This window comes from Escherichia sp. E2586, from assembly GCF_005781105.1.
GTDB lineage: Bacteria > Pseudomonadota > Gammaproteobacteria > Enterobacterales > Enterobacteriaceae > Escherichia.
Genome location: NZ_VATN01000009.1, coordinates 227,482 through 284,568, shown reverse-complemented (window position 1 = coordinate 284,568; position 57,087 = coordinate 227,482). Strand labels below are relative to the sequence as shown.

Here is a 57,087-nt window from a genome sequence, read left to right as displayed (position 1 = left end):
TTTGATCCAATCAGCTATGCTGCCGGTTTGACTTCAATACGTTTTCGCTCGTTTTTTATCGCCACCGGGCTCGGTCAGTTACCAGCGACTATTGTTTATTCCTGGGCGGGCAGCATGTTAACAGGCGGTACTTTCTGGTTTGTCACCGGACTGTTTATTCTGTTTGCCCTGACCGTGGTGATTTTTATGGCGAAGAAAATATGGCTTGAGCGCCAGAAGAGGAATGCCTGATGGGGTTACCACCGCTTAGCAAAATTCCTTTCATTTTACGTCCACAGGCGTGGCTGCATCGTCGCCATTACGGCGAGGTGCTAAGCCCCATCCGCTGGTGGGGGCGGATCCCGTTTATCTTTTATCTGGTGTCGATGTTTGTTGGCTGGCTGGAGCGCAAACGCTCACCGCTCGATTCAGTAGTGCGATCGCTTGTCAGCGCGCGTATCGCGCAAATGTGTCTGTGTGAGTTTTGCGTGGATATCACCAGTATGAAAGTCGCCGAGCGTACCGGCAGCACCGATAAATTGCTGGCGGTAGCTGACTGGCGACAAAGCCCGCTCTTCAGCGACGAAGAACGGCTGGCGCTGGAATACGCCGAAGCGGCAAGCGTTACGCCGCCAACGGTCGATGATGCCCTGCGCACCCGACTGACTAGGCATTTTGACGCCCAGGCGCTCACCGAGCTGACGGCATTGATCGGCTTGCAAAATCTGTCAGCCCGTTTTAATTCTGCCATGGACATTCCCGCTCAGGGGCTGTGCCGTATTCCTGACAAACGTTCTTAAGGAGAGATGATGCGCCATTGTGTATGGTTGCTGGGATTGTTATCGCTGTTTTCTTTGGCAACACATGCCAGTGACTGGCAGGATATTAAAAATGAGGCCAAAGGGCAAACCGTCTGGTTTAACGCCTGGGGCGGCGACACCGCGATTAACCGCTATCTCGACTGGGTTAGCGGCGAGATGAAAACCCATTACGCTATAAACCTGAAGATTGTTCGTCTGGCGGATGCCGCAGACGCGGTGAAGCGCATTCAGACAGAAGCCACTGCTGGACGTAAAACGGGCGGCTCGGTGGATCTGCTCTGGGTGAATGGCGAAAACTTCCGCACCTTAAAAGAGGCTAATTTACTGCAAACTGACTGGGCGGAAACGCTACCCAACTGGCGCTATGTCGACACACAGCTGCCGGTGCGAGAAGATTTTTCTGTGCCGACACAAGGTGCGGAATCGCCCTGGGGAGCCGCACAGCTGACATTTATCGCCCGACGCGATCAGACACCACAGCCACCGAAAACGCCACAATCCTTGCTGGAATTTGCCAAAGCCACCCCTGGTACGGTTACCTATCCGCGCCCACCGGACTTTACCGGCACCGCGTTTCTTGAACAGCTGCTGATTATGCTGACGCCCGATCCCGCTGCATTAAAAAAAGCGCCGGACGATGCCACTTTCGCCCGCGTCACTGCGCCATTGTGGCAATATCTTGATGCACTGCATCCGTATTTGTGGCGCGAAGGAAAGGATTTCCCGCCTTCGCCCGCGCGGATGGATGCTCTGCTGAAAGCCGGCACATTGCGCCTGTCGCTGACCTTTAACCCCGCACATGCGCAGCAAAAAATATCCAGCGGCGATTTACCCACCAGCAGTTACAACTTTGGCTTTAGCGAGGGAATGATTGGCAACGTGCATTTCGTCACCATTCCAGCCAACGCAACTGCCAGTGCTGCGGCAAAAGTCGTCGCCAACTTCCTGTTGTCACCTGAAGCACAACTGCGTAAAGCGGATCCCGCTGTCTGGGGCGATCCTTCGGTTCTCGATCTGCAAAAACTACCTGCCGGGCAGCGTGAAACATTGCAATCAAGAATGCCGCAGAATCTGCCGCCGGTACTGGCAGAACCGCATGCTGGTTGGGTAAATGCGCTGGAACAAGAATGGCTACGCCGTTACGGTACGCATTAATTTTTTTGCTGTGGGTGGTGATGGCGGTGATTTACGCACCGCTGGTTCCGTCGGCTTTCACGCTGATAACACCTGCCATGTCGCTGACGCACTGGCAGATGTTATTTGCCGATCCGCAGCTACCACAGGCATTACTGGCAACGCTGGTGTCGACAACCATCGCGGCGGTCGGCGCTTTGTTTATTGCCCTGCTGGTGATAGTAGCGCTATGGCCTGGGCCGAAATGGCAGCGTATGTGCGCCCGTCTGCCGTGGCTACTCGCCATCCCCCACGTGGCTTTTGCCACCAGCGCCCTGCTGCTGTTTGCTGACGGCGGCCTGGTTTATCAGTTTTTCCCTTTTCTCATTCCGCCGATGGACAAATTGGGTATCGGTCTGGGCCTCACCCTTGCGGTGAAAGAAAGCGCATTTCTGCTGTGGATCTTATCGGCAGCACTGAGTGAAAAACGCCTGGTGCAGCAAGTTATTGTACTGGATTCGCTGGGCTACAGCCGCTGGCAATGTCTGAACTGGTTGTTGTTGCCCTCCGTCGCGCCTGCGCTGGCAATGGCGATGCTGGCGATTGTCGCCTGGTCGCTTTCGGTCGTGGATGTAGCGATTATTCTTGGGCCTGGTAATCCACCGTCGCTGGCGGTAATTAGCTGGCAGTGGTTAACCCAGGGCGACATTGACCAACAAACAAAAGGCGCGCTTGCCAGCCTGCTGTTGATGCTGTTACTCACCGCCTACGTTTTGCTTGGTTATCTGCTATGGCGCGCCTGGCGATGCACGCTCCCCCGGGAAGATGGCATTCGCATGCCATCCACGCCTTTATTGCCAGGGAAGATGCTGGCGAAGTTGTTACCCTTAACTGGGGTGCTGTGTGTGATTCTGCTGGCGATCCTCGCGGATCAATCAACGATCAATCACGAGGCGCTGCTCAATAGCCTGACAATGGGACTGGTGGCGACACTCATCGCTTTGGTTCTGTTGCTGCTGTGGCTGGAATGGGGGCCACAACGTCGCCAGTTGTGGCTATGGTTGCCCATATTATTACCCGCCTTGCCACTGGTGGCAGGCCAGTACACGCTGGTGCTATGGCTCAACCTGGATAGTAGCTGGACGGCGGTGGTGTGGGGGCATCTGCTGTGGGTAATTCCGTGGATGTTGTTTATCCTGCAACCCGCCTGGCAGCGCATTGATTCACGGTTAATTTTGATTGCGCAAACACTGGGCTGGTCGCGTGTCAAAATCTTCTTTTACGTGAAATGTCCGCTGATGTTACGCCCTGCGCTGATTGCCTTCGCTGTCGGATTTTCAGTCAGTATTGCGCAGTATATGCCAACGCTGTGGCTGGGAGCCGGACGTTTCTCGACGCTCACCACCGAAGCGGTGGCACTAAGCAGCGGCGGCAGCAACGGTATTCTCGCCGCCCAGGCTTTATGGCAACTGCTATTGCCGCTTATTATTTTTGCCCTGACCGCGTTAGTCGCAAAATGGGTAGGTTATGTCAGACAAGGACTCCGCTAATGCTCTGCGTGAAAAATGTTTCGCTACGTTTACCAGAAAGCCGCTTGCTGACAAACGTTAACTTTACAGTCAATAAAGGTGACATTGTCACGTTAATGGGTCCCTCAGGCTGCGGTAAATCTACGCTGTTTTCATGGATGATTGGTGCGCTGGCCGGGCAATTTTCTTGTACAGGTGAGCTATGGCTCAATGATCAACGTATCGATACCCTGCCCACCGCCCGGCGTCAGATTGGCATTCTTTTCCAGGATGCACTGTTATTTGACCAGTTCAGCGTCGGACAAAATTTACTGCTGGCGCTACCGTCGACGCTCAAGGGGACTGACAGGCGCAATGCCGTGAAAGACGCGCTTGAGCGAGCGGGACTGGCTGAAACTTATCACCAGGATCCTGCGACATTATCAGGCGGTCAGCGAGCGCGGGTGGCCCTGCTGCGCGCCCTTCTCGCACAGCCAAAGGCATTATTGCTTGATGAACCGTTCAGCCGTCTTGACGTAGCTCTGCGCGATAATTTTCGTCAGTGGGTATTCAATGAAGTTCGCGAGCTGGCGATCCCCGTCGTTCAGGTAACCCACGATCTTCAGGATGTTCCTGCCGATAGTCCCGTTCTGGATATGACGCAGTGGTCAGAAAATTACAACAAACTGCGGTAACGCAAAGTTTTCCCCGATGTGTCAGTTCAGAATGGCGCACTCAAAACTACAATGTCGGGATTTTCGATGAAACGTGTTTCTCAAATGACCGCGCTGGCAATGGCTTTAGGGCTGGCTTGCGCTTCTTCGTGGGCCGCTGAACTGGCGAAGCCTCTTACACTTGACCAGCTTCAACAACAAAATGGCAAAGCGATTGATACTCGCCCCAGCGCGTTTTATAACGGCTGGCCACAAACCTTAAATGGCCCTTCCGGTCATGAACCTGCCGCCTTAAACCTTTCTGCAAGCTGGCTCGACAAAATGAGCACTGAGCAGCTCAACGAGTGGATCAAGCTACATAACCTGAAAACGGATGCCCCGGTGGCGCTGTACGGTAATGACAAAGATGTCGATGCCGTCAAAACGCGACTACAAAAAGCAGGCTTTACGCATATCTCTATCTTGAGTGATGCACTAAGCGAACCTTCCCGACTGCAAAAACTGCCTCACTTTGAACAGCTGGTATATCCGCAGTGGCTGCATGACCTGCAACAAGGTAAAGAAGTTACGGCGAAACCTGCGGGTGACTGGAAAGTGATCGAAGCGGCCTGGGGCGCACCTAAGCTTTACCTTATCAGCCATATTCCCGGCGCTGACTACATCGATACCAACGAAGTGGAAAGCGAACCGCTGTGGAACAAAGTTTCTGATGAACAGCTTAAAGCAATGCTGGCGAAGCACGGCATTCGTCATGACACCACGGTCATTCTGTACGGGCGTGATGTTTACGCCGCAGCGCGCGTGGCGCAAATTATGCTCTACGCTGGCGTGAAAGATGTCCGCCTTCTGGACGGCGGTTGGCAAACCTGGTCCGACGCAGGTCTGCCCGTTGAGCGCGGTACGCCACCGAAAGTGAAAGCGGAACCAGACTTCGGCGTGAAGATCCCTGCGCAACCACAACTGATGCTTGATATGGAGCAGGCTCGCGGGCTGCTGCATCGCCAGGATGCATCGCTGGTGAGCATTCGTTCGTGGCCAGAATTTATCGGTACGACCAGCGGTTACAGCTACATTAAACCAAAAGGTGAAATAGCCGGGGCACGTTGGGGACACGCAGGCAGCGACTCGACCCATATGGAAGATTTCCATAACCCAGATGGCACCATGCGCAGCGCCGATGATATTGCCGCTATGTGGAAAGCGTGGAATATCAAACCAGATCAGCAAGTTTCATTCTACTGCGGCACCGGCTGGCGCGCGTCTGAAACCTTTATGTACGCACGCGCCATGGGCTGGAATAACGTCTCCGTTTATGACGGTGGCTGGTACGAATGGAGCAGCGATCCGAAAAACCCGGTAGCAACCGGTGAACGCGGCCCGGACAGCAGCAAATAACATTGCAATTACTGACGCTGGAGCGACTTCAGCGTCAGATATCCACTCCAAATCCGCGTAAATGTTGTCATCCAACAAAGCGCGCCAAATATCCACGCAAACCACGGGAAATATTCCGGAAAGAGACAACTTAAAACAAACAGCAAAATCGTCTCGCTGCCTTCTGTTAACCCGCCCAGATAGTAAAACGATTTGTGCGCATAACCGGGATTATCAATCTGATGTTTCGCCGCCAGTGCAGCAAATGCGAGAAAACTGCTGCCCGTGCCGATAAACGCAAACAGCAGCCAGCCGCCCGCCAGCGCATTTTGTTCCGGTGCGGCGAGAATAAACCCGAACGGTACCAGCGCGTAAAAAAGAAAATCCAACGAAATATCAAGAAAGCCCCCCGCGTCGGTTAACCCTCTGCGCCGCGCCAGCGCACCGTCCAGACCATCAAGCAACCTGTTCAGTAAAATGGCAATCAGCGCCGCCAGATACCAGTCCAGTGCCAGAAACGGCAGTGCCAGCACGCCGATGGCAAATCCCACTAACGTTAAACCATCAGGTGTAATGCCAGGTTTATCCAGAACCCGCACGCACTGATGCAACAAAGGCTTAATTCGGGGATGAAGATGGCGGTCTAACACGGGTACTCCTTAAGAAATAAAACCCTTCAGCTCGGGCAACACTGCGGATATTATGGCATTTTTCCTGTATTCGACCGTGTGTAATTTATGGAAATGATTGATGTTGTTGCCGCCATTATCGAACGGGATGGCAAAATTTTAATCGCGCAACGCCCTGCGCATAGCGATCAAGCGGGATTATGGGAATTTGCTGGTGGTAAAGTCGAACCAGGAGAAAGCCAGCCGCAGGCGCTGATACGCGAGCTGCGTGAAGAGCTCGGTATCGATGCTATCATCGGGAAATATGTAGCCAGCCACCAGCGGGAAGTTTCAGGGCGTATTATCAATCTTCATGCCTGGCACGTACCCGACTTCCACGGGACGTTACAGGCACATGAGCATCAGGCTTTGGTCTGGTGCTCACCTGAAGAGGCGATGCAATATCCGCTGGCCCCTGCTGACATTCCACTATTAAAGGCGTTTATGGCTTTACGCGCCGCCAGACCAGCGGATTAGTGCTAATGGTTTTATCATCCCGCTGGCATTGCAGCAGTATTCCCTCGGCTTTAATCACTGCCCCTTCGGAATAGTTTTGATCCTGATAAACGCAGCACTGGTTACAGGGCTGCGCTGACTGTCCGCCAGAATTAAACACTTCCGGCGGCACATTTACCTGCACATCCGGACGATAATTCTGATTAGCCAGCGCAAAAAACGGGAATACCAACGCTACGGCGAGCAATGCTCGATTCACAAGAAACTCCTTATATTTCGTTGTCTCTGCTACTGATAACGGTAACCTGGCGGGAAAACTTTAGCGTCTGGTTGCCGGATGCGACGTGAATGCCTTATCCACCAAATGTCCCCATTTTGGTAGGCCGAAGAAGATGTATCCGACATTAGGCGGCGTTTATAAATTCCTCACATTATTAATTTGCTTTCCGGTGCCATTTTTTACTTGCTTACCGTCACATTCTTGATGGTATAGTCGAAAACTGCAAAACAAACAACATACGCACAATCGTCTTAATATATAAGGGTTTTATATCTATGGATCAGACATATTCTCTGGAGTCATTCCTCAACCATGTACAAAAGCGCGACCCGAATCAAACCGAGTTCGCGCAGGCCGTTCGTGAAGTAATGACTACTCTCTGGCCTTTTCTTGAACAAAATCCCCAATATCGCCAGATGTCATTACTGGAGCGCCTGGTTGAACCGGAGCGCGTGATCCAGTTTCGCGTGGTATGGGTTGACGATCGCAACCAGGTGCAGGTCAACCGAGCATGGCGCGTCCAGTTCAGCTCCGCCATCGGTCCGTACAAAGGCGGTATGCGTTTCCACCCGTCAGTTAACCTCTCAATTCTCAAATTCCTCGGCTTCGAGCAAACCTTCAAAAATGCCCTGACTACCCTGCCGATGGGCGGTGGTAAAGGTGGCAGCGATTTCGACCCGAAAGGGAAAAGCGAAGGCGAAGTGATGCGTTTCTGCCAGGCACTGATGACTGAACTGTATCGCCACCTGGGCGCGGATACCGACGTTCCGGCAGGTGATATCGGCGTTGGAGGTCGTGAAGTTGGCTTTATGGCAGGGATGATGAAAAAGCTGTCTAACAATACCGCCTGCGTCTTCACCGGTAAGGGTCTTTCTTTTGGCGGCAGTCTGATTCGCCCGGAAGCCACCGGTTACGGTCTGGTTTATTTCACTGAAGCGATGCTGAAACGCCACGGTATGGGTTTTGAAGGAATGCGCGTTTCCGTTTCTGGCTCCGGCAACGTCGCCCAGTACGCTATCGAAAAAGCGATGGAATTTGGCGCTCGCGTGGTCACGGCATCAGACTCCAGCGGCACAGTGGTTGATGAAAGCGGATTCACAAAAGAGAAACTGGCGCGTCTTATCGAAATCAAAGCCAGCCGCGATGGTCGCGTTGCCGATTACGCCAAAGAGTTTGGTCTGGTCTATCTCGAAGGCCAACAGCCGTGGTCTGTGCCGGTTGATATCGCCCTGCCTTGCGCCACCCAGAACGAACTGGACGTAGATGCCGCGCATCAGCTTATCGCCAATGGCGTTAAAGCCGTCGCCGAAGGGGCAAATATGCCAACCACCATCGAAGCGACTGAACTGTTCCAGCAGGCAGGCGTACTGTTTGCTCCGGGTAAAGCGGCTAATGCTGGCGGTGTAGCAACATCGGGCCTGGAAATGGCGCAAAACGCTGCGCGTCTGGGCTGGAAAGCCGAGAAAGTTGACGCCCGTTTGCATCACATCATGCTGGATATCCACCATGCCTGTGTTGAGCATGGTGGTGAAGGTGAGCAAACCAACTACGTGCAGGGCGCGAACATTGCCGGTTTTGTGAAGGTTGCCGATGCAATGCTGGCGCAGGGTGTGATTTAAATCATTAGCGCCGCATCAGGCATCTGCCGGATGCGGCGTGAACGCCTTATCCGGCCTACGAAAGGTGCTGTATCAGTGAGTTGGGATTCAGGCATCCGACCTTTATGTTATCACTCCACTGCCCGCTTCATCTGCTGGCGGACTTTTTTTCGCACTACGTTTACGCGGAGCAGCCTTTTTCTTATCAGCACTGCCACCACTGCCCGGAGCCACTATGCCGCGAAACTGCCGCACCGGCGTACGTTTGGCTTGATCAATTAGCTGATATAGCGTCCCCACCAGCGGCTGCATAAAGTCCTGATAGCGACACTGCTTTTCGCTGATTTGCGTCAGCACCGATTCCCAGTGCGCGGTCATGTCCGGTCGCGTAGCCATTTCTGGCAGCGAATGGAATAACGCTTTTCCGGCGTCGGTGGAGTGGATATAGCGCCCTTTTTTGGTCAGGAAACCACGCTTGAACAACAGTTCAATAATCCCGGCACGCGTTGCTTCTGTCCCCAGACCATCGGTCGCACGAAGGATCTTTTTCAGATCTTTGTCCTGCACAAAGCGCGCGATCCCGGTCATCGCGGAGAGCAGTGTTGCATCGGTAAAATGGCGTGGCGGCTGGGTTTGCCGCTCTACCACTTCACCTTTTTCACACAGCAACTCATCGCCTTTCGCGACTACAGGCAGTGGCGTGCCGTCGTTTTCTTCATCGCGCTCTTTGCTGCCTAACAGCGTGCGCCAGCCTGCTTCGGCAAGAAAACGGGCTTTAGCGACAAATTTGCCTTTGGCTATTTCCAGTTCGATAACACACTTGCGGAACACCGCATCCGGGCAGAACTGCATCAGGTATTGACGAGCAATCAGGTTATAGACCTTCGATTCGTTCTCCGTCAGGTTGATGGCAGAACTACGCGCGGTCGGGATAATGGCGTGGTGAGCATCGACCTTTTTGTCATCCCAGCAGCGGTTGCGTAAATTCGGGTCAACCACCGGCTGCGGCAATAGCCCCGGTGCATGAACGCTGATGGCATTCATCACCGCGTGGCGTCCGGCAAAATGTTCTTCTGGCAAATAACGACAATCGGAACGCGGATAAGTGATTAGCTTGTGCGTTTCGTATAGCTTCTGGCAGATATCAAGCACGTTCTGCGCACTCAGACCAAAGCGTTTTGCCGCTTCAATCTGCAACGCCGAAAGCGAAAACGGCAGCGGCGCGGATTCTGATTCCCGTTTATCGTTATAGCTGGTGACAATAGCCGGTTGACCGCTGATGCGGTTAACCACATGCTCCGCCAGCGGGCGATGCAATAAACGCCCTTCTTCATCCTGGTACGGCTCGCACGCTTCGCTAGGCTGCCAGATGGCGGTAAATCGTTCATCGGCAGGCGTCACAATGTGCGCTTTGACTTCAAAGAAATCTTTTGCCACGAAGTTTTCTATTTCTTCATCGCGCCGCACCACCAGCCCAAGAACGGGAGTCTGTACGCGCCCAACAGAAAGCACACCCTGATAGCCAGCATTGCGACCGAGAATGGTATACGCGCGGGTCATATTGATACCGTATAGCCAATCGGCACGCGCTCGCGCCAGTGCAGAAACGCATAGCGGTACAAACTCGCTATTGGAGCGAAGACGATCGATCGCCCGCTCAACCGCCTGCGGGTTCAGGTCGTTGATCAAGCAACGCTGAACTTGCTGGCGCTTTTCCGGTGCCAGTTGCAGGTAGTCCAGCACTTCATCCACCAGCAATTGCCCTTCACGATCCGGGTCACCGGCATGAACAATTTCGCTGGCTTCATGCAGAAAGCGTTTAATGACGTTAAGTTGTTTGGTTACGGAGGGGCGCGGTTGCAGTTGCCACTTTTCCGGGACAATCGGCAAATCCGCCAGATTCCAGCGCGCATAGCGGCTGTCGTAGACGTCTGGCTGCGCCTGCTCAAGCAGGTGACCGATACACCAGGTCACCACCTGACCATTGCCGCACTCGATAAAGCCATCGCCTTTACGGTGCGGTTTGGGCAGGACATCAGCAATAGCGCGTGCCAGACTCGGTTTTTCGGCTATAAACAACCGCATTGAATTAACGGATCTCAACCATGGCACGACCGCCACGCGCAGGCACCAGCTCGCCAATCGCCGTCAGTTCAATGCCAAACTCGGCTGCGGTAGCTTTGACTTCATTTTCAGCTTCCGGCATAACCGCCAGCAGCAAGCCACCTGAAGTTTGCGGATCGCACAACAGATCGCGCACTTCACGCGGCATTTCGCCCATCAAATGTCCGTAGCTGGCAAAGTTGCGTTCGGTGCCACCCGGCACAGCGCCCAGTTTAATGTACTCTTCCACGCCCGGCAGTTTCGGGATCGCTTCATAATCGACGCGAGCCTGCACGCCTGCCCCCTGGCACATTTCGCTCAAATGGCCCAGCAGACCAAAACCGGTGACGTCGGTCATCGCTTTTACGCCTTCAATGTTGGCAAATGACGCACCTGCGATATTCATCCGGCACATCACTTCCGTCGCCAGCCCCTGATGCTCTGGTTTGAGCAGTGATTTTTTCTCAGCCGTGGTGAGAACGCCAATCCCCAGAGGTTTCGTCAGGAACAGTTTGCATCCGGCTTGTGCGGTACTGTTTTTCTTCACTCGCTCGGTCGGTACGATCCCCGTAACCGCCAGACCAAAAATCGGCTCCGGCGCATCGATGGAGTGACCGCCAGCCAGCGCAATACCCGCCTGACGACATGCATAGCGTCCACCTTCAGTCACTTCGCGGGCAATTTCCGGGGAAAGTTTATTAATCGGCCAGCCAAGGATCGCAATGGCCATAATCGGTTTGCCGCCCATCGCGAAGATATCGCTGATGGCGTTAGTCGCCGCAATGCGACCAAAATCGAAAGGATTATCAACGATCGGCATAAAGAAATCGGTGGTGCTGATGACACTGGTGCCATTACCAAGATCGTATACTGCCGCATCGTCGCGGGTTTCGTTTCCCACGAGCAAATTCGGATCAACAAACTTCGCCTGCTCGCTGTGCAGAATGGTTTCCAACACTTTTGGGGAAATTTTACAGCCGCAACCTGCTCCGTGGCTGTATTGGGTCAAACGAATCGAGTTCTCGCTCATGGACATCTCCTGTCAATGCAATCCGGGTATGGTAACCTTCATTCCGTGAAGTGATAAGTGAGAGTGTCTGAATTCCTGCGCCTTTGCTCATAATCCAGACAGTTTTGCGAAAATTATCAAAAATAAGTCACAAACGGCGTCGGATCCGGAACGTTAATCGACGTTGACGCTTTCAATTGCGGCGTGCCGAGATAGAGAAAGCCGACAATTTTATCCTGCTCCCGACAACCGAACGCCTCGCGCACCACCGGACTTTCGGTTAACCCGCCACTACGCCAGATGCCGCCAAAGCCCTGGGCAACCGCCGCCATTTGCATCGCCATAACCGTGCAACCTGCTGACATCTCCTGCTCCCAACGCGGGACTTTATGATTTTCTTCACATTTCGCCACCACGGTGATGATGAGCGGCGCACGGAACGGGGCATTACGGGCTTTGTCGATAGCTTTATCATCACTACCCGCAGCAATTGCACCCTGTTGCAGCACGGTACTGAAACGTTCGCGGCCTTCCCCTTCAATCACAAAAAAATGCCACGGTTGCATGGACTTATGGTCCGGTGCACGCATTCCGGCACGCAGGATATTTTGCAGTTGTTCGCCAGTCGGCGCAGGTTCAGCCAGACGTGAGGCGCTTCGGCGGTTGATCAATAGTTCGAGTGCATCCATTTGATTAACTCCTGTCATGATGTTTATTCACAAAATTAACACGAGAGTGGATTTTGTTACAGCACAGTCCGCGATTCCTGCTGACAAGTGCCGGTTGGGTCATTACGATAACCACATCTATTGCACCTGCAACAGGTGTGACCTTTAGTCTGGGAGAATACATGCGAACCCTTTGGCGATTTATTGCCGGATTTTTTAAATGGACGTGGCGTCTGCTCAATTTTGTCCGTGAAATGGTACTTAACCTGTTCTTTATTTTCCTCGTGCTGGTTGGCGTGGGGATCTGGATGCAGGTCAGTAGTAGCGATACCAAAGAAACCGCCGGTCGTGGCGCATTACTGCTCGATATTTCAGGCGTGATCGTCGATAAGCCCGACAGTTCGCAGCGGTTTAGTAAGTTAAGCCGCCAGCTGCTTGGCGCTAGTTCCGATCGTCTGCAGGAAAATTCGCTGTTTGATATCGTGAACACGATTCGCCAGGCTAAAGATGACCGGAATATCACCGGTATCGTGATGGATCTGAAAAACTTTGCGGGCGGCGATCAACCTTCCATGCAATATATTGGTAAGGCTCTGAAAGAGTTTCGTGACAGCGGTAAACCGGTTTATGCCATTGGTGAGAACTATAGCCAGGGGCAATATTACCTCGCCAGTTTCGCCAACAAAATTTGGCTGTCCCCGCAAGGCGTGGTTGATCTGCACGGTTTTGCCACCAACGGTCTGTACTACAAATCGTTGCTGGATAAGCTGAAAGTTTCCACCCATGTGTTCCGCGTGGGTACGTATAAATCTGCCGTTGAACCGTTTATTCGTGATGATATGTCCCCGGCGGCTCGCGAAGCCGATAGCCGTTGGATTGGCGAACTGTGGCAAAACTATCTCAACACCGTTGCCGCTAACCGCCAGATCTCTGCCCAGCAGGTATTCCCTGGGGCGCAAGGGTTACTTGCTGGCTTAACCGAAACGGGCGGCGATACTGCGAAGTACGCGCTGGACAACAAACTGGTCGACGCGCTGGCAACGAATGCCGAAATTGAAAAAGCCTTGACCAAAGAGTTTGGCTGGAGCAAGGCTGATAAAAATTATCGCGCCATCAGTTATTACGATTACGCCCTGAAAACTCCGGCAGATACCGGCGACAGCATCGGTGTCGTCTTCGCTAATGGCGCGATTATGGATGGCGAAGAAACTCAGGGGAATGTTGGCGGCGATACGACTGCGGCACAAATCCGTGACGCTCGCCTTGATCCGAAAGTGAAAGCGATCGTTCTGCGCGTAAACAGCCCTGGCGGAAGCGTAACGGCTTCTGAAGTGATTCGCTCTGAACTGGCAGCTGCCAGAGCCGCTGGCAAGCCTGTGGTTGTGTCAATGGGCGGTATGGCGGCATCCGGTGGTTACTGGATCTCCACGCCGGCCAATTACATTGTGGCTAACCCGAGCACCCTGACCGGTTCTATCGGGATCTTCGGCGTGATCACCACTGTAGAAAACAGCCTTGATTCGATTGGTGTACATACCGATGGCGTGTCTACATCACCACTGGCAGATGTTTCCATCACTAAATCACTGCCACCCGAAGTGCAGCAGATGATGCAATTGAGCATTGAGAACGGCTATAAACGCTTTATCACGCTGGTTGCTGATTCGCGTAATTCGACGCCAGAGCAGATTGATAAAATCGCCCAGGGTCATGTCTGGACCGGTCAGGATGCAAAAGCGAATGGGCTGGTCGATAGTCTCGGTGATTTCGATGATGCAGTTGCCAAAGCGGCTGAACTGGCAAAACTGAAACAATGGCATCTGGAATATTACGTCGATGAACCGACCTTCTTCGACAAGGTGATGGACAACATGTCAGGTTCAGTACGGGCAATGCTGCCAGATACGCTCCAGGCCATGCTGCCTGCGCCGCTGGCCTCAGTCGCTTCAACCGTTAAAAGCGAAGGCGACAAGCTGGCGGCCTTTAACGATCCGCAAAACCGTTACGCGTTTTGCCTGACCTGCGCCAACGTGCGTTAATTCCTGCAAATATGTGGCCGATATGTTGTCGGCCACACTCCTGAACCGGACTGTCTTTCACTCCCTCTCTCCACTACATTCCCTTGCTCATTTAGCATCTGTCATGGAGTCATCAGTGAATAAGGCACCCTCTTTAATTGCCGCTATTGTCCTCGGACTGGGGATCAGCGCCTGTGGTTATTTTGTTGGCGATGGTGTTAAACATCTAAAAACCAACAACCGTTATGTGAACGTGCGGGGGCTTTCAGAAAAAGAAGTTCGCGCAGATACGGCTGAATTAACAATTGCTATCAACTTTAAGGGTAATGTTCCTGGCGAACTGTTCCCGAAACTTGAAGATGCGCAGAAAAAGATTGTTGCCGAATTCCACGCTCAGGGGATTAACGACAAAGAGATCAACGTGGGTCAATGGACAAGTAAGCGAACGGATGCCTTTTACCTCAAAGATGATCCGACGATGCCACGCTATAACGCTGACGGGTCTGTTACGATAAAAACGCATAACGTTGCTGCCGTCGAAAAAATCGTCGCTAAATTAAACGACCTGCAAATCGCCACAGATGGCGCGATCGCTGATAGCAAAATCGCCTACCGCTTTAATGGTATTGGCGCAGTTCGCGCGGAGATGATTGCTGCCGCAACGAAAGACGCACGTAACGCAGCATTACAGTTTGCGACGGATTCAGGTAGTCAGGTGGGGTCCATTAGCGATGCGTCACAAGGCGTGTTCCAGATTTTCGCCAGTGGCAGTGACGAAGATGATCCCTCGGCGATTAACAAAACGGTGCGTGTAGTCACGACCGTAACCTATGCGTTGCAGGATTAACCATTTTTCTCCGGCGGAACGCTAATCCCTCTGTTCCGCCGGGCTTTTCTCATATCCACAGAGTATCCAGGTGCGCTTGCTGCCCCTCACGTATATACTTTTGCTCTTTCGGTATCATTCATATCAATATCATGCAAAAGAAATCAATTTACGTTGCCTACACGGGCGGGACCATCGGGATGCAGCGTTCCGAGCAGGGATATATTCCGGTGTCGGGCCATCTACAACGCCAGCTGGCGCTGATGCCAGAGTTCCATCGCCCGGAGATGCCGGATTTCACCATTCATGAATACACGCCGCTGATGGATTCTTCTGATATGACGCCAGAGGACTGGCAGCATATTGCTGAAGATATTAAAGCGCACTATGACGAGTACGATGGTTTTGTCATTCTGCACGGCACCGACACGATGGCGTATACCGCCTCTGCGCTGTCGTTCATGCTGGAGAACCTCGGAAAACCGGTTATTGTGACAGGGTCACAAATCCCATTAGCCGAGTTACGCTCTGACGGACAAATCAATTTGCTGAATGCGTTGTACGTTGCGGCGAACTATCCCATCAACGAAGTCACACTCTTTTTTAATAATCGCCTGTATCGCGGCAACCGCACCACCAAAGCCCATGCCGATGGTTTTGATGCCTTCGCGTCACCAAACCTTCCACCGTTACTGGAAGCGGGTATTCATATTCGCCGTTTAAATACACCGCCCGCCCCACACGGCACTGGTGAGCTGATCGTTCATCCGATTACACCACAGCCGATCGGCGTAGTGACGATTTATCCGGGGATTTCTGCCGACGTCGTACGTAACTTCCTGCGTCAACCGGTTAAGGCGTTGATTCTGCGCTCTTATGGCGTGGGTAATGCGCCGCAAAACAAAGCATTCCTGCAAGAATTACAAGAAGCCAGCGATCGCGGAATTGTGGTGGTTAACCTGACACAATGCATGTCCGGTAAAGTCAATATGGGCGGTTATGCCACCGGTAACGCCCTCGCCCATGCCGGTGTTATTGGCGGTGCGGATATGACCGTAGAAGCCACGCTAACCAAACTGCACTACCTGCTCAGCCAGGGACTGGATACCGAAACCATTCGCAAGGCCATGAGCCAAAACCTGCGCGGCGAACTGACGCCGGATGATTAAGGAGACTGTAATGCCCCAACGCGCTCTGTTACTGGTCGATTTACAAAATGATTTCTGCGCTGGCGGTGCGCTGGCTGTTGCCGAAGGCGATAGCACGGTTGATGTTGCTAATGCCCTGATAAGTTGGTGCAAAGCACGCGGTGAAGCGGTCGTCGCCAGTCAGGACTGGCATCCGGCCAATCACGGCAGCTTCGCCAGCCAGCAAGGTGTAGAGCCTTATACACAGGGTCAGCTTGATGGCCTACCGCAAACCTTCTGGCCCGATCACTGTGTGCAACACAGCGAAGGTGCAGCGTTGCACCCTCTGCTGGCGCAAAAGTCGATTGATGCCGTGTTTCACAAAGGCGAAAATCCTTTAGTCGACAGTTACAGTGCCTTTTTTGATAACGGGCGGCGGCAGAAAACCGAGCTCGATGGCTGGTTGCGCGACCATGAAATCAATGAACTGATCATTATGGGGCTGGCTACGGACTATTGCGTGAAGTTTACCGTCCTGGACGCGTTACAGTTAGGTTATAAGGTGAACGTGATTACCGATGGCTGTCGCGGTGTGAATATCCAGCCACAGGACAGTGCGCACGCGTTTATGGAGATGTCAGCCGCTGGGGCAACATTGTACACGCTGGCAGACTGGGAAGAGACGCAGGGATAAAATTAGTCAGATCCATCTCTGGCCTACAATTCCTTAATTACATCGTAGGCCAGATAAACACGCCAGCTGCGTCTGGCAATTGACACAATCAGCGAAAATTCAATTCACACCAGAAATTCGTTCCAGCGACACCTTTCGCGTTTCGATGCCAAAAATGGAGAGGACCAGCGCACATAACACCAACATGACACCAAGCACCATAAAGACCGTTATCGAACCATAATGCGTTAATAACGCCGCGACGCCATACGGAGTGAAGACCGCGACGATTCGTCCTACTGCATTAACAAATCCCGAGCCGCGCAGGCGTAAATGGGTTGGCCAAAGTTCCGGGATATACACCGCCGACGCGAAACAAACATACATATAAAGAAAGAAGATCATCACCAGGCCATAGCCTAAAATAGCCCATTCTGTAGTTTGTATTGAATATATATATCCCAACACAGCAATAATTATAAGCAAAGACGAACCAAATAATCGGCGAGGAAAGTGATCAATAACTAATGCAGCCATAAATATTCCAACCGGAGCACCAATCATAATAACAGCGGTCATTAATATCGATTTATCAACATCAATACCAGAATTAACAAATATGGTAGGTATCCATACGGTGATAGTATAAAGCGAAATATTCATTGCAATTAAAACCGTAATCGCGACTAACGTGCGCCGCAACATCTCGCCTTTAAATAGCAACCAAAAAGTACCACTGATTTCATGACTCCGACTTTCGCTTTGCCTCAAAGCAAGTGGTGGTAGATGAATACCCTTCTCTTTTTCGATTTGCTGCTCTACTTCACGAAGTTGCCTTTCTGCTCCCGGTAATTGTCCAATACCCGCCAGCCAACGAGGCGACTCAATAAAATATTTACCAGAGAGTAACCATGCTAATATTATCCCAATACCGCCCAGCAGAAACATTATGCGCCAACTGAAGAAAGCGATAACGACAACGCCAATCGCCGCTGACAACATGGGCGACCAGTTGCCGACAAATGAGAGTCGCGCGGACCATTTTCCACGAACCAGAGCGGGAATAAACTCAGTAAATGAAGCATAGCCAACCATAATCAGCGCCCCCATTCCTGTCCCCATAAGGAAGCGAAAGAAGATGAGCCAGTACATATCAGGGACGAAAGAAGCGCCTGTCGCCGCAATACCGACAATCAGAAGGTTCATGCGAAATGCCCGACGCCGTCCACAGTAATCACCAATGAATCCACCGGCAAGCGAACCGATGAAATAACCAAACATCAATGCCGACGTAAAAGCAGCATTGAGGAAATTATTTGACCATCCATTGCTTACCAGCTTTGCTAAAACAACATTACCTGAATAACTTAAAAAACCAGTTAATAACAGACTAAAGCTGATTATGCCAAATATACGATAATGAAACCGGGCCAAAGGCAGGCGGTCCAGTCTTGCGCCAATTTGATCATATTGTTCCATTTGGTGCCTCGAATTTTGCTAAAAAAGGTAGCAATTGCGGCAAACTCACTTGCCGCATTTTTATCATCATTTTATTTCACGGGCGCTGGAACAAATAACATTGACAACGTGTGTTTAAGCTACCACACAAGCTGGATATTATTGTCTTTGCAAAACTCTTCCCATTCTGCACCCGGTGATTTATCAGTTATTATGTAATTAATATGACTAAAGTCAGCTAACTGAACAAAAGCTTTGCGATCAAACTTGGAGTGATCGACTAATAACGCAACTTCTGTCGCCTGGCGGATCATTGTCTTTTTGATTTCAGCTTCAGCTTCGTTCGAGTCCAGTGCGCCGCTGTTAATATCAAGACCTTTACAACTCATTACCATAATATCGACGTGATAACGACTGATGATCTCTTTAGTAATTCGTCCTTGCAGAGAAAGCGTGTTTTTGTTCAGTTCCCCACCGGTTGAAACAACTTTAATTTCTGACTGAGCCAGAACATGAATAGCTTCTGCCGAGTTGGTTAGCAACGTCAGATCACTACGGTCCTGCAACAATTTGAGCAATTCCATAACGGTACTACTGGAATCGGCTGCCATCGTCGTTTTATTGTCGATAAACGGCAGCGCCTTGCGAGCAATAAGCTGCTTCTCTTCATAAAACGACGAAGCTCGCTTATAGAAATGGATATTTTCCGTCAGCATCGCTGTATTTAAAACAGCGCCACCATAAGTTCTGGTCAAAAAGCCTTCATCTTCCAGCTTCTCAAGATCGCGGCGAATAGTTTCTTCGGTTACCTGAAAAATCGAGCTCAAATTCGAAACCGTTACTTTTTTATCGTTGGCAACCATCTGTTTAATTGCCTGAATCCTGTCTTTTGCCGCCACGATTACACCCCTGTCTCTTTTTACATCACATTAGCGCGATTATCGCATAAGCGATGTTTACTTTCAAAGTAACCTGTTTGAATCACAGATTTTCATCACAGTTTTCACAGAAACAGAGGTGGATCGTGTGGGGTAGTTAACGCTCCAGGGCCTCTGCCATTTCCCTCATCAATGTTGCGTCTGCATCCGATAAGTTGATATTCAGCGCCGCCACATTTTCACGTACCTGTTCAGGCGCAGTTGCTCCGCTAAGAATGGAGATTAAATCGCTCTGTTTTAATATCCACGCCAGCGCCAGAGTAGGAATTGTGCACTGATAACGCGCACAAAGTGGCCGCCACTGTTCAAGCATATCAATCACTTTGAGCATGTTTTCACGCTGGAACCAAACTTTATTTGCCCGTGCGCCGCCTGGAATATAATCGCGAGTGATGGTACCTGTCAGCAGCCCCTGCTCTAACGGTGAATAGACCTGAACCACAATGCCGTTATCCCGACATAGCGGCAGCAATTCGTTTTCCATTGCCCGATCGAGGATGCTATATTTCGCCTGAATAATATCCAGCTCACCATATCGCAGATATTCGCGTATATGATCAGCTTCGACATTAGCAGCGCCTATCGAACGAATCTTCCCCTCAGCCTTCAGCTCATTAAGTACTGCTACGGTTTCTGCAATCGGCGTAAAACAAGGCGGCACCGACTGCCAGTGCGTCATGTAAATATCGATGTAGTCAATGCCGAGACGTTGCAAGCTGGCATCGACTTCTTCGCGGATAGATTCAGGAGAGAGGTTTTTGTACAACTGACGATCGCCGACTTTGTTGAATAAACTGCCTTCTCGTTCCCAGACAATACCGCATTTCGTTTCGACGACAATTTGTTCGCGTGGCAATTGTTTTAACGCCTGGCCGACAATAACTTCACTATTGCCAAAGTTATATCCTGGCGCAGTATCAATCAGGTTAATACCGCAACGATGAGCTTCAATAATCGTATCAATACAAATTTGCCGATCGAGATCGCCATTCCATGCAGGACCACCGCCAATGGCCCATGTCCCCAACCCCATCCGTGAAAGCGTTATATCCGTTGTGCCTAAAGGTATCATTTTCATTGGCCTTCATTACCCTTCATATTCTTCCAGCAATTGTTCGACCAGCTTTCTGTTTTTCACACCGGTGGTGGCACCAACACTCAGTACCGATATAGCTGCCGTTGCATTGGCAAAGCGCGCGCATTCACGCAGTTCTTTACCTTCCAGCAGTGCCGCAATAAAACCTGAAGCAAAGTTATCGCCCGCACCAATGGTGTCGATGGCCGTAATTCCCGCTACTGCTGGTACCGTCATCGTCATTTCACCACGCTTGATAAAGCAGCCGTTTTTACCCGTCTTAATTACTACCGTTTTTACACCGCACTCAAGAAAGCAGTCAGCAATTTCATCCAACGTCTCTTTTCCGGTGAGTAATTTTGCCTCGGCAAAATTTGGAAACAAATAATCGACATAACGCAATGCTTCGCGAATATCATCCAGTGTTTCATTCAGACGAGGCTTGATCATATCGGCACAAATGATCATCTGCCGGGCTTTCGCTTGCGTAAAAATTTCAGTTAGCGCTTTACCATCCAATAGTGGACTGTTGAATATACTGGCTAGCGATAATAACTTTGCCTGAGAAAACCGTACAAAGTCGACATCATTAATATTCAATTTCCACAAACTGCCGTTGCGATTAGTGATAAATGTCCGCTCGCCATCCTCCGTTACAAGTCCAACGTTAATAGAGGTATCTACGCTGACGTCCTGTTTCAGGCTTTGAATATCAATATTCTCTTTGCAACAATGGTCGAGAATAAATTGTCCTGCGGCATCTTTACCAATGCGGCTCATTAATGCCGTGCGATGCCCAAGGCGAGAAATAATCGTTGCTTCATTGATTGCGTCTCCTCCCGTGGTCATTGCTATTCTTTCAAGCGGATAAGAATCTACGTCAAAAATTTTTTTACTGACCGGCTGTAATGGAATATCAACGATAGCGCCACCTATACATATAACTTCAAGATTGTCCATTACATTATTCCGCCTTGCCGTCTGAACCAAATAATTTGATTTTTTCTAATGCCCTTTCTTTAACTGCTTTACGGACTTCTCGCTCCAGGTGCAAGAAAGGCTGATCCTGATTTTCTTTCACTGCCACCATTGCGGCCTGGCACAGTTCAGTATGAATATTGATTTTCGCTATACCCAATGAAATCGCGGTTTTAATATCAGCATCACTGATCCCCGATGCGCCATGTAAAACCAGCGGAACAGAAACGGCATCGCGCACGCGTTTGACGACCTCAAAGTTCAATTGTGGCTCTGACGTATAAACCCCATGCTGGTTGCCAATGGCGACAGCCAATGAGTCACAGCCCGTGCGTTCAACAAATTCTGCGGCCTGGTCAGGATCGGTATAGTGATAGCCCGCCAGCGCTTCCTCATAAACGGTTTCATTACCGACATGTCCTAATTCCGCCTCTACCGGAATACCCAGCGGATGGAAGAAATCAACAGCCTCTTTGGTTAAACGAATATTTTCTTCGAAATCAAACGCGGATGCATCGCGCATTAAGGAGTTCATTCCATGAGTCCAGGCGTTATGGATAATTTCCATACTCCGGCCATGATCCCAGTGGGTAATTACCGGTACCGTTGCTTTTTGTGCCATTGATACCATCATATGCGAGAAATCTTCGAATGAGGTATTTCCGACAAATCCCGTACCAAAAGAAATAATAACCGGTGATTTTGCTTCTTCTGCTGCGTCGATAACCCCCATTAACATTTCAGCATTCCATACATTAAAATGGGCAATAGCATAATGTTTATTGGTGGCATCATTTTCCCAAAATCTGATATCTGCTAGCATATTCCGTTCTCCCGTAGTAATTAATCGCTAAGTTTAATAACGCCTTTAATAATGTCGCATTTGTTGTTAACCGACTCTTCAAATGCCTGTTGTACATCCTGGTAATCGTAAATATGCGTTACCATCGATTTCACATCGAATCGCCCTGATGAAATAGCTTCAATCGTGACCGGATAACGGTTGGCATAGCGGAAAACCGTCTGGATGGTGACTTCCCGATTGATTTTGAGAAAGTTGATGGCCGAATCGCCGGGTACTGTGCCGACAATCATAATTTTTCCACCGCGCATCACCAGATAGGGAGCTTGTTTTACCGTTACCGCAGAACCCGCAGTTTCAAAAACAATATCTGCGCCCATGTCTTCGGTAAATTGCTGACAGCACGCAATAGTGTCTTGTTTAGCGCCATTGATGACCATTGCCGCGCCAAGCTGTTCCGCCATTGCCAGACGTTTTTCCAGCACATCAACGACGGCAATTTCTGTTGCTCCCAGGCATTTGCACGCTTGCAACGTCATCAAACCAATACAACCTGCTCCCAGAATAATTATCTTCTTACCCGGTTTAACATCTGCCAGCATGGCGGCGTGCATCCCGACCGCCGCAGGCTCCACCAGCGCCCCTTCCATCGTGTCCATATTGTCGGGCAGTTTGTAAGTAAAGCTCTCCGGATGACACAGATAGTGCGTTAATGCGCCGCGGTAGTTCGGTTGTGTCGCCATAAAATCAACGTCCGGACAGATGTTATATTTGCCTTCCAGACAGTAACGACAGTGACCGCAAGGAACGCCAGGTTCGATATTTACCCGATCCCCCGGTTTAAATTTGCGCACGCGGCTTCCCACAGCCACAACCGTCCCGGCGCATTCATGACCAAGGCCAATTTCTTGATTTGGGTCTTTAGGCGGAATAAACGGGCCTGATTCAAAACCATGTACATCTGAACCACAAATACCGACATATTCTACTTTAATCAAAACTTCATCTTCTTTAGGCACAGGTATTTCCGCTGAAATAATTTTCATTGTGCCCGGTACCTGCAATATTGCTTTTGAATTTTTCATTTTGAATCCACCAGTATTATTTATTGGCTACTGCATCAATACTTAAACTTTCAACGGAGACACCTTTGGTTTCAATTCCAATGGTGGCGATAGCAATTGCGACAATAATTGAAACCGCCCCCAGAAGAATAAAGACACCCGTTACGCCATAACTACTGAGCAGCACTGCAACGGCATAAGGTGCGGCAATACCACTGATTCGCCCTACCGCATTCGCCAGACCGGAGCCACGGAGTTTGGCCTCTGTCGGCCAGATCTCAGGGACATACACTGCTGAGGCATAGCAAACGTACATATAGACGAAAGTAATCAGGAAGAAACCAATCAACGTTATGAGCAACATACTGGTTTGCAGTGAATAGATATATCCGAGCACCGCAATCAGAATTAATAGCCCAACACCCATTGTTTTGCGCGGAATTTTATCCATCACCAACATAGCAATAAAAATGCCAAACGGCGCGCCAAACATACTCATAGTATTTAAGACAATGGAGTCTTTTAAATTAATTCCCTGGGTCATGAATATCGTTGGCAACCAGTTAATTAACGTGTACTGCACAACGTTCATGGCAATAAGTACACAAGAACCTAAAATAACGCGTCTTAGTAATACTCCCGTCAGTAAGGCAGAATACGGCACCGCTTGTGGCGCTTTACCGTCATCAGCAATAACCACTGGCGGTAAGGGTTTACCCGTCTGGCGTATGACGCCTTCTTCTATACTCCGCATGACTTTCTCGGCTTCCTGATACCGTCCGCGCGATTCCAGCCAACGCGGGGATTCAGGAAAGTAGCGCCAGGCCAGCGCCGTAGCGATAAGCGACAATATTGCAGGAATAAGCAGTTGTACCCGCCAGTTCCACTCTGCGCTAATCAACGGCGTGAGTCCCATCGCTATCAATGAACAGAGCGGATATGACCAGTTGCCAATAAAGGAAACCCGACTGGACCACGTTCCACGATTTCTACCGGGCATATATTCGGTGAAACCAGCAAACAGTGTAACCAATAAAGCTCCCAACCCAACGCCCATCACAAAACGGCAGGCAATAAGGAAATCCATATTCGGTGAGAAAGCACCGACAACCATCGAAGCAATATGAATGGCCTCATAGAGAATGAACGCGTTTCTGCGTCCGGTTTTGTCTCCGATAATGCCGCCCACCAGCGCACCGAGAAACATTCCGGCCGTCGTAATTGCCGAGAATGTGGCGGTGGTGGAATTATCTGTCCAGCCCAACTCTTTCAGCTGCGCGAGGATCAAGCCACCAACGGCATTACTCCAGCAGACAAGCAAGCCAAACGCGACGATGGCAAACATTGACGAATGCCAGCGGCAATCCGGTAAGCGATCCAGCCGTGCACCACAATGCGGTTTTGTTATCTGTTCCATGCGATAACGTTCCTTCAGGAGAGTAGTTATTCATCAAAGTCGTAAGTCATGATCACTTTGATTGCGGTTTTATCGACCATCGCATCAAACCCTTCGCGCCATTGCGAAAGGCCAATACGATGCGTGATCATCGGTTTGACGTTGATAGCACCGCTGGCTAATAGCCGGATAGCGTTACGCCAGGAGGTGGAGTCATAGGCCATATGTCCAATGATGCTTTTGTTCCAGGCGGTAATGTCATTAATCGAGAAATCAAGAGGTTTGAAGCCCATTCCAACGCGTACCACTTCCCCATTCGGGCGGAGCATTTCGATGGCTTGTTTCAATGCGATATTGGCACCGGAGCATTCAATCACCAGTCCCAAATTGTCTTTGCCACAAATTTGCTGGCAGCGCGCCACCACATCTTCGGTAGAACCATTTACTACTGCCGTTGCCCCCAGTTCTTTTGCAACCGGGAAGCGGACCGCCACATCTTCTTGCAGACCAACGACGACGATATTTACCGCCCCCATAATCCGCGCCATTTGTACGGAAAACAGCCCGAGTGGGCCAGTGCCGATGACGACCACATCCTGACCAGGAAGGAATTTCGATTGCTGCGCGATGGATTTGTAGGCATTACAAATAGGGTCAAGTACGGCTGCGTCCTCATAATCAACACCATCAGGGATTTCCCACAACGCATGACGATGAATTTTGAGAATTTCACCAGGAACCAGACAATATTTGGAAAAACCACCGCCCCAGGTATTGTTATCCAGACCAAGGTTTACTTTTTCTGTACAACACAGAAAATCACCTTGTTCACAGGCAGGACAAACGCCGCAAACGTGACCGCTGTTATCCGACACGACGCGTTGCCCCACTTTCCAGTCTTTGACTTTTTCACCAACCTGCGCAATACAACCTGCGAACTCATGGCCGCGGATAGAGTTAAACTCATCAGAACCGCTATCAACGTTGTAGTGTTTCATGTCTGCGCCACAGATAGCTGCGGCTTTAATTTCAATCACCACATCTTCCGGACCACAAATGGGCTGTGGGACATCAATCATCTTGTAGCCGCCAAAGGCCTTGCCAAACCGAGCCAGTGCTTTCATTGCGTCATCCTTTGTGTTTTGTTTTGCTTAGATGACCATCATACTTACCCACATAATTTTTGAGGTCAACATTAAATCTTTAAAAAACAGATATTGATCTGCGATTTACAACTTGGATCACAAATACGCAGAAAACCTGAGAATGGGTTACAGATTGATGGAAGGCGGTACGCAAAAGAGGGAAATTCAGCAGTGATCCCTACTTAACGAAAGAAAGGATGCAGGGATGAAAAATTCAGGGGGGTTAATACAAACGTGAAGCTCCGGAAAGGTTTAAAGCTACAAACGAAATCGACGAGGGATTGGACAATTAATTTCAGGCAATCCCCTTTATTAATTACCTGTAAAGGGGATAACTCCATCACTTAAACATAGCAATCGGCTTCGCCGTAATACCAAAATCTTCTTTCAGTTGCTGCTTGCTCTTCATCACCATCTGACCGTTGGTGTCGATGGTCATATGCTGCGCGTCGGTATTGTTTCGAGCTTGCCAAAGCATGACCAGTTGCAGGCAGTTCTCTTTTTGTTGTTCGGTCAGCGCAACGCCATCTGGCCATTTTCCCAGTTCAACAGCGGTCGATAAACGCTGATAAACCTCAGGCGTCATGCTGTTGATCATTTCATCAAGATTCATGATTTTTCCGCTCCTGTGGAATAAGTTGCTGAATCGTTTTTTCAACCGTTGATTTCTTCGCCATTTTCACCATCAGTGAAACGTAAAGAGGCTGAGTTAACACAATAACGTTCGCCTGTGGGCTGCGGCCCATCAGGAAAGACATGTCCAAGATGGGCATCACAGTTACCGCAACGAATCTCGATGCGCTGCATTCCATGTGACAAGTCTTTGATATAACGAATTGAATCTTCACTCACCGGTTCGTAAAAGCTCGGCCAGCCACAACCTGAATCATATTTAGACTGGGAGTGAAACAGAGGGGCATCGCAGATCAAACAGTGGTAAAGGCCGTCACGCTTATTGTGCAGTAAACGGCCAGTAAATGGCGGCTCGGTCCCGTGATTCTGTGTCACGTAAAACTGCATCTCGGACAATTTGTTTTTCAGTTCGTCTGCCGAAGGTTTGTTAGCCATTTGCTCACATCTCACTTTAATCACGCTCACATTACGCGACCAATTCTAACAAAACATTAACACCAACTGACAAAAATTTGTCCTAAACTTGATCTCAGCGAAATGGCAGCGCCTAAATCGTGATGAAAATCACATTTTTATCATGATTGCCCTTTAAAATTCTCGGCGCCGCCCTCATGTGGTTTCAGGCACAAAGGAAGAGTGAGGCAAGTCAGTCGCGTAATGCTTAGGCAGAGGATTGATTTGTCGCAATGATTGACACGATTCCGCTTGACGCTGCGTAAGGTTTTTGTAATTTTACAGGCAACCTTTTATTCACTAACAAATAGCTGGTGGAATATATGACTATCAAAGTAGGTATCAACGGTTTTGGCCGTATCGGTCGCATTGTTTTCCGTGCTGCTCAGAAACGTTCTGACATCGAGATCGTTGCAATCAACGACCTGTTAGACGCTGATTACATGGCATACATGCTGAAATATGACTCCACTCACGGTCGTTTCGACGGCACCGTTGAAGTGAAAGACGGTCATCTGATCGTTAACGGTAAAAAAATCCGTGTTACCGCTGAACGTGATCCGGCTAACCTGAAATGGGACGAAGTTGGTGTTGACGTTGTCGCTGAAGCAACTGGTCTGTTCCTGACTGACGAAACTGCTCGTAAACACATCACCGCTGGTGCGAAAAAAGTGGTTATGACTGGTCCGTCTAAAGACAACACTCCGATGTTCGTTAAAGGCGCTAACTTCGACAAATATGCTGGCCAGGACATCGTTTCCAACGCTTCCTGCACCACCAACTGCCTGGCTCCGCTGGCTAAAGTTATCAACGATAACTTCGGAATCATCGAAGGTCTGATGACCACCGTTCACGCTACCACCGCTACTCAGAAAACCGTTGACGGCCCGTCTCACAAAGACTGGCGCGGCGGCCGTGGCGCTTCTCAGAACATCATCCCGTCCTCTACCGGTGCTGCTAAAGCTGTAGGTAAAGTACTGCCAGAACTGAATGGCAAACTGACTGGTATGGCGTTCCGCGTTCCGACTCCGAACGTATCCGTAGTTGACCTGACCGTTCGTCTGGAAAAAGCTGCAACTTACGAGCAGATCAAAGCTGCCGTTAAAGCTGCTGCTGAAGGCGAAATGAAAGGCGTTCTGGGCTACACCGAAGATGACGTAGTATCTACCGATTTCAACGGCGAAGTTTGCACTTCCGTGTTCGATGCTAAAGCTGGTATCGCTCTGAACGACAACTTCGTGAAACTGGTATCCTGGTACGACAACGAAACCGGTTACTCCAACAAAGTTCTGGACCTGATCGCTCACATCTCCAAATAAGTTGAGATGACACTGTGATCTATAAAGAGCGACTTCGGTCGCTCTTTTTTTTACCTGATGAAATGAAGTTAAAGGACTGCGTCATGATTAAGAAAATTTTTGCCCTTCCGGTCATCGAACAAATTACCCCTGTCCTCTCCCGTCGTAAACTGGATGAACTGGACCTTATTGTGGTCGATCATCCCCAGGTAAAAGCCTCTTTTGCATTACAGGGCGCTCATCTTCTCTCGTGGAAACCTGCGGCTGAGGAAGAAGTTCTGTGGTTGAGCAACAATACCCCGTTTAAAAATGGTGTCGCCATTCGCGGCGGCGTACCGGTTTGTTGGCCGTGGTTTGGTCCGGCAGCACAACAAGGTCTGCCTGCGCACGGTTTTGCCCGTAACCTGCCGTGGACGCTGAAATCACATAGTGAAGATGCCGATGGCGTGGCGCTGACTTTCGAATTGACACAAAGCGAAGAGACGAAAAAATTCTGGCCGCACGACTTTACGCTGTTAGCGCATTTCCGCGTGGGTAAAACCTGTGAAATCGATCTTGAATCACATGGCGAATTTGAAACCACCTCTGCCCTGCATACCTACTTTAATGTTGGCGATATTGCCGGGGTGAGCGTCAGTGGTCTGGGCGATCGCTACATTGATAAAGTGAATGATGCAAAAGAAGGTGCACTAACTGACGGGGTCCAGACATTCCCGGATCGTACCGACCGCGTGTATCTGAATGCCCAGGATTGCAGTGTGATTAATGACGAGGCGTTAAATCGTATTATCGCCGTAGGCCACCAGCATCATCTGAACGTCGTTGGCTGGAACCCAGGACCGGCGCTTTCTGTCAGCATGGGCGATATGCCGGATGATGGCTACAAAACATTTGTTTGTGTAGAAACAGCTTACGCCTCAGAAACTCAAAAAATCACCAAAGAGAAACCTTCACATCTGGCGCAATCCATTCGCGTTGCCAAACGTTAATTTGCGTTAGTCACTGTGCCGGATGCATGCATCCGGCCTTGCAGCAAATCACACCATATCCAGCGCAGTTTTTCCTTTTGGTGCCGGGTACGCTTTGTCCAGCATCGCCAGTTCTTCCCCTGAAAGCGTCAATTCCAGCACTGCCGCATTTTGTTGGACATGTGCGACAGTTGCCGCTTTCGGAATCGCCATCACGCCCTGATGGCTGATCACCCACGCCAGCAGAACTTGCGCCGCAGTGACATTGTGAGCATGAGCAATTTCGTTGACCACTGCGTTTTTTAGCAAGCCATTACGTAAGCGCCCGGCCTGCGCCAATGGACTGTATGCCATCACTGGCATATGTTGTTGCTGACACCAGGGTAGCAGATCATATTCAATACCGCGCGAGCCGAGATGATAAAGCACCTGATTGGTAGCGCATTGATTTCCCCCTGGCACCTGCCAGAGTTCCTGCATGTCGGCATAATCAAGATTAGAAACGCCCCAGCGACGAATTTTGCCCTGGGCGATCAGTTTTTCCATTGCCGCAACAGTCTCTTCAAAAGCGAAACTGCCAGACCAGTGCAATAAGTAGAGATCGAGATAATCGGTATTGAGACGACGTAAACTGGCTTCGCAAGCGTTAATGGCTTTTTGCCCGCCGGCATTCCACGGATAGACTTTGGAGACGAGGAAAACCTTATCACGCAGGCCGGATAAAGCTTCACCAACCACCTTTTCGGCACCGCCTTCGGCATACATTTCAGCGGTATCAATGAGAGTTAAACCAAGATCAATGCCCGCACGCAGTGCATCAACTTCGGTTTTACGCTGACTGACCTCTTCGCCCATATACCATGTTCCCTGCCCTATGGCTGGCAGTGAGACATCGCCACTAAATTGAATCGTTTTCTGTTGCATCGCTTCCTCCCAGTTTTTGCACCACCGTAATGCAAAACAGGGCATTACGCCCTGTTTTTATGCACAAAATGCCCTGGAAAGATGCATTATCAGAATTTGTAGGTGATCCCGGTAGAAATCAGGCCAGTCCAGGATTTATCCACCATCGGGCTGTCGGTAACTTCGTCAGACAGGCGGGTATAACGCGCGGTGCCGTAAACGTTCCAGTCGCCGAGGAAGTTGTAGCTGGCACTCAGCTCCAGATACGGGCTCCAGCTGTCATTCGGGTTATAGCCACGCAGACCGCTGCGAGCGGACTCTTTACGCGATACGCCATAGTAGTACTCGTTCTGGTTTTCGCTGCTCCACTGTACACCGATACCCGGGGTCAGAGTCAGACCACCATTGGTGTAACGGTATAACCAGGCAGTATCCCAGACAATGCCGTTGCTGTTATCCAGGGTATCGCCAGCCAGGGTGGTACGCAGGTAACCATACTGGGTAAAGTGAGCGTAAGACAGACCAGCCATCATGGTGCTCTTACGGTCATCCAGGTGACGCATTTGGTGATCGCCACTGTCTTTGGCTTTGAAGTAGAGCGGCGACCAGTAAGCGGTAATCGAAAGTTTATCCGTTGCATCATTCCACAGGTAGTAACCACCACCTAAGCCACGGAACCAGAAGTTATCGCCTTCGTAGTTGATTACTGGTACTGGGTAAACATCGGTATCGTAATCTTTATAAGGGTGTTCAACGACACCTACGCCTGCGCCCAGGGAAAAATTACCTTCAGCGTGTGCTACGCCTGCAGACGTTGCGATAAGCACTCCAAGTGCCAGAAGTTTGAGTTTGGTCACAATTAATTATTCCTTAAACAAATGTTTAGCGGGCGACAAAGTTTACCCGTCAATACAACGAAACCCAAACTTTTTGCGTTTTCATTTCAAAAGGTAACTGTTTAATTTTCCTGACGCTGATGACGCGGCGCTTACAGCTGAATGAATTTTGCGTTAATGGAGGCATTATTCTTTACATTAGTTATGCAATTTTTATGGATGAGTTGTTGATATGCCATTGAAATTCAGAAAGCCGTGCAGGCAAGTTTCTCAATTGCCATCTACGCTTAATTTTGAAGGTGTATCACCGGGCACGTTGTTCTCATGGTCGGCAGGATGGCATGAGAGTTGCTGTGTTTTAGCAAGAGACGTCGTTCAGTTTACCTCTTCCGGGAGCCTCTACTATTCATATGAACGGCTCTTAACCTGTGCTAAAAAACGAAAGGACGGCATACCATGAATATATTCGATCACTATCGCCAGCGATATGAAGCTGCCAAGGACGAAGAGTTCACACTGCAGGAGTTTCTTACCATTTGTCGGCAAGATCGCAGTGCTTATGCCAACGCGGCAGAGCGGCTATTGATGGCTATTGGTGAGCCTGTCATGGTCGATACAGCCCAGGAGCCCAGACTTTCTCGACTCTTTTCTAACCGGGTCATCGCACGTTATCCGGCATTTGAAGAGTTTTACGGCATGGAAGACGCGATTGAACAGATTGTCTCTTATCTGAAACACGCGGCTCAGGGGCTGGAAGAGAAGAAACAAATCCTGTATCTGCTGGGGCCTGTGGGTGGGGGTAAGTCGTCACTTGCTGAACGACTGAAATCATTAATGCAACGCGTGCCTATTTATGTATTGAGCGCCAACGGTGAGCGAAGCCCGGTTAACGATCATCCGTTCTGTCTGTTCAATCCACAGGAAGATGCGCAGATCCTTGAAAAAGAGTACGGCATTCCACGCCGCTACCTTGGCACCATTATGTCGCCGTGGGCGGCAAAACGTCTGCATGAATTTGGTGGCGACATCACTAAATTCCGCGTGGTCAAAGTGTGGCCGTCTATTCTGCAACAGATTGCCATTGCCAAAACGGAACCGGGCGATGAGAACAACCAGGATATTTCCGCGCTAGTGGGGAAAGTGGATATTCGTAAACTCGAACACCACGCCCAGAACGATCCGGATGCCTACGGCTATTCCGGTGCGCTGTGCCGCGCCAACCAGGGGATCATGGAATTTGTTGAGATGTTCAAAGCACCGATTAAAGTGCTGCATCCCCTGTTAACCGCCACTCAGGAAGGTAACTACAACGGGACGGAAGGTATCTCCGCCCTGCCGTTCAACGGGATTATTCTCGCCCACTCGAACGAATCTGAATGGGTGACTTTCCGTAATAATAAAAACAACGAAGCCTTCCTCGACCGTGTCTATATCGTGAAGGTGCCGTATTGCTTGCGTATTTCCGAAGAGATCAAAATCTACGAGAAATTACTTAATCATAGTGAATTGACCCACGCGCCATGCGCGCCAGGCACGCTGGAAACATTGTCACGTTTTTCCATTCTTTCGCGCCTGAAAGAGCCAGAAAACTCCAGCATTTATTCGAAGATGCGCGTTTATGATGGCGAAAGCCTGAAAGATACCGATCCGAAAGCCAAGTCATATCAGGAATATCGTGATTACGCGGGCGTCGATGAAGGGATGAACGGTCTGTCTACGCGTTTCGCGTTTAAGATCCTCTCCCGCGTGTTCAACTTCGATCACGTGGAAGTGGCGGCTAACCCGGTTCATCTGTTCTACGTTCTTGAACAGCAGATTGAACGCGAGCAGTTCCCGCAAGAACAGGCCGAACGCTATCTGGAGTTCCTGAAAGGCTATCTGATCCCGAAATATGCCGAGTTTATCGGCAAAGAGATTCAGACGGCCTACCTTGAATCCTATTCTGAATATGGGCAGAACATTTTCGACCGTTATGTCACCTATGCGGATTTCTGGATTCAGGATCAGGAGTATCGCGACCCGGATACTGGTCAATTGTTTGATCGCGAGTCGCTGAACGCCGAGCTGGAGAAAATCGAAAAACCAGCGGGGATCAGCAATCCGAAAGATTTCCGTAACGAGATCGTCAACTTTGTACTGCGTGCCAGAGCGAATAACAGTGGGCGCAATCCGAACTGGACCAGTTACGAAAAACTGCGCACGGTCATTGAGAAGAAAATGTTCTCCAATACCGAAGAGTTGTTGCCGGTCATTTCGTTTAACGCCAAAACCTCAACCGACGAGCAGAAGAAACACGACGATTTTGTCGACCGTATGATGGAAAAAGGCTACACCCGTAAACAGGTACGTTTACTGTGCGAATGGTATTTGCGCGTACGTAAATCGTCTTAACAACAACGGCCCGGTGCGCATGCGCCGGGCCTACAACGACAGCGAACCGTGGGCCAGACAGGCGGCAACACAGGCGTAGCATACAGTTGGCAAATGCAGTACGGGGGGCATATGACCTGGTTTATTGACCGGCGTCTGAACGGCAAAAATAAAAGCATGGTGAATCGCCAGCGTTTTTTACGCCGTTATAAAGCGCAAATTAAACAGTCGATCTCCGAGGCCATTAATAAGCGTTCGGTGACCGATGTCGACAGCGGCGAGTCCGTTTCCATTCCAACGGAAGATATCAGCGAACCAATGTTTCATCAGGGGCGTGGCGGCTTGCGCCATCGCGTTCATCCGGGCAACGACCATTTCGTACAGAACGACCGTATTGAGCGGCCTCAAGGCGGCGGCGGTGGTTCTGGTAGCGGTCAGGGCCAGGCCAGCCAGGACGGTGAAGGTCAGGATGAATTCGTCTTTCAGATTTCGAAAGATGAGTATCTCGATCTGCTGTTTGAAGATTTGGCTTTACCAAATCTGAAACAAAACCAGCAACGCCAGTTGACCGAATTTAAAACGCATCGCGCGGGTTATACCGCTAACGGCGTTCCGGCCAATATTAGCGTGGTACGCTCATTGCAAAATTCGCTGGCGCGACGTACCGCGATGACCGCGGGCAAGCGGCGGGAACTGCACGCGCTGGAAGAAAATTTAGCGATAATCAGCAATACTGAACCTGCGCAACTGCTTGAAGAGGAACGCTTGCGCAAAGAAATTGCCGAACTGCGAGCTAAAATTGAACGTGTTCCTTTCATCGACACTTTCGATTTACGCTACAAAAATTATGAGAAACGGCCCGATCCCTCCAGCCAGGCAGTAATGTTCTGCCTGATGGACGTTTCTGGCTCGATGGATCAGTCCACCAAAGATATGGCCAAACGTTTTTACATTCTTCTGTATCTGTTCCTGAGCAGAACATACAAGAACGTAGAAGTCGTTTACATTCGCCATCATACCCAGGCGAAAGAAGTTGATGAACATGAGTTTTTCTACTCACAGGAAACGGGCGGCACCATTGTTTCCAGCGCACTGAAACTGATGGATGATGTGGTAAAAGAGCGTTATAACCCGGCGCAGTGGAATATCTATGCTGCGCAAGCATCGGACGGCGACAACTGGGCTGATGACTCTCCGCTGTGCCATGAGATACTGGCGAAGAAATTACTGCCAGTTGTTCGTTATTACAGCTATATCGAAATTACCCGCCGTGCGCATCAGACATTGTGGCGAGAATATGAGCACCTGCAATCTACTTTCGAAAACTTTGCGATGCAGCATATCCGCGATCAGGATGATATTTATCCGGTATTCCGTGAACTGTTTCATAAGCAAAACGCAACTACTAAAGACTAATACCATCAGCCAGGTCATTATTACCTGGCTGATTTTTAGCTTACTGTAAATTATTTAATTTATTACATACGTTAGCTTACAATTGGTTTAAATATGACAGCGCAACCTTTACACAATTTAGTTCCAGAAAACAATCATTCGGAAAAATGATTCGGTTAATACGTATTTTCCCGGGGTTATTCTTTAATTATTTTTTATTGATAGTGAAAATTGATCCTGGTCAAAACTATATATCTCGAGCATCAATAAAATTCAGCACTCACATTGCTCTCCTTTTTATGATTTCTATGTGTACACAAAAGCTAAAAGCACAAAGCTTTTTTATTTTCAGTTTACTGCTGACATTGATTTTATTTTGCATCACCACCTTATATAACGAAAACACCAATGTAAAACTCATCCCGCAGATGAATTACCTGATGGTTGTTGTGGCTTTGTTTTTCCTTAACGCCGTCATTTTTCTATTCATGCTAATGAAATATTTCACTAACCGTGAAATTTTACCAACACTCATTTTAAGCCTTGCATTTTTAAGTGGCATTTTCTATTTAACTGAAACCATTGTCATTATTCATAAACCTATCAGTGACAGTACGCTTATTCAGGCTAAATCAAATGATGTTTCCATATTATATCTGTTTCGCCAGCTAAGTTTCATTTGCTTAACAGCGTTAGCTCTCTTCTGTTATGACCGAAAAAGTATTCTAACGAACAACAAGAAAAAAACCTGCATCCTGTTGTTGGCGCTGATACCTTTCATGTTGTTTCCCTTACTGGCACACAACCTGAGCAGTTATAATCCTGACTATTCCTTATACGTCGTAGATTACTGTCCGGATAGCAATTCTGCGAGCTGGGGAATTAACTACACAAAGATTTTGGTTTGTCTGTGGGCATTTTTGCTGTTCTTTATTATCATGCGCACACGACTAGCAAGCGAACTTTGGCCGTCAATAGCGTTATTATGTCTGGCATCGCTCTGCTGTAACTTACTTCTGCTGACTCTGGATGAATACAATTACACCATTTGGTACATCAGTCGTGGTATCGAAGTTTCCAGCAAACTGTTTGTTGTGACTTTTCTGATTTATAACATTTTTCAGGAGCTGCAACTCTCCAGCAAACTGGCGGTTCATGATGTGTTGACCAATATTTATAATCGCCGTTACTTTTTCAACAGCGTAGAGTCATTATTGTCGCGACCTGTTGTGAAGGATTTTTGTATCATGCTGGTAGATATTAACCAGTTCAAACGCATCAATGACCAATGGGGGCATCATGTGGGTGATAAAGTGCTGGTTTCAATTGTCGATATTATCCAGCAAAGTATCCGCCCCGATGACATTTTAGCCCGTCTTGAGGGGGAAGTATTTGGCCTGCTATTTACAGAACTCAATGCTGCCCAGGCAAAAATTATTGCTGAACGTGTGCGTAAAAATGTCGAACTCCTGACCGGCTTTAGTAACAGGTATGCTGTTCCTGAACCAATGACTATCAGCATTGGCAGTGTTTTTTCCACCGGAGATACGCACAATCTTTCACTTGTCATGACAGAAGCAGATAAAGCCTTACGTGAGGCGAAAAGCGAGGGAGGCAACAAAGTGATTATTCATCGTCTTTGAGTGCAAAAATATTCACAGCCATGCTTTTTGCGTGGCTTTTGCATACAATTAATATCTAATACCACTAAATTTCTCCTCCCCAACGGCACAGAGATGAGTATAATTAGCGCCCCTGTGCCAGGCCGCAATCGAACTTTAACTGGTTTTCTCATTTCACTAACCGAAGGAGTGCCATTTATCATGAAATTGCACCATAGAATGCTCCGGCATTTTATCGCCGCAAGTGTCATTGTGCTGACATCTTCCTTCCTTATTTTTGAACTTGTCGCCAGCGACAGAGCGATGAGCGCCTACTTGCGCTATATCGTCCAGAAAGCGGATTCCTCCTTTCTCTATGATAAGTATCAAAATCAGAGTATTGCCGCACATGTCATGCGCGCACTTGCTGCTGAGCAGTCAGAGGTGTCGCCAGAACAGCGACGTGCTATCTGCGAGGCTTTTGAAACGGCCAATAATACTCATGGATTAAATCTGACGGCCCATACTTATTCTGGCTTGCGCGGGACATTACAGAGCGCATCCGATGACTGTGACACAATTGTGGAAGCAGCGGCGCTATTACCCGCATTTGATCAAGCGGTGGAAGGCAATCGCCATCAAGATGAATATGGTTCCGGTCTTGGGATGGCCGAAGAGAAATTTCACTATTATCTCGATCTCAATGACCGCTATGTCTATTTTTATGAGCCGGTCAATGTTGAATACTTCGCCATGAATAACTGGTCGTTTTTGCAATCAGGAAGCATTGGCATTAACCGTAAAGACATTGAAAAGGTGTTTACCGGTCGAACCGTATTATCGAGCATTTACCAGGATCAGCGTACCAAACAGAATGTGATGAGCCTGCTGACGCCGGTTTATCTCGCAGGTCAACTTAAAGGGATAGTGCTGCTGGATATCAATAAAAACAACCTGCGGAATATCTTTTACACTCATGACCGCCCTCTCCTCTGGCGTTTTCTCAATGTTACGCTTACCGATGTAGATTCGGGTCGGGACATTATTATCAACCAGAGTGAAGACAATCTGTTTCAGTATGTCAGTTACGTCCATGACTTACCTGGCGGAATTCGCGTTACATTATCCATTGATATTCTTTACTTTATTACATCTTCATGGAAAAGCGTTGTCTTCTGGCTGCTGACGGCATTGATATTACTGAATATGGTGCGCATGCACTTCCGCTTGTACCAAAACGTGACTCGCGAAAATATTAGCGATGCGATGACCGGATTGTATAACCGCAAAATATTGACTCCTGAATTGCAGCAACGCTTGCAACGCCTGGTTCAGGCAGGTTCTGCAGTCATGTTTATTGCTATTGACATGGACAAGTTAAAGCAAATTAATGACACACTCGGTCATCAGGAAGGTGATTTAGCGATTACTTTATTGGCACAGGCGATTAAACAGTCGATTCGTAAAAGCGATTATGCTATCCGTCTCGGCGGTGATGAATTTTGCATCATCCTGGTCGATTCGACGCCACAAATTGCTGCGCAATTGCCTGATCGTATCGAAAAACGCCTGCAACATATCGCGCCGCAAAAAGAGATCGGCTTCTCTTCCGGTATTTACGCGATGAAAGAAACCGATACGATTCACGATGCTTATAAAGCTTCCGATGAACGTCTGTATGTCAATAAACAGAACAAAAACAGCAGTTCATGATAATCTTCTGTGGTTGTTTAGTTATAAATCCAGGAGCGTGAAATGACTGAAGTGGCTAAAGGAAGCGTGACGCATCAGCGCTTAATCGCTTTATTATCACAAGAAGGCGCTAACTTCCGCATCGTCACCCACGAAGCGGTGGGCAAATGTGAAGCGGTGTCAGAAATTCGCGGCACCGCTTTGGGCCAGGGCGCCAAGGCGCTGGTGTGTAAAGTCAAAGGTAATGGCGTTAATCAACATGTATTAGCGATACTTCCTGCCGATCAACAGGCCGATCTGAGCAGACTCGCCAGTCACATTGGCGGGTTACGCGCCTCGCTTGCCAGCCCGGCGGAGGTCGATGAACTCACGGGCTGCGTTTTTGGCGCCATCCCGCCTTTCAGTTTCCACCCCAAACTCAAACTGGTCGCTGACCCACTACTCTTCGAGCGATTCGATGAAATTGCCTTCAACGCAGGCATGCTGGATAAATCAGTTATTCTTAACACCGCAGATTATTTACGCATTGCGCAACCAGAGCTGGTCCATTTCCGCCGTACTGTATAACTAGCTGGTCCGTTCAAGTAGCAAAACTGACAGTACCAGCACAACCGCAATGGCAAAAAACGATGACGTGATAATCAGTGTCTCAATGAACATTTGATCGTTCATGGTTTTACCCCTGGAGATAACTGTTTTCACGTTATTGTTAGCGTACGCAAATGGCAGTTTGATGACAATTCTCCCTATTTTTTATGCAAAAAGTGTAATTAATGTCTGATTCCTGCCCTCAGCAAGCGTAAAGTACGGGGGATAATTATTTTTTGGCAAGGAAACCACGATGTTTGATGTCACTTTGTTAATCCTCCTCGGATTAGCTGCGCTGGGCTTTGTCAGCCACAACACCACTGTCGCCGTTTCAATTCTGGTGTTGATCATTGTCCGCGTCACACCGTTGAGCACCTTTTTCCCCTGGATTGAAAAACAAGGGTTGAGTATCGGGATAATTATTCTCACCATCGGTGTTATGGCGCCAATCGCCAGCGGGACGCTGCCACCGTCGACACTTGTTCACTCGTTTCTGAACTGGAAATCATTAGTCGCTATTGCCGTAGGCGTGATTGTTTCCTGGCTTGGCGGACGCGGCGTCACGTTAATGGGTAGTCAGCCACAACTGGTAGCCGGATTGCTGATGGGTACGGTTTTAGGCGTAGCGCTTTTTCGCGGTGTGCCCGTCGGCCCGCTTATTGCTGCTGGCCTGGTTTCGCTGATTATTGGTAAGCAGTAGTTTTTGCCGCAGCCGCCATAACCATAAAAACAAAGTGCTATAGTGGCGTGGCAATGTTGCGTGAAAGGGAGAACAAACACGATGAATATTCAGTGTAAACGCGTCTATGATCCGGCTGAACAAGGCGATGGTTATCGCGTACTGGTCGATCGTCTCTGGCCGCGTGGTATCAAAAAAACAGATTTAGCACTTGATGAATGGGACAAAACCATCACGCCTTCAACGGAATTACGCAAAGCCTTTCACGGCGAAGTGATCGATTTTGAAACCTTTCGCGAACAATATCTTGCAGAACTGGCGCAGCATGAGCAAGAAGGGAAACGACTGGCGGATATTGCCCGCCAGCAGACACTAACCCTACTCTATTCGGCAAAAAATACCACGCAAAACCATGCTCTGGTGCTGGCCGATTGGCTACGCAGTTTGTAATTCTCGCCCAGCATCCGGTTGTTATTTTCTATCAGCCGGATGATCCCTGCGCCATAATGCCCATTCATCAATCGTTTCGCCGCCCGGTAATTTGCAATTGTTGCTGACCCCTTGCGCTGTTTGTACCGGAATAAGCGTACCTCCCTTTTGCTGGCAGTATACCGATGCAGGATTAGCCATTCCAACATGTGGCGGTTTAGGCGCATCGGGTTGAGAAGCAGTTGAACACCCCGCCAGGACTAACAGGCAAGGCAAAACAAAACGGATAATTTTCATATAGTGATCTCACTCGTTTATCTACACTTTAGAGTATCGCGGTATCGTTATGTTTTGCAGCACTATTTCTTTTACATTCATTCGAAATATATTACGTCTGGTTTCATCTTTGTTGATGATGTTTTATCATGCCTGTAAAGATTAAATATTCAGCATTTTACCTACCACCACCTGGAGTTCTTTCGTGTCAGATCAGATCATTGCCCGCGTCTCGCAGTCACTCGTCTCGGAACAGTCTCTGGAAAGTCTGGTCCGGCAACTTCTGGAGATGCTAGAAATGGTTACCGACATGGAGTCGACGTATCTGACAAAAGTGGATATTGACGCGCGCCTGCAACACATTTTGTATGCCCGTAATAGCCAGAAAATGCACATCCCGGAGAATTTTACCGTTTCCTGGGATCACTCATTGTGCAAACGCGCAATTGATGAGAACTGTTTTTTCAGCGATGAAGTCCCTGACCGTTGGGGCGACTGCATTGCGGCACGCAATCTTGGGATCACGACATTTCTGAGCACGCCGATTCACTTACCGGATGGCTCATTCTACGGCACGCTTTGCGCCGCCAGCAGCGAGAAACGCCCGTGGAGCGAACGCGCGGAGCAAGTTTTGCAGTTATTCGCCGGGCTTATTACACAATACATCCAAAAAGAGGCGCTGGTTGAGCAATTGCGTGAAGCTAATGCGGCGTTGATTGCGCAATCCTATACTGACTCTTTGACGGGACTGCCGAATCGAAGGGCAATTTTTGATAATCTGACGACACTGTTTTCTCTCGCGCGGCATCTGAAACGTAAAGCAATTATTGCCTTTATCGATCTGGATAACTTCAAATTAATCAATGACCGTTTTGGTCATAATAGCGGCGATCTGTTTCTTATTCAGGTTGGCCAGCGCCTTAACACACTACATCAGAATAGCGAGATTATTGGTCGTCTCGGCGGTGATGAATTTTTGGTCGCGTCGCTGGCCGATGAAAATGCCGATATCCCGTCATTGCGTGAGCGTATTCAGCAGCAAATACGCGGTGAATATCACTTAGGTGATGTTGACTTGTTTTATCCTGGCGCCAGCCTCGGCATTATTGAAGTGGATCCTGAAACAACTGATGCCGACAGCGCCCTGCATGCCGCAGATATCGCAATGTACCAGGAGAAAAAACACAAAGAGAAAAAACCTTTTGTCGCGCATTCAGCTCTGGATTCCTGAGGCGTATTCAAATCCTTTTGATTGGTGATAACATGCGAATCGGTATTATTTTCCCTGTCGTAATCTTTATTACGGCAGTCGTATTTTTAGCGTGGTTTTTTATTGGCGGCTATGCTGCCCCGGGAGCATAAAGATGAAAAAAACAACGATTATTATGATGGGTGTTGCGATTATTGTCGTCCTTGGTACCGAGTTAGGATGGTGGTAACACTGCATCTGTAAAAATAGCAAAGGCTGCGAAAAAGCAGCCTTTGTTTTATTTCAGCGTTAGCTTTTGACTTTTCTGTAGATAAACAGCACGACAAGCGCACCGATCACCGCAACCACGAAGCTGCCAAAGTTAAAGCCATCGACTTTACCAAAACCAAACAGTGTACTGATCCATCCGCCGACCACGGCGCCGACAATCCCCAACAGGATAGTCATGAAGAATCCACCACCATCTTTACCTGGCATAATCCACTTAGCCAGAATACCAGCAATAAGCCCAAAAATAATCCATGACAGAATGCCCATTTTATCCTTCCTTATCTGTTTTGTATTAGCGAGTTGGTCGCTAATAAAAAGCATAGCACAACATCAAAGAAGTAAAAATTGTGATGAGCATCACGCATATTTTTTTTGCGATGGCGCATAAAATAGCGAATTTTTCTATCAGGTAAAATTACCAGCCACAAACATCATGTTCGTTTTCTGTGTCATAAGAGCGCACCGTGTTAACAAGATCTTTTAACACTTCCGCCGCAACTTCTGGCACCAGCAATGTCATCGGTGTCTCTGTTTCGTAATCAACAGAGACACCATTACTGTTATTGGTGACGGTTACGGTATACGTTGCTTTGCCCATAATTCATCTCCCGGTATGAATGACTTTCCGTTGTTTTGCGCCTTCCATCAGGACTTCAGGGGCAACGAAGAAGTCGATGTTGAAATAAGTATCGTCAGTCATGGCTTCAATGTTGTGCCATTTTTCCGGCGGGAACACCGCAAATTGCCCCGCTTCGATAAGGATCACCTGATCAGGTTCTGTGCTGTGTTCATCAGCATAGCCGAGATATTTGACCGCCCCATGCATAACGGACAATCGAGGGTAAACCCCGGGACGAGTTCCTTTATCAAGATGACGTTCGAATATTCCGGCAGGTGCGGTTTGTTTATTCCAGAAAGGTGTTGAGCGTGTATGAATGTAATTCTGTGGGATTTGTAGCATCCTTCTCCCTCCTTCGGTAAATGCGCTGAAAACCGTTTATTCCAGCCGTTTCAGGGTACGCCTGATAATTTGCATTTTAAATACCATTTATTGGTTACTTTTTAGCACTGAGTCAACGTCCAGGCGCGGTAGCGTTCAGGAGGGAAGCCCGCGGCATCGCGGGCAGAAAGCATTAAGATTGCAGCGTCGCTAGTCGAGCGGCAAAACCGACAAACATCAAACCAATCAGAGAGTTGCCTAGTTTTGCCAGTTTCTTTTTAGTGCGAATGTACTGCGTGACAAAGGCGCCGGAAATAATCAGGAAGCTCAAATAACAGAAGCTGACTATCTCAAGTGTCATCGCCAGAATAAAGAACGAAATACCCGTATGTGGCGCATTAACGTCGATAAATTGCACGAAAAATGACACGTAGAATAAAATAGCTTTCGGGTTGGTCAGGCTCAATATTAGTGCGCGCTTGAAAATAGCGCCATATTGCGGTTCATCCGATTTGGCCTCGCTATTGTTGCCCTTCAGGGTGGCGTAAAGAATTTTACCCCCAAGATAGAGCAAATAAAACGCGCCAAGATAACGTACGATGTTGAATAATATCGGTGTGGTCTTAATCAACGTTGCCACACCTGCCCACGCCAGAAACATTAATACCGCATCACCAATAAATACGCCGCAGGCTGCAAGATAACCACCTTTCACTCCACTGCTGACGCTATTTTTAAGCACAAACAAAGTATTCGGCCCAGGCACCAGCACGATAAAAATGGCCCCAACCAGATAGGTCCAGTAATTCAGAACCCCATATTCAGCGAACACGTTAACCTCTTTAATTTTCTTTGGGAAATGCGCGATTAAAGGTGAATATGCTAACCAATCTGTAGTGGCTTAGAAAGGAGAAAATCAGGTTTTAACCTGATAATAACCCGATAATTGAATCATTAATCAGGCGTGATCCAGTGAAAAACTCGGGTAGTGTTCGGCAAAATACTGGCGTAAAAACTCTACCGTTATCCGCACCTTCGCTGATGTTGCCAGCCTGGATACATACACCGCCCAGACATTCGCGGGCTGATAATACTCCGGTAGTACCTGCACCAAATGACCACTGGCAATATTTTCGCTGACATCCCACCAGGATCGCAGCGCAATCCCCTGACCATCGAGACACCATTGATGCACTATTTCACCATGATTAGACGATAGCGGGCCGGTGACTTTAATGGCGTGGTTTCCTTCTTTATTGCGCAATTGCCAGACGCCAAATGGATGATCGCGCTCTTTTATAACCAGACAAGGTAACGCTGAAAGGTCCGTGAAATGTTTCGGCGCACCATGTTGTGCAATAAATTCCGGCGATGCGCAGAGGATACGGTAATTGGTCGCCAGTTTGCGGGCGATTAAGTTAGGTGCAATGTCATCACCAATACGAATATCGAGATCGACGCCTTCATTAACCAGGTCGACCAGTCTGTCTTCCACGTCAAAGCGTAATTCCAGTTGCGGATAAGCCTTTGCCAGCGCCGATAATGCCGGAGCTACAACTCGCCGTCCAAACCCAAAACTACTGATAACACGCAACATCCCTTGTGGCACGAGGCGCACGTCGGAGAGTTCATCCATCATCTGCCCGACATCCTGCAATATGCGCTGCGCCCACTCATAAATCCGCTCACCTTCTTCGGTGATCGTCACGCGACGAGTGGTGCGGTGTAATAACACCACGTTCAGCGTTTGTTCCAGTAAGGCGATACGCTTGCTAACGAAAGCCGGAGAAACACCCATTTCTTCTGCTACAGCAGCAAAACCAGCCCGGCGAGCCACCAGCATAAAGACGCGCAAATCGTTCAGCAGCGGTAAATTATTCATGATTCGTGTTTTATGTTTCACCAGTTGCGGGGATTAATTCCTTTTCAGTCAATTATAGGATGAGGGTATTGTCAATTTTGATGGTCAGGAAGTGAGAACCCAATGATGAAAACGTTTCGGATCGCTGCAATACCCGGGGATGGAATCGGCAAAGAAGTCCTTCCTGAAGGGATTCGTGTGTTACAGGCTGCCGCTGAACGCTGGGGCTTTGCCTTAAGCTTTGAGCAGATGGAATGGGCAAGTTGCGAATATTACAGCCATCACGGCAAAATGATGCCGGACGACTGGCATGAACAACTCAGCAGTTTCGACGCTATCTACTTTGGTGCCGTCGGCTGGCCGGATACCGTTCCGGACCATATTTCGTTATGGGGATCGCTGCTGAAATTTCGCCGTGAATTTGACCAATACGTTAACCTGCGTCCGGTCCGCCTCTTTCCAGGCGTACCTTGCCCACTGGCGGGGAAACAGCCTGGCGATATCGATTTTTACGTAGTGCGCGAGAACACGGAAGGCGAATACTCGTCTCTGGGTGGACGGCTAAACGAAGGAACGGAGCATGAGGTTGTCATCCAGGAATCGGTATTTACCCGCCGTGGCGTCGACCGTATTTTGCGTTATGCCTTTGAACTTGCACAAAGCCGCCCACGTAAGACGCTAACTTCTGCCACTAAATCGAACGGTTTAGCCATCAGCATGCCGTACTGGGACGAACGCGTGGAAGCAATGGCAGAAAATTACCCGGCGATCCGCTGGGACAAGCAGCATATTGATATTCTCTGCGCGCGCTTTGTGATGCAACCAGAACGTTTTGACGTGGTGGTGGCATCCAATTTGTTTGGCGATATTCTTTCCGATCTTGGCCCGGCCTGCACCGGCACCATCGGCATTGCCCCATCCGCCAACCTGAATCCGGAACGTACTTTCCCGTCGCTCTTCGAGCCTGTCCACGGTTCCGCGCCGGATATCTACGGGAAAAATATTGCTAACCCTATCGCCACGATTTGGGCCGGTGCAATGATGCTCGATTTCCTCGGCAATGGCGATGAGCGTTTCCAGCAAGCGCATAACGCTATTCTGGCAGCGATTGAAGAAGTGATTGCTCACGGGCCGAAAACACCCGATATGAAAGGCAATGCCACCACGCCACAGGTTGCCGACGCGATTTGCAAAATTATTTTGCGTTAAGGTCAAACCAGTTTATTTGAACCGCGTCACTGACGCGGTTTTTTTATTCATTCTCTTCAGTAAATAACCTGCGTCATTTCACCTTTTATTGTTTCCGTTTCGTGTTTTATGGCTTTCCGTATTCTTAATTGTTTAATTTATGTAGCATGTAAATAATCAATTTGTTAAACACAACATGCAATTCATTACCCTGCACATAATTACAACTGGCAAAAGCCAGAGACGGGCTTTTATGCCCAGGAGATGACTCATGATGAGCAATGTTAAGAAAAAAGATGTGCCGCTGATAAGCATCAGCCTGGTGGCCATTCTTTTCATCGCAGCTGCATTAAGCCTTTTCCCACAACAATCGGCCGACGCGGCCAACGCAATATTCACTTTTGTCACGCGTACGTTAGGTTCCGCCGTACAGGTATTGGTTTTGCTGGCAATGGGACTGGTGATTTATTTAGCCACCAGTAAATACGGCAATATTCGTCTTGGCGAAGGAAAACCGGAATACAGCACGCTCTCCTGGCTGTTTATGTTTATTTGTGCCGGTTTAGGTTCTTCTACGCTTTATTGGGGGGTTGCTGAGTGGGCCTATTATTATCAAACGCCTGGTTTAAATATCGCGCCGCGTTCACAACAGGCACTCGAATTTAGCGTTCCCTACTCCTTCTTCCATTGGGGCATCAGCGCCTGGGCAACTTATACGCTGGCCTCATTAATCATGGCTTACCACTTTCATGTGCGGAAAAATAAAGGGCTGAGCCTTTCCGGCATTATTGCTGCTATTACCGGCGTTCGCCCGCAAGGTCCGTGGGGAAAACTGGTCGATTTGATGTTCCTGATCGCCACTGTCGGCGCACTGACCATTTCCCTGGTCGTCACCGCCGCAACCTTTACCCGTGGGCTTTCCGCGCTGACCGGTTTACCGGATAACTTCACCGTGCAGGCATTTGTGATCCTGCTTTCCGGCGGCATTTTTTGCCTTAGCTCGTGGATTGGTATCAACAACGGTTTGCAACGTCTGAGCAAAATGGTTGGCTGGGGCGCCTTCCTGCTGCCATTGCTGGTTCTGATTGTCGGCCCAACCGAATTTATTACCAACAGCATCATCAATGCCATCGGCCTGACCACGCAAAACTTCCTGCAAATGAGCTTATTTACCGATCCGCTTGGCGATGGTTCATTTACCCGCAACTGGACCGTTTTCTACTGGCTGTGGTGGATCTCATACACCCCTGGCGTAGCAATGTTTGTCACTCGCGTTTCCCGCGGTCGTAAGATTAAAGAAGTTATCTGGGGACTGATCCTCGGCAGCACCGTCGGTTGCTGGTTCTTCTTCGGTGTAATGGAAAGCTATGCCATTCATCAGTTTATCAATGGCGTAATCAACGTCCCACAGGTGCTGGAAACACTGGGCGGTGAAACTGCCGTTCAACAAGTTCTGATGTCGTTGCCAGCCGGTAAATTGTTCCTCGCCGCATACCTGGGCGTGATGATTATTTTCCTTGCCTCGCATATGGATGCGGTGGCCTACACCATGGCGGCGACCAGTACGCGAAATCTCCAGGAAGGTGACGATCCTGACCGTGGGCTGCGTCTTTTCTGGTGCGTGGTGATCACACTGATCCCGCTTTCAATTCTGTTCACCGGCGCGTCGCTGGAAACAATGAAAACCACCGTCGTGCTCACAGCCCTTCCCTTCCTCGTCATTTTACTGGTGAAAGTCGGCGGATTTCTTCGCTGGCTGAAACAGGATTACGCCGACATTCCGGCTCATCAAGTTGAACATTATCTCCCGCAGACACCGGTAGAAGCATCGGAAAAAGATCCGCTGATCCCGGCAGGAACGGTATTCAAAGGCGACAACTGAACGCCATCATCCTAACGATAAAGGTATCCCTATGAGCAATCTGAGCCCTGACTTTGTACTACCCGAAAATTTTTGCGCTAACCCGCAGGAGGCGTGGACCATTCCTGCCCGTTTTTATACCGATCAGAGCGCCTTTGAACACGAAAAAGAAAACGTCTTCGCCAAAAGCTGGATTTGCGTCGCTCACAGTAGCGAACTGGCGAATGCGAATGATTACGTGACGCGTGAGATCATTGGCGAAAGCATTGTTCTGGTACGCGGTCGTGATAAGGTTTTGCGCGCGTTCTATAACGTGTGTCCGCACCGTGGTCATCAGTTGTTGAGCGGTGAAGGAAAAGCAAAAAATGTGATTACCTGTCCGTATCACGCATGGGCATTCAAACTCGATGGCAACCTGGCCCACGCACGTAACTGTGAAAACGTCGCTAATTTCGACAGCGACAAAGCGCAACTGGTCCCGGTGCGTCTGGAAGAATATGCCGGATTCGTCTTCATCAACATGGACCCCAACGCCACCAGCGTAGAAGATCAGTTACCCGGTCTGGGCGCGAAAGTGCTGGAAGCCTGCCCGGAAGTCCACGACCTGAAACTGGCGGCCCGCTTTACCACCCGCACGCCTGCCAACTGGAAGAACATTGTCGATAACTATCTCGAGTGCTATCACTGTGGTCCGGCGCATCCAGGTTTCTCCGACTCCGTTCAGGTTGATCGTTACTGGCACACCATGCACGGCAACTGGACACTGCAATACGGTTTCGCCAAACCGTCAGAACAGTCGTTTAAATTTGAAGAGGGTACGGATGCGGCATTCCACGGTTTCTGGCTGTGGCCGTGCACTATGCTGAACGTCACACCGATCAAAGGGATGATGACGGTCATTTATGAATTCCCGGTGGATTCTGAAACCACCCTGCAAAACTACGATATTTACTTCACCAATGAAGAGTTAACCGACGAGCAAAAATCGCTGATTGAGTGGTATCGCGATGTGTTCCGTCCGGAGGATTTACGTCTGGTTGAAAGCGTACAGAAAGGGCTGAAATCGCGTGGCTATCGTGGTCAGGGGCGCATCATGGCCGACAGTAGCGGTAGCGGGATTTCCGAACACGGTATCGCCCATTTCCATAATCTGCTGGCGCAGGTATTTAAGGACTAATGACATCGGCGGCGGTCTATTCCGCCGCCGGGCTGATTTTTGATGGAGTACAGCAATGTCAGACTATCAAATGTTTGAAGTACAGGTGAGTCAGGTAGAACCGCTTACCGAGCAGGTGAAACGCTTCACGCTGGTGACAACCGATGGCAAACCATTACCTGCGTTCACCGGAGGAAGTCACGTCATTGTGCAGATGAGCGATGGTGATAACCAGTACAGCAATGCGTATTCGCTGCTGAGTTCGCCGCTCGATACAACACATTATCAGATTGCCGTTCGACTGGAAGAAAACTCGCGCGGTGGTTCGCGCTTTTTGCATCAGCAGGTGAAAGCTGGCGATCAGTTGACCATTTCGACGCCTAATAATCTGTTTGCGCTAATTCCCTCGGCCAGAAAGCATCTGTTTATCGCGGGCGGTATTGGTATCACCCCTTTCCTGTCGCATATGGCAGAGTTGCAACACAGCGACGTCGACTGGCAGCTACATTACTGCTCGCGAAATCCAGAAAGTTGCGCATTTCGTGATGAGCTAGTCCAGCATCCGCAGACTGATAAAATCCATTTTCATCACTCATCGATCGGAACGCGACTTGAATTAGCGCGATTATTGGCGGATATCGAACCTGGCACACACGTTTATACCTGTGGCCCCGAGGCGCTAAATGAAGCGGTAAGAAGTGAAGCTGCACGTCTGGACATCGCCGCCGATACGCTGCATTTTGAGCAGTTTGCTATTGAAGACAAAACCGGCGATGCGTTTACACTAGTGCTCGCCCGTTCCGGTAAAGAGTTTGTGGTGCCGGAAGAGATGAGCATTTTGCAGGTTATTGAAAATAATAAAGCGGCAAAAGTGGAATGTTTATGTCGTGAAGGGGTATGCGGGACCTGCGAAACGGCGATTCTGGAAGGTGAAGCTGACCATCGGGACCAGTATTTTAGCGATGAAGAACGCGCCAGCCAGCAAAGTATGTTGATCTGTTGTTCACGCGCGAAGGGTAAACGCCTGGTGTTGGATTTGTAGTTTGCCTGAAGCCGGACGCACCTGTCCGGCTCAGGGAGGTTTTATTGCGGATATTCCTGCAATAAATTGTGTAATGCTTCCGCCATCAGCTCACCGCGCCAGCCGGAAATCAGCTCCGGCAAATTGTTCTGCGGTTTCAGTTTCCAGTGCCAATTCAGCAGTTGGTTGATTTGCCGACGCGATGCCAGCAATTCGACGCTGATCTTGTGTGTTTCGCTCACGTCAGTGATCAGCGACTTAATCGCTTTAAACGCTTTGCGATAACCGGGCATATCCATCAGGTTAAGCATCGGCTGCGGTAAGGCCTCTTCCGGCAATGCCTGCGCTTTTTCCACCAGCGCCAACAGCGTTTTACCGTGAAAGCGGATTTCGCTACCGGATAAACCCAGACTGCCCAGCTCGCCCAAACTCCCCGGCATATAACGCGCCACCGACCACAAATGCTCTTCACGCACGACAAAGTTAACCGCCAGATCGCGCTCCCGCGCTTTACGCAGGCGCCAGTCGGCTAACAGTTGCAGACAGGCCAGTTGGCGTGTGCGTAACTGCCAGGCATTGGTGATATCACGCCAGGCATCTTCCGGCGCAACGACTTCCTGACGACGCATTTGCATCAGGCGGCATTCATCCAGTGCCGCAGGTAACCAGCCAGAGGCTTCCGTTTCTACCATTAGCTTTGCGGTGATCGGTAACAAATACCAGACGTCCGCTGCCGCGTATTCGCATTGACGTTCGGTTAGCGGTCTTGCCAACCAGTCGGTGCGCGATTCACTCTTGTCGAGCGTAACGCCGGTGTACTCTTCCACCATGGAAGCAAATCCCCACGACATCGGGCGTCCGCAGAAAGCAGCGAGGATTTGCGTGTCAATTAGGGGTTGTGGTAATTCGCCAAAGACATTGAGGAACACTTCCAGATCCTCACTGCCCGCATGGAGAAATTTGGTAATGGACGGATCACGCAGGATCGCTTTCAGCGGTGACCAGTCGGTGATCCCGAGCGGATCGATTAGCGCCAGATGCTCGCCATCGAAAAGTTGAATCAACCCCAGCTGCGGGTAATAAGTGCGCGTACGAACAAATTCAGTATCCAGGGCTATCGCCGGAAAGGCACGGACGGCTTCACACAAAGAAGCCAGCGCATCGTCCGTGGTAATCATTTGGTAATTCAAATTGTATTCTCTTTAGTGGGCGTCAAAAAAAACGCCGGATTAACCGGCGTCTGACGACTGACTTAACGCTCAGGCTTTATTGTCCACTTTGCCGCGCGCTTCGTCACGTAATTCTCGTCGCAAAATTTTTCCGACGTTAGATTTCGGTAACTCATCACGAAACTCCACCAGCTTCGGTACTTTGTAGCCCGTGAGCTGACGGCGACAAAAGGTCACCAGTGACTCTTCGGTAAGCGATGGATCTTTTTTCACTACGAAGATTTTCACCGCTTCACCACTGGAGCCGGAAGGTACGCCAACCGCCGCGACTTCCTGTACGCCAGGATGCTGCATGACGACATCTTCAATCTCGTTGGGATAAACGTTAAAACCGGAAACCAGAATCATGTCTTTTTTGCGATCGACAATACGCAGGAATCCTTCTTCATCCATCACCGCGATGTCGCCAGTGTGTAACCAGCCATTTTTGATGATCTCATCGGTAGCATCCGGACGCTGCCAGTACCCCAGCATCACCTGCGGTCCTTTGACACAAAGCTCACCCGGTTGACCCGGTGGTACTTCGTTGTCGTCGTCATCCACCAGTTTGGCTTCCGTCGACGGTACCGGCAAACCGATGCTACCGCTATGATAATCAATATCATACGGGTTAACGCTGACCAGCGGCGCGCACTCGGTCAGGCCATAACCTTCCAGCAGATACTGTCCGGTCAGTTTCACCCAGCGTTCTGCCACCACTTGTTGAACAGGCATCCCACCGCCTGCGGAAAGGTGCAGACTGGAGAAATCCAGTTGCTGGAACTCTTTATTGTTCAGCAACGCATTGAACAAGGTGTTTACGCCGGTGATAGCGGTAAACGGATATTTCGCCAGCTCTTTCACCAGCCCCGGAATATCACGTGGGTTAGTAATAAGCAGGTTCTGCCCGCCCAGTTCAATAAACAGCAGACAGTTAATGGTCAGTGCAAAAATGTGATAGAGCGGCAGTGCCGTTACTACCAGTTCTTTACCTGGATGCAGCAACGGCCCATAGGTGGCGTTGACCTGTTCCAGGTTCGCCAGCATATTGCGGTGAGTCAGCATCGCGCCTTTCGCCACGCCTGTGGTGCCGCCGGTATATTGCAGGAAAGCTAAATCTTCCGGCACCAGTTCGGGTTTGACGTACTGCATCCGGTAGCCGTTATGCAGGGCGCTACGAAATGAAATGGCATCTGGCAGATGGTATTTCGGCACCAGACGCTTGATGTATTTAACAACGAAATTGACTACCGTGCCTTTTGCCGTAGAAAGTTGATCGCCCATACGGGTCAGAATAACGTGCTGGACTGCAGTTTTATCAACCACTTTTTCCAGGGTGTGAGCGAAGTTAGACACGATAACAATCGCCGATGCGCCGCTGTCATTGAGCTGATGCTCAAGCTCGCGCGGGGTATACAACGGGTTGACGTTTACGACAATCATCCCGGCGCGCAAAATGCCGAACAGCGCCACTGGATATTGCAATAAGTTAGGCATCATCAGCGCAACGCGATCGCCTTTCTTCAGCCCCAACCCTTGTTGCAAATAAGCGGCAAACGCGCGACTGCGTTCTTCCAGCTTGCGGAAGGTCATTACCTCCCCCATATTCATAAACGCGGGCTGATCGGCGTAGCGCGTGACCGACTGCTCAAACATATCTACCAGAGATTGATAACGGTCAGGGTTGATCTCCGTCGGAACGTCCGCGGGATAACGGTTAAGCCAAACCTTCTTCAATTCTTCACCTCTAAAATGCGTGTTCGTCGTCATCGCAACCCCAAGTGATAAACATGTTGTTAACATAATATTAACTCATCTTACCAGCTTGATAATTACCCAACGAAAAGGTTGCGAAGCGCGTCACTATTTATTTTTATCTTTACCGTAAGAATGCAGAAACAGCGGACCAGCCGCTGTTTCTTTTTCTTTAAAAACAAGCAATTATTCAGTTACAACTGTTTGTACTCTCGCGGGGCCGGGATTATACCAGCCCCATCCGCCGTAGCCATAGGGCCAGCCTCGCCCACCATAAAACCAGGGATCAATCGGCTGTGGCGGCATAATCACCTGCTGGGTTAAATGCCAACGTTTGTAACCCGTTGCCTGCATTACCATAAATTTATATGGCGTGTTGCCGATTTTTCCGTCAACCGTACCGGTGATTGGCCCGACAACTGTCACCAGCTGGCCTCGGAAATCGACCGGATCAAGAAAACCATTCACATCGGCATAAATGCGCCCACGCGACGGTTCTCCCAGCGTCGGTCTTGCTCCGCTATCGAGTGGTACAGTGGCAATCTCCAGGCGGGTTTTCCCTTGCTGGTTTTGCACCGCAACCACTTTACCGCCAAATCGCGCTTCCTGACCAACGTACAGCTGCGGCGCATTCATCACCCGAACTAAATCTTGTTGCGGCGTTGGGCTACTGCCTTTAATGGCGTCCGGCACAGTGACACAACCGCTCAGTATTAGCGCAAACGTACCTGCCAGTATGCCTTTGATAACATTGTTTTGAACCGCCATGATGCGACTCCTTTTTTCTCAGGGCATACTCTTAAGATTCATTCTTTGCCCGGAAGTTTCTTCCATGCGACGTTGTTACGCAAATAAACCGGCTCGGCATGTTCCACCGCCACCGTTTTACCCTCGACAAACATCTGACAGGCAATCGGCAGCATATCTTCTGCAGCGGGCAGTAATACTTCTCCGTCGCGTAAAACCAGACCGCTTTCTTTACCGAGATCCGGCCAGGCTTGCCAGCCTGTACCCACGGTCGCCCATTCACCGGAAAGCTGTTGCATCCGTTCATGAACGAGTTCTGGTTTGAGTACGGCTTCGGTTTCTTCACCGTGCCAGACACCGTTTTCATCACGCTGATATTCGGCCCAGTAAACTTCGCCCATTCGCGCGTCAATGGCTGCCAGCACGCGGGTTGCGCCGTTTTTGCGCCACGCCCCTTGCGCCATCGTCATTAGCGTGGAGACGCCAATCATCGGTAGCTCCGCACCAAGTGCCAGTCCTTGCGCGATGCCAATACCGATGCGTACGCCGGTGAAACTACCGGGGCCGCGCCCGTAAGCCAGAGCGTTAATGTCAGTCAGGGAGGTTCCGCTGGCGGTCAGGATATCCTGCACCATCGGTAAGATTCGTTGAGTATGTTCACGTGGGCAAAGCTCGAAATGAGCATTGACAGTACCGTCGTTCCACAGGGCGACAGAGCAGGCCTCTGTCGCGGTATCGATAGCCAGAATTCGCATGGGTCTTCGTGCTTAGATCAATAAAAAGGCGCGCATCATACCATACTCCATCACAAATTACCTGGAGGATGGTATCGCAAGGAAACGAACCGCACGGGCAATATCACGGGTACGCGGCGCGGGCGGCAGGCTGGCAAGGAAAGTAGCGCCATAAGGGCGCATCACCAACCGATTGTCGCAAATCACCAGCACGCCGCGATCGTCGGCGTCGCGAATCAGTCGCCCTACTCCCTGTTTGAGAGTAATGACGGCATCTGGTAGTTGCACTTCATCGAACGGGTCACCACCACGCAAACGGCAATCTTCCATGCGCGCTTTTAACAGTGGGTCATCCGGCGAGGTAAATGGCAATTTGTCGATAATCACCAATGACAATGTATCGCCACGCACGTCCACCCCTTCCCAGAAGCTGCTGGTTGCCACAAGAAGCGCGTTACCGGCACTGACAAATTGCTGCAACAATTGCCCTTTGCTGGTTTCCCCCTGCAACAATACGGGAAGCGTCATGGTGGCGCGGAACTGCTCAGCCAGATCGCGCATCATGGCGTGCGAGGTGCAAAGCATAAAACAACGACCGTTGTTGGCTTCGATGATCGGTCGCAACATTGCTGCCAGTTGCCGTGCGGAACCTGGTTGATTGGTTTGCGGCAGGTTGCGCGGCACACAGAGTAACGCCTGGCGGCTGTAATCAAAGGGGCTGGGTAACAGCAACGACTCGGCCTGTTCGATGCCGAGCCGCGAGGTGAAATGATGCAGATCGTCATTCACCGACAACGTTGCCGAGGTAAAGATCCAGCTTCCGGGCTTTTGCGCCATTAGCTCTTTAAATTTATCCGCCACGCTGAGCGGCGTGAGCGCCAAAGTAAAATGGCGCGAAGTGCATTCGTACCAGTAGCTGTAGCCTGGTTGGTTGATCTCTTTCAACCGCTTCAGACGTGTACGATATAACGTGGCGCGTTCAAATGCCGCATCCAGCAAGGCGGAACGCCCCAAAGACAGTTTCGCCACGTCGTAACAGAGTTCAAGGGTGTCATCGAGCAGTAAAAACGCCCGCTGAATTTGTGGGTTGGCTAACAGTTCGCGCAGATTACCGCGATAACCTGGCTCGCCGAGTTGCAGACGAAAATCCTGCGCGCTCTGGGCAAGACGGTCGGCGCATTTTTGTAACTGTTGAGTGTCTTTTAATTCGGTGCGATAGGCGATGGTGATGTCTTTTGCCAGATCGAGCAGTTGTCGGCTGGAGAGCGACTGTCCAAAGTACTGGCTGGCAATGTCCGGCAGCTGGTGGGCTTCGTCGAAGATCATCACGTCTGCTTCCGGGATCAACTCGCCAAATCCACTTTCTTTAACCACCATATCCGCCAGAAACAGATGATGGTTCACCACAACCACATCAGCATCCATCGCTTTTTTACGCGCTTTGACCACAAAGCAATCTTTATACATCGGGCAGTCGCTGCCAAGACAGTTGTCGTTGGTGCTGGTGACCAGCGGCCACGCCTGCGAGTCTTCCGCCACGCTAACGCAGGTGCTGATATCGCCATCTACCGTCTGATTTGACCATGAACGCAGGAGGATCACATCGCTTAAGGTTTGTACTGGCAAATCTCCGCCCGCCAGTGCCTGCTGTTCCAGTCGTTCGAGGCAGAGGTAGTTTGAGCGCCCTTTCAGCAACGCCACGTTGCCAGTGTATTTCAGCGCCTTTGCCACCGTCGGCAAATCGCGGCTGTAGAGCTGATCCTGCAACGCTTTTGAGCCAGTTGAGATTATGACTTTCTTTTTCGCCCGCAGTGCAGGAGCAAGGTAGGCATAGGTTTTACCCGTACCGGTTCCCGCTTCCACCACCAGCGGCTGGCTTTTTTCTATCGCCTGGGTCACAGCGACTGCCATCTGTCGCTGTGGTTCACGCGGCTTAAAACCAGGTATCGCTTTCGCCAGTTGACCGTCTGGTGCAAAATCGTCCGTCACACTACCCCCTGTTGATTTGAACAGGGATTATGTCAGGCCAGGCTGGTTTTCGCCAGTTGAAGTGGTGACGGCAACCTCACATTGTGGCAGTCTTTGCAGCACAAAAATGGAAAGTTAATGAGGACATAATGATGACTATCGTTCGTATCGACGCTGAAGCCCGCTGGTCTGATGTGGTGATCCACAACAACACGCTCTACTACACTGGCGTACCAGAAAACCTCGATGCCGATGCTTTTGAACAAACCGCCAACACGCTGGCGCAAATTGACGCCGTGCTGGAAAAACAGGGCAGCAATAAATCGAGCATTCTGGATGCCACCATTTTCCTTGCCGATAAAAACGACTTTGCGGCAATGAATAAAGCATGGGATGCCTGGGTTGTAGCGGGTCACGCGCCGGTGCGCTGCACGGTGCAGGCGGGGCTGATGAATCCGCAGTACAAGGTTGAAATTAAGATTATCGCTGCGGTTTAATTCCTGAAAAAGAATTCTATCAAAGTAAAAATCAGACGATAATTGTTCGAAAATACTGGTCGGTTATAAACAAATCGGCCAGTGTTTAAGAGGATACTTTAGATAAATAATGAAATCCGTCAGGTAACTTATTTTTATGATTTCAACTGCATCTATACAAAAATGATATTAATCTCCCAAATTAAACCATTCTGTTAACTCCCCGAGCCGTTTACTCTGACTTTTCTGCCCTTAACAATCTGGCTGGAGCGCGGCGATTTACCGTTAATTTTTTGCCATATCACTAGAAAACCCGCCATGACCTGCTACCTTTAAAATACCTGAATGTCAACAGGTTAACTAATGAGATATCGTTATAATCCCTTTGATATTAGATGCAATTTAAGGTCATATATAGCCTTATCGAAAACGTGGTTAATTTAAGGACAAGAATATGCCTGCTGCAATAGATAAAGCCCTGGATTTCATTAGTGCCATGGATGTATCAGCATCAACACCAAGCTCGATGAATGAAAGTACGGCGAAAGGAATATTTAAATATTTGCATGACCTGGGAGTCCCCGCGAGTACCGCCGATATTACTGCGCGAGCTGAACAGGAAGGCTGGAATCCTGGATTCACGGAAAAAATGGTGGGATGGGCAAAAAAGATGGATTCTGGCGAACGCGTGGTGATTAAAAACCCTGAATACTTCTCGTCTTATATGCAGGAAGAACTTAAAGCCCTTGTGTGAGTTAAAACTCCAGCTTTAAAAATCAATCCGGACGCTTTCATTGACCTCAGAAAAGCGTCCTTTTTT

59 protein-coding genes (1 of these 59 only partly in view) are annotated in these 57,087 nt (G+C 49.5%); 30 read left to right on the top strand and 29 right to left on the bottom strand.

Features of this window, described 5'->3' with window-relative positions:
• From FEK50_RS11290 to ynjE, 6 genes are all read left to right on the top strand, one after another.
• A protein-coding gene (locus tag FEK50_RS11290; RefSeq protein ID WP_131161161.1) for a TVP38/TMEM64 family protein crosses the window boundary here: on the top strand, positions 1-231 show its 3' end. It extends 477 nt beyond the left edge of the window; the window shows 231 of its 708 coding nt (coding positions 478-708); the start codon falls outside the window, past its left edge; it ends in the stop codon at positions 229-231.
• Entirely contained in the window at positions 231-779 is a 549-nt protein-coding gene (locus tag FEK50_RS11285) for a carboxymuconolactone decarboxylase family protein (protein WP_131161160.1), read from the top strand. The genes FEK50_RS11290 and FEK50_RS11285 overlap by 1 nt, the downstream gene beginning before the upstream one ends.
• A 9-nt stretch (positions 780-788) precedes the next feature.
• Positions 789-1,955 carry an ABC transporter substrate-binding protein gene (locus FEK50_RS11280; protein ID WP_131161211.1) on the top strand — a complete coding sequence of 389 codons (1,167 nt, stop codon included), beginning with the start codon at positions 789-791 and terminating at the stop codon, positions 1,953-1,955.
• Entirely contained in the window at positions 1,928-3,463 is a 1,536-nt protein-coding gene (locus FEK50_RS11275) for an ABC transporter permease subunit (RefSeq protein WP_131161159.1), read from the top strand. The genes FEK50_RS11280 and FEK50_RS11275 overlap by 28 nt, the downstream gene beginning before the upstream one ends.
• Positions 3,463-4,116 carry an ATP-binding cassette domain-containing protein gene (locus FEK50_RS11270; RefSeq protein WP_130259865.1) on the top strand — a complete coding sequence of 218 codons (654 nt, stop codon included), beginning with the start codon at positions 3,463-3,465 and terminating at the stop codon, positions 4,114-4,116. Before FEK50_RS11275 ends, FEK50_RS11270 begins: the two co-directional genes overlap by 1 nt.
• Before the next feature lie 66 nt (positions 4,117-4,182).
• On the top strand, positions 4,183-5,490 hold the full coding sequence (ynjE, locus tag FEK50_RS11265; protein ID WP_131161158.1) for a thiosulfate sulfurtransferase YnjE: 1,308 nt from the start codon (positions 4,183-4,185) through the stop codon (positions 5,488-5,490).
• 8 nt (positions 5,491-5,498) lie between these two features.
• Here ynjE and FEK50_RS11260 read toward each other — a convergent pair whose 3' ends face one another.
• On the bottom strand, positions 5,499-6,119 hold the full coding sequence (locus FEK50_RS11260; protein WP_130208343.1) for a CDP-alcohol phosphatidyltransferase family protein: 621 nt from the start codon (positions 6,117-6,119) through the stop codon (positions 5,499-5,501).
• Positions 6,120-6,206: 87 nt separating this feature from the next.
• Between FEK50_RS11260 and FEK50_RS11255 the strand changes: the two genes are divergently transcribed.
• Positions 6,207-6,614, top strand: coding sequence for a pyrimidine (deoxy)nucleoside triphosphate diphosphatase (locus FEK50_RS11255; RefSeq protein WP_131161157.1), 408 nt, complete (start codon positions 6,207-6,209; stop codon positions 6,612-6,614).
• On the opposite strand, the gene FEK50_RS11250 is transcribed toward FEK50_RS11255, so the two are convergent.
• Positions 6,580-6,852 (bottom strand): YnjH family protein, encoded by a 273-nt coding sequence (locus FEK50_RS11250; RefSeq protein WP_131161156.1) that lies wholly within the window; start codon positions 6,850-6,852, stop codon positions 6,580-6,582. The genes FEK50_RS11255 and FEK50_RS11250 overlap by 35 nt on opposite strands.
• A gap of 296 nt (positions 6,853-7,148) precedes the next feature.
• Between FEK50_RS11250 and gdhA the strand changes: the two genes are divergently transcribed.
• Positions 7,149-8,492 carry an NADP-specific glutamate dehydrogenase gene (gene gdhA / locus FEK50_RS11245; protein WP_130259869.1) on the top strand — a complete coding sequence of 448 codons (1,344 nt, stop codon included), beginning with the start codon at positions 7,149-7,151 and terminating at the stop codon, positions 8,490-8,492.
• 102 nt (positions 8,493-8,594) lie between these two features.
• On the opposite strand, the gene topB is transcribed toward gdhA, so the two are convergent.
• From topB to FEK50_RS11230, 3 genes are all read right to left on the bottom strand, one after another.
• On the bottom strand, positions 8,595-10,556 hold the full coding sequence (gene topB / locus FEK50_RS11240; protein WP_131161155.1) for a DNA topoisomerase III: 1,962 nt from the start codon (positions 10,554-10,556) through the stop codon (positions 8,595-8,597).
• Between the two features lie 4 nt (positions 10,557-10,560).
• Positions 10,561-11,604, bottom strand: coding sequence for a selenide, water dikinase SelD (selD, locus tag FEK50_RS11235; protein ID WP_001295485.1), 1,044 nt, complete (start codon positions 11,602-11,604; stop codon positions 10,561-10,563).
• Between the two features lie 116 nt (positions 11,605-11,720).
• Positions 11,721-12,272, bottom strand: coding sequence for an NAD(P)H nitroreductase (locus tag FEK50_RS11230; protein ID WP_135524363.1), 552 nt, complete (start codon positions 12,270-12,272; stop codon positions 11,721-11,723).
• A 161-nt stretch (positions 12,273-12,433) separates the two neighbouring features.
• Here FEK50_RS11230 and sppA point away from each other — a divergent pair, with 161 nt between their 5' ends.
• The 4 genes from sppA to pncA all read left to right on the top strand — a co-directional run bounded on the left by sppA (position 12,434) and on the right by pncA (position 16,916).
• Positions 12,434-14,290 (top strand): signal peptide peptidase SppA, encoded by a 1,857-nt coding sequence (sppA, locus tag FEK50_RS11225; RefSeq protein WP_131161154.1) that lies wholly within the window; start codon positions 12,434-12,436, stop codon positions 14,288-14,290.
• A 115-nt stretch (positions 14,291-14,405) separates the two neighbouring features.
• Positions 14,406-15,116 carry an SIMPL domain-containing protein gene (locus FEK50_RS11220; protein ID WP_130218821.1) on the top strand — a complete coding sequence of 237 codons (711 nt, stop codon included), beginning with the start codon at positions 14,406-14,408 and terminating at the stop codon, positions 15,114-15,116.
• 131 nt (positions 15,117-15,247) lie between these two features.
• A complete protein-coding gene (gene ansA, locus FEK50_RS11215; RefSeq protein ID WP_130208360.1) occupies positions 15,248-16,264 on the top strand; it encodes an asparaginase in 1,017 nt (338 codons plus the stop codon).
• A gap of 10 nt (positions 16,265-16,274) precedes the next feature.
• Positions 16,275-16,916, top strand: coding sequence for a bifunctional nicotinamidase/pyrazinamidase (gene pncA / locus FEK50_RS11210; RefSeq protein WP_131161153.1), 642 nt, complete (start codon positions 16,275-16,277; stop codon positions 16,914-16,916).
• 99 nt (positions 16,917-17,015) lie between these two features.
• Here pncA and FEK50_RS11205 read toward each other — a convergent pair whose 3' ends face one another.
• The 10 genes from FEK50_RS11205 to msrB form a co-directional block, all read right to left on the bottom strand.
• Positions 17,016-18,374, bottom strand: coding sequence for an MFS transporter (locus FEK50_RS11205; protein WP_131161152.1), 1,359 nt, complete (start codon positions 18,372-18,374; stop codon positions 17,016-17,018).
• 119 nt (positions 18,375-18,493) lie between these two features.
• Positions 18,494-19,252: a DeoR/GlpR family DNA-binding transcription regulator gene (locus FEK50_RS11200; protein ID WP_130257697.1), complete on the bottom strand. Its 759-nt coding sequence runs from the start codon at positions 19,250-19,252 to the stop codon at positions 18,494-18,496.
• A gap of 136 nt (positions 19,253-19,388) precedes the next feature.
• On the bottom strand, positions 19,389-20,369 hold the full coding sequence (gene ydjG / locus FEK50_RS11195; RefSeq protein WP_130259875.1) for an NADH-dependent methylglyoxal reductase: 981 nt from the start codon (positions 20,367-20,369) through the stop codon (positions 19,389-19,391).
• A gap of 9 nt (positions 20,370-20,378) precedes the next feature.
• On the bottom strand, positions 20,379-21,326 hold the full coding sequence (locus FEK50_RS11190) for a sugar kinase (RefSeq protein WP_131161151.1): 948 nt from the start codon (positions 21,324-21,326) through the stop codon (positions 20,379-20,381).
• Positions 21,327-21,330: 4 nt separating this feature from the next.
• Entirely contained in the window at positions 21,331-22,167 is an 837-nt protein-coding gene (locus tag FEK50_RS11185; RefSeq protein WP_130223455.1) for a ketose-bisphosphate aldolase, read from the bottom strand.
• Between the two features lie 20 nt (positions 22,168-22,187).
• Positions 22,188-23,231 carry an NAD(P)-dependent alcohol dehydrogenase gene (locus tag FEK50_RS11180; RefSeq protein ID WP_131161150.1) on the bottom strand — a complete coding sequence of 348 codons (1,044 nt, stop codon included), beginning with the start codon at positions 23,229-23,231 and terminating at the stop codon, positions 22,188-22,190.
• Between the two features lie 16 nt (positions 23,232-23,247).
• Positions 23,248-24,627 (bottom strand): MFS transporter, encoded by a 1,380-nt coding sequence (locus tag FEK50_RS11175; RefSeq protein ID WP_131161149.1) that lies wholly within the window; start codon positions 24,625-24,627, stop codon positions 23,248-23,250.
• A gap of 26 nt (positions 24,628-24,653) precedes the next feature.
• Positions 24,654-25,730 (bottom strand): zinc-binding dehydrogenase, encoded by a 1,077-nt coding sequence (locus tag FEK50_RS11170; protein ID WP_131161148.1) that lies wholly within the window; start codon positions 25,728-25,730, stop codon positions 24,654-24,656.
• A gap of 361 nt (positions 25,731-26,091) precedes the next feature.
• On the bottom strand, positions 26,092-26,364 hold the full coding sequence (locus FEK50_RS11165) for a YeaC family protein (protein WP_130208380.1): 273 nt from the start codon (positions 26,362-26,364) through the stop codon (positions 26,092-26,094).
• A gap of 41 nt (positions 26,365-26,405) precedes the next feature.
• Entirely contained in the window at positions 26,406-26,819 is a 414-nt protein-coding gene (msrB, locus tag FEK50_RS11160) for a peptide-methionine (R)-S-oxide reductase MsrB (RefSeq protein ID WP_131161147.1), read from the bottom strand.
• A 341-nt stretch (positions 26,820-27,160) separates the two neighbouring features.
• Here msrB and gapA point away from each other — a divergent pair, with 341 nt between their 5' ends.
• Both gapA and FEK50_RS11150 read left to right on the top strand, forming a co-directional pair.
• Positions 27,161-28,156, top strand: coding sequence for a glyceraldehyde-3-phosphate dehydrogenase (gene gapA / locus FEK50_RS11155; protein WP_000153502.1), 996 nt, complete (start codon positions 27,161-27,163; stop codon positions 28,154-28,156).
• Positions 28,157-28,239: 83 nt separating this feature from the next.
• On the top strand, positions 28,240-29,124 hold the full coding sequence (locus tag FEK50_RS11150; protein WP_131161146.1) for a D-hexose-6-phosphate mutarotase: 885 nt from the start codon (positions 28,240-28,242) through the stop codon (positions 29,122-29,124).
• 48 nt (positions 29,125-29,172) lie between these two features.
• Here the strand turns inward: FEK50_RS11150 and FEK50_RS11145 are convergent, their stop codons facing one another.
• Together FEK50_RS11145 and mipA are read right to left on the bottom strand one after the other, a co-directional pair.
• Positions 29,173-30,027, bottom strand: coding sequence for an aldo/keto reductase (locus FEK50_RS11145; protein WP_131161145.1), 855 nt, complete (start codon positions 30,025-30,027; stop codon positions 29,173-29,175).
• Between the two features lie 89 nt (positions 30,028-30,116).
• The gene (gene mipA, locus FEK50_RS11140; protein WP_131161144.1) at positions 30,117-30,863 is read right to left on the bottom strand and encodes a scaffolding protein MipA; all 747 of its coding nucleotides are present in this window, start codon (positions 30,861-30,863) and stop codon (positions 30,117-30,119) included.
• 435 nt (positions 30,864-31,298) lie between these two features.
• Here mipA and yeaG point away from each other — a divergent pair, with 435 nt between their 5' ends.
• The 5 genes from yeaG (at position 31,299) to yeaK (ending at position 38,467) form a co-directional block, all read left to right on the top strand.
• Positions 31,299-33,233 (top strand): protein kinase YeaG, encoded by a 1,935-nt coding sequence (gene yeaG, locus FEK50_RS11135; protein ID WP_064529211.1) that lies wholly within the window; start codon positions 31,299-31,301, stop codon positions 33,231-33,233.
• A gap of 111 nt (positions 33,234-33,344) precedes the next feature.
• Positions 33,345-34,628, top strand: a complete 1,284-nt coding sequence (locus FEK50_RS11130; RefSeq protein ID WP_130208390.1) for a YeaH/YhbH family protein — start codon at positions 33,345-33,347, stop codon at positions 34,626-34,628.
• A 146-nt stretch (positions 34,629-34,774) separates the two neighbouring features.
• A complete protein-coding gene (locus tag FEK50_RS11125; RefSeq protein WP_165488981.1) occupies positions 34,775-36,250 on the top strand; it encodes a GGDEF domain-containing protein in 1,476 nt (491 codons plus the stop codon).
• Between the two features lie 180 nt (positions 36,251-36,430).
• Positions 36,431-37,921, top strand: a complete 1,491-nt coding sequence (dgcJ, locus tag FEK50_RS11120) for a diguanylate cyclase DgcJ (protein WP_130257813.1) — start codon at positions 36,431-36,433, stop codon at positions 37,919-37,921.
• A gap of 42 nt (positions 37,922-37,963) precedes the next feature.
• Positions 37,964-38,467, top strand: a complete 504-nt coding sequence (gene yeaK / locus FEK50_RS11115) for a mischarged aminoacyl-tRNA deacylase (protein ID WP_130208392.1) — start codon at positions 37,964-37,966, stop codon at positions 38,465-38,467.
• Here the strand turns inward: yeaK and yoaI are convergent, their stop codons facing one another.
• A complete protein-coding gene (gene yoaI / locus FEK50_RS11110; RefSeq protein WP_130218789.1) occupies positions 38,468-38,572 on the bottom strand; it encodes a small membrane protein YoaI in 105 nt (34 codons plus the stop codon). It abuts the gene before it with no gap.
• A gap of 169 nt (positions 38,573-38,741) precedes the next feature.
• On the opposite strand from yoaI, the gene FEK50_RS11105 reads away from it, so the two are divergent.
• The gene (locus tag FEK50_RS11105; RefSeq protein ID WP_130208396.1) at positions 38,742-39,188 is read left to right on the top strand and encodes a DUF441 domain-containing protein; all 447 of its coding nucleotides are present in this window, start codon (positions 38,742-38,744) and stop codon (positions 39,186-39,188) included.
• A gap of 81 nt (positions 39,189-39,269) precedes the next feature.
• On the top strand, positions 39,270-39,617 hold the full coding sequence (locus tag FEK50_RS11100; RefSeq protein ID WP_064529217.1) for a DUF488 domain-containing protein: 348 nt from the start codon (positions 39,270-39,272) through the stop codon (positions 39,615-39,617).
• A 21-nt stretch (positions 39,618-39,638) separates the two neighbouring features.
• Here FEK50_RS11100 and FEK50_RS11095 read toward each other — a convergent pair whose 3' ends face one another.
• A complete protein-coding gene (locus FEK50_RS11095) occupies positions 39,639-39,893 on the bottom strand; it encodes a DUF333 domain-containing protein (RefSeq protein WP_130208398.1) in 255 nt (84 codons plus the stop codon).
• Positions 39,894-40,077: 184 nt separating this feature from the next.
• On the opposite strand from FEK50_RS11095, the gene FEK50_RS11090 reads away from it, so the two are divergent.
• Genes FEK50_RS11090 through yoaJ form a run of 3 tightly spaced genes read left to right on the top strand, consistent with a single transcriptional unit; the run spans position 40,078 to position 41,311 of the window.
• The gene (locus FEK50_RS11090; RefSeq protein WP_130259884.1) at positions 40,078-41,103 is read left to right on the top strand and encodes a sensor domain-containing diguanylate cyclase; all 1,026 of its coding nucleotides are present in this window, start codon (positions 40,078-40,080) and stop codon (positions 41,101-41,103) included.
• Between the two features lie 32 nt (positions 41,104-41,135).
• Positions 41,136-41,234 (top strand): YoaK family small membrane protein, encoded by a 99-nt coding sequence (locus FEK50_RS11085; RefSeq protein WP_001219350.1) that lies wholly within the window; start codon positions 41,136-41,138, stop codon positions 41,232-41,234.
• 2 nt (positions 41,235-41,236) lie between these two features.
• Positions 41,237-41,311, top strand: coding sequence for a protein YoaJ (gene yoaJ / locus FEK50_RS11080; RefSeq protein ID WP_001386836.1), 75 nt, complete (start codon positions 41,237-41,239; stop codon positions 41,309-41,311).
• A gap of 59 nt (positions 41,312-41,370) precedes the next feature.
• Here the strand turns inward: yoaJ and FEK50_RS11075 are convergent, their stop codons facing one another.
• From FEK50_RS11075 to dmlR, 5 genes are all read right to left on the bottom strand, one after another.
• Positions 41,371-41,619: a GlsB/YeaQ/YmgE family stress response membrane protein gene (locus tag FEK50_RS11075; RefSeq protein ID WP_064529219.1), complete on the bottom strand. Its 249-nt coding sequence runs from the start codon at positions 41,617-41,619 to the stop codon at positions 41,371-41,373.
• A gap of 148 nt (positions 41,620-41,767) precedes the next feature.
• Positions 41,768-41,950: a DUF1869 domain-containing protein gene (locus FEK50_RS11070; protein WP_064529220.1), complete on the bottom strand. Its 183-nt coding sequence runs from the start codon at positions 41,948-41,950 to the stop codon at positions 41,768-41,770.
• A gap of 3 nt (positions 41,951-41,953) precedes the next feature.
• On the bottom strand, positions 41,954-42,304 hold the full coding sequence (yeaR, locus tag FEK50_RS11065; protein WP_240725503.1) for a DUF1971 domain-containing protein YeaR: 351 nt from the start codon (positions 42,302-42,304) through the stop codon (positions 41,954-41,956).
• 181 nt (positions 42,305-42,485) lie between these two features.
• Complete coding sequence (gene leuE, locus FEK50_RS11060; RefSeq protein WP_130208404.1) at positions 42,486-43,124, bottom strand: leucine efflux protein LeuE; 639 nt, start codon at positions 43,122-43,124, stop codon at positions 42,486-42,488.
• A 126-nt stretch (positions 43,125-43,250) separates the two neighbouring features.
• The gene (dmlR, locus tag FEK50_RS11055) at positions 43,251-44,174 is read right to left on the bottom strand and encodes a DNA-binding transcriptional regulator DmlR (RefSeq protein ID WP_130208406.1); all 924 of its coding nucleotides are present in this window, start codon (positions 44,172-44,174) and stop codon (positions 43,251-43,253) included.
• Positions 44,175-44,276: 102 nt separating this feature from the next.
• Between dmlR and dmlA the strand changes: the two genes are divergently transcribed.
• From dmlA to yeaX, 4 genes are all read left to right on the top strand, one after another.
• Positions 44,277-45,362 (top strand): multifunctional D-malate/3-isopropylmalate/tartarate dehydrogenase, encoded by a 1,086-nt coding sequence (gene dmlA / locus FEK50_RS11050; RefSeq protein ID WP_131161143.1) that lies wholly within the window; start codon positions 44,277-44,279, stop codon positions 45,360-45,362.
• Between the two features lie 250 nt (positions 45,363-45,612).
• Positions 45,613-47,223, top strand: coding sequence for a BCCT family transporter YeaV (gene yeaV, locus FEK50_RS11045; RefSeq protein WP_130259886.1), 1,611 nt, complete (start codon positions 45,613-45,615; stop codon positions 47,221-47,223).
• A gap of 31 nt (positions 47,224-47,254) precedes the next feature.
• Positions 47,255-48,379: a carnitine monooxygenase, oxygenase subunit YeaW gene (yeaW, locus tag FEK50_RS11040; RefSeq protein WP_130208412.1), complete on the top strand. Its 1,125-nt coding sequence runs from the start codon at positions 47,255-47,257 to the stop codon at positions 48,377-48,379.
• A 55-nt stretch (positions 48,380-48,434) separates the two neighbouring features.
• Complete coding sequence (yeaX, locus tag FEK50_RS11035; RefSeq protein WP_131161142.1) at positions 48,435-49,400, top strand: carnitine monooxygenase reductase subunit YeaX; 966 nt, start codon at positions 48,435-48,437, stop codon at positions 49,398-49,400.
• Positions 49,401-49,441: 41 nt separating this feature from the next.
• Here the strand turns inward: yeaX and rnd are convergent, their stop codons facing one another.
• The 5 genes from rnd to FEK50_RS11010 all read right to left on the bottom strand — a co-directional run bounded on the left by rnd (position 49,442) and on the right by FEK50_RS11010 (position 55,812).
• Positions 49,442-50,557, bottom strand: a complete 1,116-nt coding sequence (gene rnd, locus FEK50_RS11030) for a ribonuclease D (RefSeq protein WP_131161141.1) — start codon at positions 50,555-50,557, stop codon at positions 49,442-49,444.
• Between the two features lie 81 nt (positions 50,558-50,638).
• Entirely contained in the window at positions 50,639-52,324 is a 1,686-nt protein-coding gene (gene fadD / locus FEK50_RS11025; RefSeq protein WP_130259889.1) for a long-chain-fatty-acid--CoA ligase FadD, read from the bottom strand.
• Positions 52,325-52,528: 204 nt separating this feature from the next.
• Positions 52,529-53,110 carry a Slp family lipoprotein YeaY gene (yeaY, locus tag FEK50_RS11020; RefSeq protein ID WP_130218769.1) on the bottom strand — a complete coding sequence of 194 codons (582 nt, stop codon included), beginning with the start codon at positions 53,108-53,110 and terminating at the stop codon, positions 52,529-52,531.
• Between the two features lie 38 nt (positions 53,111-53,148).
• Positions 53,149-53,844, bottom strand: coding sequence for a tRNA (adenosine(37)-N6)-threonylcarbamoyltransferase complex dimerization subunit type 1 TsaB (tsaB, locus tag FEK50_RS11015; protein WP_130259890.1), 696 nt, complete (start codon positions 53,842-53,844; stop codon positions 53,149-53,151).
• Between the two features lie 57 nt (positions 53,845-53,901).
• Positions 53,902-55,812, bottom strand: coding sequence for an ATP-dependent DNA helicase (locus FEK50_RS11010; protein WP_130208424.1), 1,911 nt, complete (start codon positions 55,810-55,812; stop codon positions 53,902-53,904).
• A 131-nt stretch (positions 55,813-55,943) separates the two neighbouring features.
• Between FEK50_RS11010 and FEK50_RS11005 the strand changes: the two genes are divergently transcribed.
• Positions 55,944-56,288: a RidA family protein gene (locus tag FEK50_RS11005; protein ID WP_010376144.1), complete on the top strand. Its 345-nt coding sequence runs from the start codon at positions 55,944-55,946 to the stop codon at positions 56,286-56,288.
• A 433-nt stretch (positions 56,289-56,721) separates the two neighbouring features.
• Complete coding sequence (locus FEK50_RS11000; RefSeq protein WP_130208426.1) at positions 56,722-57,021, top strand: DUF1889 family protein; 300 nt, start codon at positions 56,722-56,724, stop codon at positions 57,019-57,021.
• The last annotated feature ends 66 nt before the right edge of the window (positions 57,022-57,087 follow it).

What these genes read in the sequence shown, in the direction of transcription:
- FEK50_RS11285 (WP_131161160.1), top strand. Translation starts at nt 231, where the DNA reads ATGGGGTTACCACCGCTTAGCAAAATTCCTTTCATTTTACGTCCACAG.
- FEK50_RS11280 (WP_131161211.1), top strand. Translation starts at nt 789, where the DNA reads ATGCGCCATTGTGTATGGTTGCTGGGATTGTTATCGCTGTTTTCTTTG.
- FEK50_RS11275 (WP_131161159.1), top strand. Translation starts at nt 1,928, where the DNA reads ATGGCTACGCCGTTACGGTACGCATTAATTTTTTTGCTGTGGGTGGTG.
- FEK50_RS11270 (WP_130259865.1), top strand. Translation starts at nt 3,463, where the DNA reads ATGCTCTGCGTGAAAAATGTTTCGCTACGTTTACCAGAAAGCCGCTTG.
- ynjE (WP_131161158.1), top strand. Translation starts at nt 4,183, where the DNA reads ATGAAACGTGTTTCTCAAATGACCGCGCTGGCAATGGCTTTAGGGCTG.
- FEK50_RS11255 (WP_131161157.1), top strand. Translation starts at nt 6,207, where the DNA reads ATGGAAATGATTGATGTTGTTGCCGCCATTATCGAACGGGATGGCAAA.
- gdhA (WP_130259869.1), top strand. Translation starts at nt 7,149, where the DNA reads ATGGATCAGACATATTCTCTGGAGTCATTCCTCAACCATGTACAAAAG.
- topB (WP_131161155.1), bottom strand. Translation starts at nt 10,556, where the DNA reads ATGCGGTTGTTTATAGCCGAAAAACCGAGTCTGGCACGCGCTATTGCT.
- selD (WP_001295485.1), bottom strand. Translation starts at nt 11,604, where the DNA reads ATGAGCGAGAACTCGATTCGTTTGACCCAATACAGCCACGGAGCAGGT.
- FEK50_RS11230 (WP_135524363.1), bottom strand. Translation starts at nt 12,272, where the DNA reads ATGGATGCACTCGAACTATTGATCAACCGCCGAAGCGCCTCACGTCTG.
- sppA (WP_131161154.1), top strand. Translation starts at nt 12,434, where the DNA reads ATGCGAACCCTTTGGCGATTTATTGCCGGATTTTTTAAATGGACGTGG.
- ansA (WP_130208360.1), top strand. Translation starts at nt 15,248, where the DNA reads ATGCAAAAGAAATCAATTTACGTTGCCTACACGGGCGGGACCATCGGG.
- pncA (WP_131161153.1), top strand. Translation starts at nt 16,275, where the DNA reads ATGCCCCAACGCGCTCTGTTACTGGTCGATTTACAAAATGATTTCTGC.
- FEK50_RS11205 (WP_131161152.1), bottom strand. Translation starts at nt 18,374, where the DNA reads ATGGAACAATATGATCAAATTGGCGCAAGACTGGACCGCCTGCCTTTG.
- ydjG (WP_130259875.1), bottom strand. Translation starts at nt 20,369, where the DNA reads ATGAAAATGATACCTTTAGGCACAACGGATATAACGCTTTCACGGATG.
- FEK50_RS11190 (WP_131161151.1), bottom strand. Translation starts at nt 21,326, where the DNA reads ATGGACAATCTTGAAGTTATATGTATAGGTGGCGCTATCGTTGATATT.
- FEK50_RS11185 (WP_130223455.1), bottom strand. Translation starts at nt 22,167, where the DNA reads ATGCTAGCAGATATCAGATTTTGGGAAAATGATGCCACCAATAAACAT.
- FEK50_RS11180 (WP_131161150.1), bottom strand. Translation starts at nt 23,231, where the DNA reads ATGAAAAATTCAAAAGCAATATTGCAGGTACCGGGCACAATGAAAATT.
- FEK50_RS11175 (WP_131161149.1), bottom strand. Translation starts at nt 24,627, where the DNA reads ATGGAACAGATAACAAAACCGCATTGTGGTGCACGGCTGGATCGCTTA.
- FEK50_RS11170 (WP_131161148.1), bottom strand. Translation starts at nt 25,730, where the DNA reads ATGAAAGCACTGGCTCGGTTTGGCAAGGCCTTTGGCGGCTACAAGATG.
- FEK50_RS11165 (WP_130208380.1), bottom strand. Translation starts at nt 26,364, where the DNA reads ATGAATCTTGATGAAATGATCAACAGCATGACGCCTGAGGTTTATCAG.
- msrB (WP_131161147.1), bottom strand. Translation starts at nt 26,819, where the DNA reads ATGGCTAACAAACCTTCGGCAGACGAACTGAAAAACAAATTGTCCGAG.
- gapA (WP_000153502.1), top strand. Translation starts at nt 27,161, where the DNA reads ATGACTATCAAAGTAGGTATCAACGGTTTTGGCCGTATCGGTCGCATT.
- FEK50_RS11150 (WP_131161146.1), top strand. Translation starts at nt 28,240, where the DNA reads ATGATTAAGAAAATTTTTGCCCTTCCGGTCATCGAACAAATTACCCCT.
- FEK50_RS11145 (WP_131161145.1), bottom strand. Translation starts at nt 30,027, where the DNA reads ATGCAACAGAAAACGATTCAATTTAGTGGCGATGTCTCACTGCCAGCC.
- yeaG (WP_064529211.1), top strand. Translation starts at nt 31,299, where the DNA reads ATGAATATATTCGATCACTATCGCCAGCGATATGAAGCTGCCAAGGAC.
- FEK50_RS11130 (WP_130208390.1), top strand. Translation starts at nt 33,345, where the DNA reads ATGACCTGGTTTATTGACCGGCGTCTGAACGGCAAAAATAAAAGCATG.
- FEK50_RS11125 (WP_165488981.1), top strand. Translation starts at nt 34,775, where the DNA reads ATGATTCGGTTAATACGTATTTTCCCGGGGTTATTCTTTAATTATTTT.
- dgcJ (WP_130257813.1), top strand. Translation starts at nt 36,431, where the DNA reads ATGAAATTGCACCATAGAATGCTCCGGCATTTTATCGCCGCAAGTGTC.
- yeaK (WP_130208392.1), top strand. Translation starts at nt 37,964, where the DNA reads ATGACTGAAGTGGCTAAAGGAAGCGTGACGCATCAGCGCTTAATCGCT.
- yoaI (WP_130218789.1), bottom strand. Translation starts at nt 38,572, where the DNA reads ATGAACGATCAAATGTTCATTGAGACACTGATTATCACGTCATCGTTT.
- FEK50_RS11105 (WP_130208396.1), top strand. Translation starts at nt 38,742, where the DNA reads ATGTTTGATGTCACTTTGTTAATCCTCCTCGGATTAGCTGCGCTGGGC.
- FEK50_RS11100 (WP_064529217.1), top strand. Translation starts at nt 39,270, where the DNA reads ATGAATATTCAGTGTAAACGCGTCTATGATCCGGCTGAACAAGGCGAT.
- FEK50_RS11095 (WP_130208398.1), bottom strand. Translation starts at nt 39,893, where the DNA reads ATGAAAATTATCCGTTTTGTTTTGCCTTGCCTGTTAGTCCTGGCGGGG.
- FEK50_RS11085 (WP_001219350.1), top strand. Translation starts at nt 41,136, where the DNA reads ATGCGAATCGGTATTATTTTCCCTGTCGTAATCTTTATTACGGCAGTC.
- FEK50_RS11075 (WP_064529219.1), bottom strand. Translation starts at nt 41,619, where the DNA reads ATGGGCATTCTGTCATGGATTATTTTTGGGCTTATTGCTGGTATTCTG.
- FEK50_RS11070 (WP_064529220.1), bottom strand. Translation starts at nt 41,950, where the DNA reads ATGGGCAAAGCAACGTATACCGTAACCGTCACCAATAACAGTAATGGT.
- dmlR (WP_130208406.1), bottom strand. Translation starts at nt 44,174, where the DNA reads ATGAATAATTTACCGCTGCTGAACGATTTGCGCGTCTTTATGCTGGTG.
- dmlA (WP_131161143.1), top strand. Translation starts at nt 44,277, where the DNA reads ATGATGAAAACGTTTCGGATCGCTGCAATACCCGGGGATGGAATCGGC.
- yeaV (WP_130259886.1), top strand. Translation starts at nt 45,613, where the DNA reads ATGATGAGCAATGTTAAGAAAAAAGATGTGCCGCTGATAAGCATCAGC.
- yeaW (WP_130208412.1), top strand. Translation starts at nt 47,255, where the DNA reads ATGAGCAATCTGAGCCCTGACTTTGTACTACCCGAAAATTTTTGCGCT.
- yeaX (WP_131161142.1), top strand. Translation starts at nt 48,435, where the DNA reads ATGTCAGACTATCAAATGTTTGAAGTACAGGTGAGTCAGGTAGAACCG.
- rnd (WP_131161141.1), bottom strand. Translation starts at nt 50,557, where the DNA reads ATGATTACCACGGACGATGCGCTGGCTTCTTTGTGTGAAGCCGTCCGT.
- yeaY (WP_130218769.1), bottom strand. Translation starts at nt 53,110, where the DNA reads ATGGCGGTTCAAAACAATGTTATCAAAGGCATACTGGCAGGTACGTTT.
- tsaB (WP_130259890.1), bottom strand. Translation starts at nt 53,844, where the DNA reads ATGCGAATTCTGGCTATCGATACCGCGACAGAGGCCTGCTCTGTCGCC.
- FEK50_RS11005 (WP_010376144.1), top strand. Translation starts at nt 55,944, where the DNA reads ATGACTATCGTTCGTATCGACGCTGAAGCCCGCTGGTCTGATGTGGTG.
- FEK50_RS11000 (WP_130208426.1), top strand. Translation starts at nt 56,722, where the DNA reads ATGCCTGCTGCAATAGATAAAGCCCTGGATTTCATTAGTGCCATGGAT.